Genomic DNA, 41,036 nt, shown 5'->3' with positions numbered 1-41,036 from the left:
CGGCTCTCTCATCATGTTTGAGGGTCAGGGAAAGACGAGGAAAGCCGCAGATGTCAAATCTGGGGAGATATGTACGGCTTTCCTCAAGGATCCGGCCACCAAGAGGAACAAGTGGCCGGATCTGTTCGAAGGGATCAGGCGAAGGCCTGCAGCCCGGTCTGGGCGCGGCCCAGGATCAGCGCATGCACGTCATGGGTGCCTTCATAGGTGTTCACGGTCTCAAGGTTCACCATGTGACGGATCACGTGGAAGTCCTGGCTGATGCCGTTGCCGCCATGCATGTCACGGGCCAGACGCGCAATATCCAGCGCCTTGCCGCAATTGTTGCGCTTGATCAGCGACACCATCTCGGGCGCGGCTTTCGCCTCGTCCATCAGGCGGCCAACCCGCAGCGCCGCCTGCAGGCCCAGCGAGATCTCGGTCTGCATATTGGCGAGCTTCAGCTGGAACAGTTGCATCTGCGCCAGCGGCTTGCCGAACTGCTTGCGGTCCAGCCCATATTGGCGGGCACCGTGCCAGCAGGCCTCAGCCGCCCCCATCGCGCCCCAGGCAATGCCGTAACGCGCGCGGTTCAGACAGCCAAACGGACCTTTCAGACCGGAGACATCCGGCAGCAGGGCGTCTTCGCCCACTTCCACATTCTCCATCACGATCTCGCCGGTGATCGACGCGCGCAATGACAGCTTGCCTTCGATCTTCGGAGCAGACAGCCCCTTGGTGCCTTTGTCCAGCACAAAGCCCTTGATCTTGCCATCATGGGCGTCCGATTTGGCCCAGACCACAAACACATCCGCGATCGGCGCGTTCGAGATCCACATTTTCGAGCCGTTCAGAACATAGCCGCCGTCGACCTTCTTGGCGGTGGTTTTCATCGAACCGGGATCGGACCCCGCATCCGGCTCGGTCAGGCCAAAGCAGCCGATCCATTCGCCCGACGCCAGTTTCGGCAGGTATTTCGCGCGCTGCTCTTCGGTGCCATAGGCATAGATCGGATACATCACCAGCGAGCTCTGCACCGACATCATCGAACGATAACCACTGTCAATGCGCTCCACTTCGCGCGCCACCAGACCATAGGTCACGTAACCTGCGCCAATGCCGCCGAACTTTTCCGGGATGGTGGTGCCCAGCAGGCCCATTTCACCCATCTCACGGAAGATCTCCGGATCGGTCTCTTCCTTCGCAAACGCCTCGGTCACACGCGGCATCAGCTTGTCTTCGCTGTAGGCGCGGGCCGCATCACGGACCATACGCTCATCTTCGGTCAGCTGGTCTTCCAGCAAGAAGGCATCGTCCCAGTTGAAGGACGCAAGCGCCGGCTGGGATTGGGGGGAAAGATCTTTCGCCATATCTTTGTCTCCTGTTCGCGGCTTACGCGGCGGTTTTGCTGATAGCAGCTTCAATCGAAGCCTCGATGATGTCCATCGCCTCGTCGAGCTGTTCCATCGGAATGGTCAGTGGCGGCAGAAGGCGCACAGCATTGGCGCGGGTGCCGCAGGGCAGAATGATCAGACCACGCGCCTCGGCCTCGGCCACAATGGCCTGGGTCAGCGCGGGATCCGGGGCGTTGGTGTCACGGTCGGTGACCAGTTCAAAGGCAATCATCGCGCCCAGGCCACGCACGTCGCCAATCGCTTCCATCCCCTGACGCGCCGCCAGCGCGTTCAGACGGGATTTGACCTTCTCACCAATGTCAGTGGCGCGGTCGCAAAGCTTCTCTTCCTCGATCACGTCAAAAACAGCATTGGCCGCCGCCACCGCCAGCGGGTTGCCCGCATAGGTGCCGCCGATGCCGCCCACCGGGGCAGCATCGACAACCTCGGCCCGGCCAGTCACGGCTGAGAGCGGGAAGCCGCCCGCCAGGCCCTTGGCCATGGTCACCAGATCGGCGGCCACGCCCGCATGCTCAAACGCAAAAAGTTTACCCGTCCGCGCAATCCCCGCCTGCACCTCATCCGCAATCAGGATGATGCCGTAATCGTCACAGATCTTACGCAGCGCGCGCAGGAATTCAGGCTGGGCGATGTTGAAGCCCCCTTCGCCCTGCACCGGTTCAATGATCATCGCCGCCACGCGTTCCGGGTCGATCGAGCTTTTGAACATATTGTCCAGGATCGCCAGCGACTGTTCGACACTCACACCGTGGAATTCATTCGGGAACGGCGCATGCAGCACTTCCGGCGGCATCGCCCCGAAGGCTTTCTTGTAAGGGGTCACCTTGCCGCAAAGCGCCATGCCCATCAGGGTGCGCCCATGGAAGGCGCCGGAAAAGGCAATCACACCCGAGCGGCCGGTATAAGCGCGCGCCATCTTGACCGCGTTTTCCACCGCTTCCGCGCCGGTCGTGACCATCATGGTCTTCTTCTTGAACGCCCCCGGCGTCGACGCGTTCAGACGCTCCGCCAGCGCGATATAGCTTTCATAAGGCGCCACGTGGAAACAGGTATGGGTGAACGCCTCGGACTGCGCCGCCACCGCCGCCATCAGCTTCGGATGACGATGGCCGGTATTGTTCACGGCAATGCCCGCCGCAAAGTCGATATAACGCTTGCCATCGGCATCCCACAGCTCGGCATTCTCTGCGCGCACCGCATAAATGCCACGGGTGGCCACACCATTGGCAACAGCCTCGGCGCGGCGGGATTTGAGGGTTTCAGTCTTGCTCACGTGAGGCTCCTCCACAGGTGACGGTATGTGTCTCCCCCAAAAAATCCGGGATCGATTCACATATTCATTGATTCTCGCATCCTGTATTGCTCAATTTATTGAGCATTGCTAGAGGTGAGTTTGGACAAAACTCGCTGAATCGCCCAATCTGGCAAAAAGCGATGAAAGGACCCAATCCATGGTGGACGAATTTGACGTTGGCACCCGTTTGAAGCAGCTAAGACAGCAATTCAACATGTCTCAAAGGCAGCTCGCCGAATCCGCAGGCGTGCCACACGGGCAGATCTCGATGATCGAAACCAACAGATCCAGCCCTTCCGTCGCAAGTTTGCGCAAAATTCTGGGCGGTTTCGGAATTTCCATGTCAGAGTTTTTTGAACCCGACGCAACAACAACCTCACAAAACTTCTTCACACCCGCTGAACTCAGAGACCTCACATCCCTCCTCTACCAGGGAAACGAAGCCGCCCAGAAAAAAATAACCCTCAAACAGGTCGGAGACGCAAAACTCCACGGCCTCCAGATCCTACACGAAAGATACGAACCCGGCGCCGATACAGGCGAAACCATGATCGAACATGACGCAAATGAAGGCGGTATCGTCATCGAAGGCGAACTCGAAATCACCGTCGGACCAGAAACCAGAACCCTCAAAGCCGGCGACGCATACCTCTTCAACTCAAGAGAACCACACAGATTCAAAAATAACTCAGACAGAGTATGCAAAGTCATCTCAGCTTGCACTCCACCATACCTATAAAGGATCGGAGCGGGCGGAGGGATCAGGGAACGACCCGGCAGGCGCCACGCGGGTCAGGATGCCGGCTGGGGGCGATATCCTATCTGCCAAGCCCCTCATCACATAACCGATACCAGGCAAAGGCCGCGGACAGGGCACTGCGCCGCCAACGGCCCAGTTCGAACCGGCGCAAAGGTCGTTGCATCAAACCGGGATGCGGACGGGCAGACCGCCCAAGCGCCATATCGGCGATCAACGCCCCCGCATAGGGCGCCATGGTCACGCCGCCGCCGTGAAACCCAAGCGCAGCCCAGGCCCTGTCCATCCCCGGCACCGGCCCCGCAAATGGCACGAGGTTGCGGGTCATGCAGATAAGGCCGGACCAGAAATACTCTGTCTCCACCTGCTGCCAGGCCGGGAACATCCGGTCGAAATCCGCCCGTGCTGTGGCCTCGGTGCGGGCCATCTCTGCCTCTGTCACCCGCACGGAGCCGCGCAACCCAAGCAACATGCGCCGATCCGGCAGCAGGCGGAAATAATGCAGCAATGTCCGGCTGTCGACGCACATCTGGTCCGAGGTCCAGCCCTGCGCCGCCAACTCGTCCTCGGCCATTGGGCGCGTCACAAGGATATTTGACTGCACCGGCAGATACCGCCCGGCCAAGGCGTCGGGCAGGTCCTCTGAGGAATAGCCATTGGTGCAGATCAGCAGGTGCCTGGCCCGCAGCCTGCCCTGAGGCGTCTGCAGGATATGCGGTGACCCTGGCGTGATCTCCATGACCGGCGCGTGGGAATGGATCCGCACCCCGGCGCGCTCTGCCGCCCCGGTCAGCCCCAGCACGAATTTCATCGGGTTGAGCGCAAAGCCGATCGGCAGGGTCACCGCCCCGTGAAAATCCGGGCTGGTCATGCCGCGGGCGGGCATCTCGTCTTTCGGGATGAACTGATAGGGCAACCCGTAGCGGCTGGTATATTGCTGGCCGTATTCTTTCAGCCCCTGCACCGCCTCGGGGCGATGGGCCAGATAGGTGTAACCGCTGGACTGGCGGTCCACATCCAGCGCAAACCGCTCCAGATAGGTTTCAACCAGATCCACCGCCGCCCGCTCAGCGTCAAAAAACAGCCGCGCATCCTCCGGCCCGTATCGGCGCAGGATCTGCCCATCATCGAGCTTTGCGGCCCCCAGTGAGACCAGCCCGCCATTGCGCCCCGATGCGCCCCAGCCGGGGGTCATCGCATCCAGCACCGTCACATCGGCCCCGGCTTCGGCCAGTTGGAGGGCTGCAGACAGGCCCGCATACCCGCCGCCAATCACGGCAAAATCCGTCTCTGCCTCACCATTCAGGGCTGGATATTCCGGTGCCGGGTCCGGCAGGAAGCGGCTCCAATACCGGTCGCGGATCGGGCGATCCGAATAGGCCAGATTTTCATAGATCCGCCGCATGCGCCCCCCTCAGCCGCGTCTCAGAGCCTGTCCCTGAGACTAAACCACAACATGGCCAGAACCAGAAGGGGCGAGCGCAGCGCGGGCCCGCCGGGGAAGCGTTGGGTCGGCACATTGGCCATGATGTCAAACCGTTCCGCCTGCCCCGCGATGGCTTCGGCCGCGATCTGACCCGACAGGGTGGCCAGCGCCACCCCATGGCCCGAAAAACCGGACAGCGAGAGGATATTGCCGCTGATCCGTTCCACATGTGGCATCCGGTTCATGGTGATCCCCAGCGTGCCGCCCCAGGCATAGTCGATGCCGATGCCTTTGAGCTGCGGAAAGATCTCCTCCATCGGGCGCCGCACCGCACCGGCAATATCGGACGGAAACTTGTAACGATAGCTTTCCGTGCCGCCGAAAAGCAGGCGGTGATCGTCGGAAAAGCGGAAGTAGTTGATCACGAATTTACTGTCGGCCACGGCATAGTTGTTGCGGATCAGATCTTCCTGCTGCGCCGGGGTCATGGGCGTGGTGGCGACAATGTAATTGTTGATCGGCATCACCCGCTCGGCCACATGGCGCTGCAGTTTTCCAAGATAGCCATTGCACCCCATCACCACATGGCGCGCCGACAGGGTGGCCCCGTCGGTGACCACCTTAGCCGGGTCCCCTTCGATGACCTCGCGGACCTTGCTTTCCTCAAAGATCCGCACCCCGGCCTGAACCGCCATCCGCGCCAGTCCCAAGGCAAATTCCAGCGGGTGGATATGCCCCGCCCCCAGATCCAGCGTCCCACCGTAATAGGCAGGCGAGTTCACCAGATGGCGACATTCCTCTTCATCGACAAAACGGATCTTGTCATAGCCGTATTCGTCATTGAGCTTGCGGGCATAGTCCCGGCTATGGGCAACATAGCGTCGGCGGTGATCGGTGTGCAGCACCCCATCGTGAAACTCCGCCCGCACCAGATCGGATTTCGACAGGTCCCGCACCAGATCCACCGATTGATTGGCCAGCGCCCACAATTCCTGCGCATGGGCCTTGCCAACCATATTTTCCAGATCATCCTGATCGAGGCGCTGCCCCTGCCCGACCTGCCCGCCATTGCGCCCCGAGGCCCCGAACCCCACGCGTTGCGCCTCAAGCAGCACCACATCATAGCCCTTCTGCGCCAGGTGCAGCGCGCTTGAAAGCCCCATGAACCCACCTCCCACAACACAGACGTCGCAGGTGATCTCTCCCCGGGCCTTCTCGAACCGATCCAGCGGCGTGGCGGTGGCAGCATAATAGGAGTGCGGATATTCCCCCGCACGATCATTGACGGTCAGCAGATCCATAATGTCCTCGCATTTCCCGGTTGGATATCAAGCATTCAGAAGAAGGTGACGGCGTTCCCAGGGCGAGATTTCACGCTGGTATTCCTCGTGCTCCGCCCATTTGATATCGGAATAGAGCTTGCAAAACTCCTCCCCCAGCACGGCCCGGATCTCATGCGCTTCATCAAACAGCTCCAGCGCCGCCTGCAACGAAACCGGCAGCGGCTCCTCCGCCTCCCAGACCTCCTTGGTCGCCTCCGCGCGCGGCTCGACCCTGTTCATCATGCCCAGATAGCCGCAGGCCAGCGAGGCCGCGATGGCGATATACGGGTTGCAATCCATGCCAATCACCCGGTTTTCCAGCCGCCGCGCCGCGGGGCCGGAATGGGGCACGCGCAGCCCGGTGGTGCGGTTGTCCGCCGCCCATTCCAGATTTGACGGCGCCGACTGCCCTTCAACCGTGATCCGCCGGAACGAGTTCACATAGGGCGCCAGCAGCGGCACCACATCCATCATGTATTTCTGCGATCCGCCGGTGAACCAGCGAAACAGGTCCGACGCGGCGCCATCTGCGTCCGAGAACACGTTCTGGCCGGTGCTGCTGTCCACAACCGACTGGTGCACATGCATCGCACTGCCCGGTTCATCCCGCATCGGTTTGGCCATGAAAGTGGCAAAAACACCGTTTTTCAACGCGGCCTCGCGAATGGTGCGTTTGAACAGAAAGACCTGATCGGCCAGATAGACCGGGTTGCCATGATTGAGGTTGATCTCGATCTGACCAGCCCCGCCTTCCTGGATGACCGTGTCGATTTCCAGCCCCTGCGCCTCGGCAAAGTCGAAAATCGTGTCGATCACCGGCCCGTATTCATCCACCGCCGACATCGAATATACCTGACGGCTGGCCCCTTGCCGCCCGGTGCGCCCGATCGGCGCTTCGATCGGTTCATTCGGGTCAAGATTGGGCTTGGTCAGGTAAAATTCCAGCTCTGGCGCCACCACCGGATCCCATCCCTGCGCCCGGTAAAGACCCACCACATGTTTGAGCAGGTTGCGCGGCGCAATCGGCAACGGATCCCCCTCGCGGGTGAACATGTCACAGATGATCTGCACCGTGGCATCATCAGCCCAGGGCACCGCATTGGCGGTGGACATGTCCGGGTGCAGCACCACGTCGCGCTCCAGCCACTGGTTCTCGATCTCCATGTCCACATATTCGCCGGAAATCGTCTGGTAAAAGAGGGAAATCGGCAGCGCCAGCGCCTCGTCCGGGTCAAATTTGACCGCGGGCATCGCTTTGCCGCGCGAGGTACCGGCAAGGTCGGGAATGATGCATTCCACCTCCTCCACGCGGCGCCCGCGTGCGTATTCGGTAAACTCTTCGGGCAGGGTGCTCATCCAGCCGCTGCGGCGATCCTGTGTCATCTGTCCTCCTTTGACGCCCAATTGACATGGGGCGCTCAGATCTGGATGCACTTTTGATCAAAAGTGTGCAGCGCGTCAAGATATTCCTTCACCGCGCACCCGGCCAGCGAGGGTCATGCGGTGAGGGATTTTTGCACAAACCCCATACCCTGGCGGATATCTTCGGCCATGGCAGCCCCGACGGCTGTCGGATCTTTTGCCCGCAATGCCCGGATCGCTTCCATATGCTGGTCACTCTGACCTGACGTGCCAAACCGGCCACACCCCACCCGCAAGGAGGGGCCAATCTGCAGCCAGAGCATCTCGGCATGGCGCAACAGAATATCGGCCTCAGATGGGGCATATAGCGCAAAATGGAACCGGTAATTGGTTTCCAGATAGCCCCGGATATCGCCCAGATCAATCGCCTCGCCCATGGCGTCGTCAATTTCCTCTAAGCCATCAATACCGTTTTTATCCAGACGCTTAGCGCCCATCTCTGCCAATTTTGGCTCAACTGAAAGACGCAGGATTTCGATCTGGTCAAACCGCTCCTTGGTCATGACCGGAACCGCCACACGCCGGTTTTCCAGAACTTCAAGCGCGCCTTCCGTGGTCAGTTTTCGAATGGCTTCACGCACGGGAGTCACCCCCGCCCCAATCGCCTCTGCCAAGCCGTGAATGGTCAGTGGCTGACCGGGCAGCACCTCTCCAAACAGGATCATTTCCTTGATTTTCGTGTAATAGGTTTCATGAACCGGACGGCGACCTGTCAATCTGCTCATCACATTCTCCAACTGGCGGCGAACCTTCTGTCAGGGTGTAGCAGATCGCGCCGCGCGCAGCAAACCGGTCACGCCACGAGGGGTTGCAGTTTTGATAAAAACTGTAACACGCTCCGGGAAATCACCCCCCGAACAGGTCCGGAGGGCGCGGTATTTTCAGAATCGCACCAGTTTGCGCCCTTCCAGCCGATAGCCTTCCGGCGCGATTTCAGAGCGAAATTCCGGCACATGGCTGACCAGCAGAATCGCCTGATCCAACCCTTTGAGGATTTCGATCAGGCGGGCGTAATTGTCCGGGTCAAGCGCATTGGTGGGTTCATCAAGGATCAGCACCTCGGGCTCCATCGCCAGAACCGTGGCCAGCGTGACCAGTCGCTTCTCACCACCCGAAAGCTTGTGAGTGACCCGATCACGCAGATGGATCAGCCTCAGGCGCGACAGCACCCGGTCCACAATCGCCAGCGCCTCGTGCTTGGATTTGCCCAGGTTGAGCGGCCCGAAGGCCACATCTTCGGCGACGGTCGGACAGAACAGTTGATCATCCGCATCCTGGAAAACAAGCCCGACCCGACGGCGCATTTCGTGGAAATCCGCCTCGGCGATGCAGGGTTTGCCAAAGGCTTTCACCGTGCCGCTCATGGGGGTGATCAACCCCATGATGATCTTGAGCAGGGTAGATTTGCCCGCCCCGTTTGGCCCGACCAGCGACAGGCGTTCCCCCGGTTCCAGCCGCAGCGCCGCCCCTTCCAGCACCGGGTCCAGCCCCGGATAGGCAAAGTGGATATCTTCCAGCTCAATGAGTGGCATAGAGAACCTCGGCGCCGATCAGTGTCAGCAATGCAACCGCCAGAGACAGGGCAAACAGGATGTCGGACCGGCTCAGCCGGAACTCTTCAAGCAGCAGGATACGGCCCGAGAACCCCCGGCATTTCATCGCCGCCAGAATGCGTTCGGAGCGCTCGATCGCCCGCACCAGCATCATCCCCACCAGATAGCCATAGCTGCGATAGGTGTGCCAGTTGGTGCCGGGGCGAAATCCGCGCAGTTTCATCGAGACACGCAGGCGCAGGTATTCCTCACGCAGCACTTCGATATAGCGGATCGTGAACATCATCAGATGCACCAGCCGCGCCGGGGTTTTCAGCGCAAATAGCGCATGCCCCATGGTCACCGGCTCCATCGTGCCCACCAGTGTCATCACCGCAAGGATCACCGCGTTGGCGGTCAGCGCAATTTCCACCGCGCGCCACAACCCTTCCCAGCTGGCGGCAACCCCCCAGATCGTGAAGATCGGCGTCCCCGGCATGGTAAAGGGCAGCAGCACCAGCATGAAGATGATGAAACTGTCCATCATCGCCATCCGTTTCAGGGTCTGGCGAAACGGCAGGCCGGACAGGCAGAGCAGCCAGACCGACAGGCCCATGGCGCCGGTCAGGACCCGAAGGTCACTGAGCCCAACCACGACAATCGCATAGGCCAGGGTCATCACGATCCGCATCCGCGGGTCCAGCGCAGAGACGGCGGCGCGAAAGGCGCCAAAGCCGGACAGGGGTTTTTCGACACCCGTCAGAACATAGGTCATTGTCCATCCCCCATCTTGCGCCGTGCGGCGATATAGAAGACCACGCCGAACAGGCCGAAAATATAGCCGATCCCGCCAAGGATGGACTGGAAATTCGCCTCATTCTTCAGCGCGGTGATTTCCTTGCGCAGCGGGCGCAATTCGGTGCGCAGCATGGTCGCAAGCTCGGATTGGGCCTGATCAGACAGCCCGGCATTTGACGCCATCATCTGTCCGGGCACACCTTGCAGCACCGACGCCGCGGCGGCGGGGTTGGGGGCGGTGGGGCTTTGCCCCATCAGCTCTGCCACTTCCGCACCGGGCATGATCACCTCAGCCACATGCCCCGCCCCCAGATCGCCCCGAAACACATGGGTGATCGGCTGGGCCGGTGTGAACAGAAAGAACCCGTCCGCATCGGTTTTGGTCTCTCCGATCTTGGTGCCCGCCTCATCAAACACCTCAATCAGCAGGTCAACGGCCATGTCCCCATTGGAAAACCCGACCTCGCCCTCGATATTCGATCCGGACGGGAAGACGGCAGAAATCACGTTATGGGCATAAGCCGGCAGGACCGGCAACGCCAGAAGCGCGGTCAGAAAGAAGGCCCGGATCATGTCAGCCCTCCTTTCACATCCATGAACAATTCAGGTTTGACACGGCGGGCCAGGAAAATGGCGGCGCCGGACAACAACGCCTCGATCACCATCACCGGGATATGGGCAAAAAACACCAGCTTTGCAGCGGGCAGGAACTCATCCCCGGTCAGCGCGAGGGAAATCGCCACGGCAATGGTGGTGGCCGCGATGGCCATACCCCCGCCGATGCCCCCCCAGATCGCGCCCTGACGCGGAGAGCCCCGCGCCACAAGCGGGCGAAACGCCAGCCCGACCAGCACCGCAGGCAGCGCGATATTCACCGCATTCACCCCCAAAACGGTCAGACCGCCAAACCCAAAGAACACCGCCTGCAGCAACAGCCCGACAAACAGGGCCGGAAAGGCGGCCCAGCCCAGCACAAGCCCGGCCAGCCCGTTCAGGATCAAATGGACCGAACTGGGCCCGATCGGCACGTGGATCAGCGAGGCCACAAAAAAGCTTGCCGACAGCACACCTGCCGCAGGAATGCGTTCAAGGGTGAGATCCTTCAGGCCCATGGCAAGCCCGCCAACGGCCAGAACCGCACCGCCAATCACCACCGGGTTGGACAGGGCGCCATCTACGATATGCATTCTGCCCCCTCCCCTTTTTGACTGTGGAATGCGCGCGTCATTTCAGATCCTCCGCCCGGATCCACAACACGGCATCCTGGCTCAGTTCCTTGCCCTCATGTTCCGTCTCAGGTCCGGTTCCCAGGGCCGCGAAGCCCCAATAGCCGGATTTCGGAATGCCGAAGGTAAAGACGCCATTGGCATCCGTCAGCGCAACAATGCTCCCTCCGCCCATTGGCTGAACGGTGCTGCCGGAGGTGGCAAACCGCTCCAGATCCGGTTCGGCCGCCATATATTCGATTTCGATCTCGGCGCCGGCAACGGGTTTCCCTTCGGACAGGACCTGCCCCGAGAAGGTCGAGCCGGTGATCACGTTATAAGGTTTGTTGAGCGGCAGGATTTCGGTCGGCAGACCCACCGGCTGATCCCAATCGGTGGGCAGGGTGTTGCGATTCAGAACAACCTTGGCAATCTGCTGGATATAGATGTCTTCGCTTTGCTCATAATAGGGGGCGGGCACCGTCACCACCACGTAATCGCCCGACCGTTTGACCGGCACGCTGGCCCGATAGGCGGCAGCCTCGTTCGAGGCCCCTTTGAAGGTCGCAGGCTCCAGACGATCCATCAGGTCGGTCTTTTCGCCATTATGCACCATGAAAAATTCCTGCGGCTGGCCCATGTCCATTGCGTGCCCGTTTTCCATCGGGTGCCAGAAGATCAGCCCCATCGGCACGTCCCCCGGACGCGCGATCAGCGCATCCTTGGTATAGTTCAGCTGGAAATGCGCAGAGGCCGTGACCGGCAGCAATGCGGGAAGGGAAATGGCCAGTGCTTTGGCCAGAAGGGTCGTTTTCATATCGTCCTCATTCGACAGTGCGGACACGTCTTTCGCGCGCCCTGCAAGCAGGAATGAACAACGGGGAGTTGGCACGGTGGGTCCGGTTTTCGTTCTGGGACCGCCGGGCCAGACGCTCACCCCGGCGTCCGGTTGGAAATGGGCAAGGTCTCCCTGGCCCAGTGTCCGGCAGGTCTCCTGACTCGCGGGTCAAAGCTTGGCTGGCCTTCCCGAGGCGCCTTTCGGCGGCTTCCCAGTGGCATGTTCAGCGTCGCTCACCGCTCACAGTTGCGGGGGCAGTCACGGAATTGGCGCCTGTTGGCTACACCTCACCGTATTCCCTATTGCTACCGCGGAGCCTCTGCTCGCGCGGAACCGATCACAGGGTCTGAATGTCAGATCAAGGCCCCGGATGTCAAGATGCAGCGCCCCTTTCCACAGGTCGCAATCAGGCGACAGTCGGTCGCGAGTTTGCGCAAGGCGTTGAATTCAATCACATTTGAAAAGGTAAGAAAAACGGGCCCTAAAGCCGCCACCCAAATCCGCGGCGAATCACCACCCGCAGGGACTGTCACGTTGTCAGTCGCGCAGCATCCGCAGCGCCCCGAGGGCCACCAGAACCAGATAGGCCACACTGCACAGCAGGAGCGTCAGCCAGATATAGGTCACAAAGGCCGCCCCGAACACGCCCACAGCAACCAGCACGTATTTCACATGCTCCCGATGCACCCGCGTGGTTTTGAAAGACGGGGTCGGAATGCGACTGATCAGCAGGAACGCCACCAGCATCAGGTAAAGCACCGTGATCCCGTCCGGCAGAGGGCCCGACTGCACAAACACCCGGTCCAGATAGATCGGCACCAAGGCCAAAAGCGCCCCGGCCGGCGCGGGCACCCCAACGAAATGCGCCGAGCTGCCGCCCTGTTCGGATTTGTTGCCCACATTGAACCGCGCCAGACGGATCAGGCAGCAGATCGCAAAGGTCAGCGCCGCCAGCCATCCCAGAGAGCGCAGATCCTGCAGCCCCCAGAAATAAAGAATGAATGCGGGCGCCACGCCAAAATTCAGGAAATCGGCCAGGCTGTCCAGCTCGGCCCCCATTTCGGACTGCCCATTGACCAGCCGCGCCATCCGGCCATCCAGACCATCCAGCACCGCCGCCAGCAAGATAAACCCAACCGCCCAGCTGACATGGCCCTGAATGGCAAACCGGATCGCGGTCATACCCGCACAGACCGCCGCCACGGTCATCACATTCGGCACCAGTTGGATCAGGGCAACCTTGCGGGGCGCCTTTTGGGGGTCATCAAGCATCGGCGCTGCCGTCTGCCTCGGACGCGTCGGTCAGCTCTGCAATCAGCGTCTCACCCGCGATCATGGTCTGGCCCAGACGCACCATCGGCGCGACCCCTTCCGGCAGATAAACATCCAGACGAGAGCCGAAACGGATCAGGCCGAACCGCTCCCCAAGTCCCAGACGCTGCCCTTCGCCGGTGAAACAGACAATGCGGCGCGCCACGAGACCCGCGATTTGCACCACGGCAATGTCGCGCCCGTCGGGCATTTCGATCCGCAGGCTGTTGCGCTCATTGTCCTTGCTGGCCTTGTCGAGCGAGGCGTTGAAGAACTTGCCCGGGCGATAGGCGATCTTGACGATCTTGCCGCCCACCGGCATCCGGTTCACATGGCAGTTGAAGACCGACATGAACACGCTGACGCGGGTCAGCGGCTTGTCTTCCATCCCCAGTTCCGCCGGGGGCACCGCCGGTTCGATCAGCGACACCACCCCGTCCGCCGGGCTGATGATTACATCATCGCGCACCGGCGACATGCGTTCGGGATCGCGGAAGAAATAGTAACACCAGACGGTCAGCCCGACCCCGATCCAGCCGAGCGGCTCCCACAGCAAAAACAGCACCACGGTGATCGCGGCAAAAATGGCAACAAACCGACGCCCCTCGGGATGCATCGGTTTGACGAAGGTAGACATCATATTCACGGCAGGTTTTCCGATCAAAAAAGTTCGCCCCAAAATACGCAGCGCGATTGGGAAAGCAAGCGGCATCACCCGCCCCCGCCTTTGGACCGGCGCCTGTGATCCGGCACGGCGTTGCAAACAGCCCGAGTTTGGCCTGTTCTTTTGTCGTCATCTGCGGTTTACAGTTTGACCATGACATCACCTTCCGCCCCCTCCGCCCCCTGCCAGACGCAACCGGTCATCGCCGTGGATGGCGGCGGCACCAAATGCCGGATGGTGCTGGATTGTGGCACCACCCGGCATGACGTCGAAGGCGGGTCGGTGAATGTGAACTCCGATTTCGAGGGCGCGATGGCCGAGATCAGGCGCTGTCTGGATCTGCTGTCGCACCGCTCCGGCCAGACGGCAGACCAGCTTGCCGCCCTGCCCAGCTATCTTGGACTGGCCGGGATTATCAGCCCGGCGCAGATCCCCGCGATCCGCGCGGCCCTGCCCTTTGCCCATGCAAAGATCGAAGATGACCAGCCTGCCGCGCTCAAAGGTGTGCTGGGGGAAGAGGACGGATATCTTGCCCATTGCGGCACCGGGTCTTTCGTGGCGTCCCAGATCAGCGGAAGGATGCGCTTTATTGGCGGATGGGGCGCGGTTCTGGGCGATCCGGCCTCGGCAATGTGGGTGGGACGAACGGCGCTCAACTATAGTCTGGATGTGGTGGACGGGCTGCGCGCGCCCTCGGACCTTGCCAGTCATTTCCTTGATCAGTTTGCCGACCCGCTTGGCATCCTGCGCTTTGCCGCCGGGGCCTCGCCTGCGGATTTCGGGCAACTGGCCCGGGCCGTGACCCGATTTGCCGAAACCGGTGACGCGCTGGCGCTGGCGGTGATGGAGGCCGGGGCGGACGCAATTGCCGACCGGCTGATCCGAATGGGCTGGCAGCAGGGCCAGCCGCTCTGCCTGACCGGTGGGATCGGGCCGGAATTTGCCGCCTATCTGCCCGACCAGATGCAACAGAGCCTGATCGCGCCCAAAGCCACGCCGCTTGAGGGGGCGCTGGCGCTGGCGCATCTTTTTGCCAGGGAGGGTCAGCCATGACCGCTGCCACGCTGCGCGTCTCGGGCGGGCCGATTTTCGACGGCACCCAGCTGCGGATGGGCCATGTGGCCCTGTTTGTGGACGGGGCGCTGCAGACACTCCTGCCCGAGGACGGGACCAGGCCGGATATCGACCTTGGCGGGGACATCCTGTCGCCCGGCTATGCGGATCTGCAGGTCAATGGCGGCGGCGGGGTGATGCTGGGGGACGCCCCCGGGATCGACACTTTGCGCATCATCTCCAAAGCGCACCGCGGGCTTGGCGTGGCGCAATTCCTGCCCACGCTGATCACGGATCGGCCCGAAACCACCCGCGCCACCATTGCCGCCGTGCAACAGGCCATCCATGCACAGGTGCCCGGCATTGCCGGATTGCATCTGGAAGGCCCGCACCTGTCACTGGCCCGCAAAGGGGCCCATGACGCCGGCCTGATCCGGGCCATGACCGAGGCCGATCTGGACACGCTCATGGCCGCCGCACAGGCCCTCCCCGTGCTGAAAGTCACAATCGCCCCGGAAAACGTTACCCCCGAACAGGTGCACGCATTGGCCAAGGCCGGGGTTCTGGTCTCGCTTGGTCATACGGATGCGGATTTCGACACCTGCCTGCGTTATGTCGAAGCGGGCGTGCGCTGCGTCACCCATCTGTTCAACGCGATGAGCCCGCTTGCCAGCCGCGCGCCGGGCTGCGTGGGCGCGGCCCTCGGGGAGGGGCGGCTTTGGGCCGGGGTGATCGCGGACGGGATCCATGTGCATCCGCAGACCTTGCGCACCGCATGGGCCGCCAAATCTGGCCCCGGTGAGATTTTCCTCGTCTCCGACGCAATGGCCGTGGCGGGAAGTGACCGGACGGGGTTTGATCTGAACGGGCGCCGGATCACGCGGGATCAGGGACGGCTGACGCTGGCGGATGGCACGCTCGCCGGGGCCGATCTGGACCTGACCCGCGCCATTCAGGTGATGGTTGAGGAGGTCGGCGTGCCGATGGCTGCGGCCCTGCGCGCCGCCACCTCTGCGCCTCGGGCGCTGGCAGGGCTGGCACCGCCAACAGCCGCCAAGGATTTCATCCGTCTCAGCCCGGACCTGCGCACGCTGCACTGGCTGACAGAAAAATAAACCCACCCCCGAGCCGATCCGTTCCGTTCAGACAGTCTGGTCTGAGCGGAACCGGCCGGGGGTGGATCTGTCTTGCAGGGCTTTCAGCGCGCCCGTCTGCGCTGAGGCAGAACGGGTCAGCCCAAATGCCCCCGGATCAGCCCAGACGCCCGTTATCTTCGCGTTTCACCGCGATGACAGATGAGCGCGGCAGGCCGGTTTCCGCAGGCCAGGATCCACCCGGATGCTGGATCCCGACAAAAGCGGTGCGCCGGTCCGATGACCAGCACAGCCCGGTCACCTCACTGCCTTTTGGCCCGGTCATAAAGCGCGCAATCTCTCCGGTCAGCGGATCCCCAACCAGCATCTGGTTGTTGCCCATCCCGGCATAATCGCCCTCGTTGCTGTCCTTGCCATCGGTCTGGATCCACAGAAGCCCGCTGTCATCAAACGCCATCCCGTCGGGCGAGTTGAACAGGTTGCCCTCGGTGATATTCGCGGATCCGCCATAGATATTGTCATAAAGCGTGGGATTGCCCGCCATTACATAAAGGTCCCAGTCGAACCGGTCAGAGGCATGATCTTCCTGATGCGGGCGCCAGCGCAGGATCTGGCCGTAATGGTTGGTTTCACGCGGGTTCGGCCCGTTGACCGACGTGTCATCCCCACCGGCATTGGGCTTTACCCCCCGGTTCTTGTTATTGGTCAGCGCGCAATAGACCTCGGTCGCAACCGGGTTTGCGGCCACCCATTCGGGACGGTCCATGGTGGTGGCCCCCACGGCCGAACCTGCGTCGCGCGCAAAGATCAGCACTTCGGCCAGGCTCTCCATGCCGGTGGTTTCCGGGGTCAGGGCCAGCCATTCCCCGGTGCCGTCATCGTGAAACTTCGCCACGAAAAGCGTCCCGTCATCCAGCAATCCTTCGGTGGAGCCGCCCGGCTGATACCGGCCATGGGAGACGAAACGATAGAGGAATTCGCCACGTTCATCATCCCCCATATAGACCACAACCTGCCCGGAGGGGGCCAGCACCACCTCGGCGTTTTCATGTTTGAAACGGCCAAGGCCCGTGTGTTTCACCGGCGTGCTGCTGGGGTCGGTCGGGTCAATCTCGACGATCCAGCCCGCCCGGTTGGGTTCATTCGGGGTCTTCGACGTGTCAAACCGCGCATCCCATTTGTGATAGTCATAGCCCCAGCCATCCGCGCCGATCCCGTAACGCTGAAAACCGCGCGGCAGCGGGTCGGCCTCACCAGTGGTGGACCCGAAATAGCCGTTGAAGTTCTCCTCGCAGGTCAGATAGGTCCCCCACGGGGTCTTGCCAGAGCCGCAATTGTTCAGCGTGCCCAGCGACCGGGTGCCAGTCGGGTCCGCCTCGGTTTGCAAAAGGGCGTGACCCGCGGCAGGCCCCACCAGTTTCATCGGTGAGTTATGGGTGATCCGGCGGTTGAACGGGCTGTCCACAACCACCTGCCAGCCCTCCGGCCCTTCGGCCAGTTCCATCACCGTCACGCCCTGAAGGTTCTGCAGCTTCTGCACATCCCCGGCCCCGGCCGGCACCCCGCCCTGCGCGGCCGGCAGGTTGATCTTGCGGTTGGCATATTCATGGTTGATCACAATCAGCTCGTGACCCTGATGGCTGAAACATTCCATCCCATCGGTATTTTCGCCAAAAATCCGGTCTGACTTGGCAACCGGGCCACCGTCCTGAACGTCATAGCCCGCACCGTCTGCAAACAGCGCATCCCCCCAGCTGGCCAGAACCTGACTGCGATAGCCCTCCGGCACATGCACCAGATGATCGGTGGCGATCGGAATGGGTTTGAACGGGAAACGCGCCGCGATCTGCGCCTGGGCCGAGGTGGCGTTCAGCACCCCTGCGCCCACACCTGCCCCCATGACGGCAGCCCCGGACCCGAAGGCCAGAATGCCGCCGAGAAACCCCCGGCGGCTCAGCGCACGTTCAACCACATGGTCAAACTCGTTTTCATCAGGGCGCGGGAAGTGTTTTTCATCCCAGTCATCCGCGGACAGGTCGTGCATTTGGTCCATATCTTCTCTCCAACCAGACATGTGGCCCACACCAGATCGGGCGGGCTTTTCGTTTTGGCGTAAGGAACCCCTGAAATGTAACAGTAAGACCATCGCAATATGAAGGTTTCGCAACGCTGCCGGTTTTCGCAGACAAACACGCGGATGGACCAGACGGGCAGGTGACAGAGCACCCGCCCTGCCCTATGTTGCCGGGGATTCGTTACGGCCTTCAACCGGGTCTCCATCTGGAATTTATCAGGGGGATTATGGGGGGATTACCGGGGAAAATCTTTGGGATTGCCCTTAATTTTCAGGGCAAAAGGGGTTGCATACAAATGTATGCTGAAATATATCACCCATAGCTAGCTTCCCCCGGCCCGCCAGATTCTGCTCTGCCCCGGCGTCGAAAGCTGAAACCAAACTCTAACGCGTAGGGATCGTCATGAGCTTGTATACCGACTATCTGACCGAGATCGAAACCCGTAAGGCCCAAGGCCTGAACCCCAAGCCGATTGACGGTGGTGACCTGGTTGCCGAGCTGATCGAACAGATCAAGGACACCGGCAACGAACACCGCGAAGACAGCCTCAAGTTCTTCATTTACAACACCCTGCCCGGCACCACCTCTGCCGCTGGTGTGAAAGCGGCCTTTCTGAAAGAGATCATTCTGGGCACGGCCAGCGTGGCCGAAATCACCCCGGATTTCGCCTTTGAACTGCTGTCGCACATGAAAGGCGGCCCGTCGGTCAAGGTGCTTCTGGATCTGGCTCTGGGCGATGACGCTGCCGTGGCAGCACCGGCCGCCGAAGTGCTGAAGACGCAGGTCTTCCTTTACGAAGCAGATACTGACCGTCTTGAAGACGCCTACAAGGCCGGCAATGCCGTCGCCAAAGAGCTGCTGGAAAGCTATGCCAAGGCTGAGTTCTTCACCAAGCTGCCCGAGGTGGAAGAAGAGATTAAAGTGGTCACCTATATCGCCGCCGAAGGGGATATTTCGACCGACCTGATGTCGCCGGGCGCCGAGGCGCATTCGCGCGCTGACCGCGAATTGCACGGCCAGTGTTTCATCACCCCGGAAGCGCAGGCCGAGATCCGCGCCCTGCAAAAGGCGCATCCCGATGCACGCGTGATGATGATTTCCGAAAAAGGCACCATGGGCGTGGGTTCCTCGCGTATGTCCGGGATCAACAACGTGGCGCTGTGGATGGGCAAACAGGCCAGCCCCTATGTGCCCTTCATCAACATCGCCCCGGTTGTGGCTGGCACCAACGGCATCTCGCCGATTTTCCTGACCACTGTTGGCGTGACCGGTGGCATCGGCATTGACCTGCAGAACTGGGTCAAGAAGACCGACGCTGATGGCAATGCGGTTCTGGACGAAAACGGCGACCCGGTGCTGGAACAGGCCTATTCGGTGGAAACCGGCAAGGTGCTGACCATCAACACCAAGACCAAGAAACTCTATGATGCGGATGGCAACGAGCTGGTCGATGTCTCGTCCTCCTTCACCGCGCAAAAGGTCGAATTTATGCGCGCCGGTGGCTCTTACGCCGTGGTCTTCGGCAAGAAACTGCAGACATTCGCGGCCGAAACCCTGGGGCAGGAGCTGAAATCGGCTTATGCACCCTCGCGAGAGTTTTCCGTTGAAGGTCAGGGCCTGACCGCCGTTGAGAAGATCTTCAACCGCAACGCCCGCGGCGTGGCGCCGGGCAAAGTGCTGCACGCTGGATCCGACGTGCGCGTCACGGTGAACGTGGTGGGATCGCAGGACACCACCGGCCCGATGACCGCGCAGGAACTGGAGGCGATGGCCGCCACCGTGATTTCCCCGTCGGTTGACGTAGGCTATCAATCGGGCTGTCACACCGCGTCTGTGTGGGACAAGAAGGCCCAGGCCAACATTCCGAAACTGATGCAGTTCATGAATGATTTCGGCCTGATCACTGCGCGTGATCCGAAAGGCGTCTATCATTCCATGACCGACGTGATCCACAAGGTGCTCAATGACATCACCGTGGATGACTGGGACGTGATCATCGGCGGCGACAGCCACACCCGTATGTCGAAAGGCGTGGCCTTCGGCGCAGATAGCGGCACCGTGGCGCTGGCGCTGGCAACCGGTGAAGCCGCCATGCCGATCCCGGAATCGGTTAAAGTGACCTTCAAAGGTCAGATGGCCGATCACATGGATTTCCGCGACGTGGTGCACGCCACTCAGGCGCAGATGCTGCAGCAACATGGCGACAACGTGTTCCAGGGCCGCATCATCGAGGTGCATATCGGCACATTGCTGGCTGACCAGGCCTTCACCTTCACCGACTGGACCGCCGAGATGAAGGCGAAAGCCTCGATCTGTATCTCGAATGACGAGACACTGATCGGTTCGCTGGAACTGGCCAAGTCGCGCATCCAGATCATGATCGACAAGGGCATGGACAATGCGGGCAAGACCCTGCAGGGCCTGATCGACAAAGCGGACAAGCGCATTGCCGAGATTAAGTCGGGCGAAAATCCTGCCCTGACCCCGGACGCAAACGCGAATTACTTTGCCGAAGTTGTGGTGGATCTGGACCAGATCGTTGAACCGATGATCGCCGACCCGGATGTGAACAACGACGATGTGTCCAAGCGCTACACCCACGACACGATCCGCCCGATCAGCTATTACAACGCAGAAAAGACCGTGGATCTGGGCTTTGTCGGCTCGTGCATGGTGCACAAGGGCGACATCAAGATCGTGGCACAGATGCTGAAGAACCTCGAAAAGATCCATGGCTCTGTCACCTTCAAGGCCCCGCTTGTGGTGGCGGCCCCGACCTACAACATCATTGATGAGCTGAAGGAAGAAGGCGACTGGGAGATCTTGCAGAAATATTCGGGCTTCGAGTTTGACGACCTGTTCCCGAAAACCCAGGCACGGACCGAGTATGAGAACATTCTCTATCTCGAACGTCCGGGCTGCAGCCTCTGCATGGGCAATCAGGAAAAGGCCGAAAAAGGCGATACGGTGCTGGCCACCTCAACCCGCCTGTTCCAGGGCCGCGTCGTGGCCGACCTGCCCGAGAAGAAGGGCGAAAGCCTGCTCGCCTCGACCCCGGTTGTGGTCCTGTCCGCCATTCTCGGCCGCACCCCGACCCTTGAGGAATACAAGGACGCCGTGGACGGTATCGACCTGACCAAATTCGCCCCGCCGCAAGAAGTGCCCGGCACCGCGAAATCGGTCCATTTCTAAGATCCCGCTTCTTTTCCCGACGGGACAACAGAACACGGCAGGGGGGCGCATGCGTCCCCCTGTTTCATTTCACCTGTTTCATTTCAAATACCCCATTTGGGTCAGAAGGCTTCGTCCTTGACCGACTGCATCGACACATGGGTTGAGGTGCTGGCCACAAAAGGCAGGCCGGAAATCACCTCTCCCAGAATGGTGCGATAGGATTGCATGTCGCGCGTGCGCAGCTTCAGCAGATAATCAAACGCCCCGGCAATCATGTGGCACTGTTCGATTTCAGGCGCCGCCTGCACCGCCGCATTGAACGCGCTCAGCGCCGCTTCGGTTGTATCCGTCAACTCCACTTCGACAAACACGACCTGATCCAGCCCAAGCTTCTCTGGATCCAGCATCGCCTTGAAGCCGTGGATATACCCCTCCGCCATCAGGCGCTTCATGCGCAGCTGGCACGGTGTCTTGGACAGGCCCACCCGGTTTGCAAGCTCGGTCACCGGCAGGCGCCCCTCCCCTGACAGAATCTTCAATATTTCCCGGTCATATCGGTCGAGATTCCCATTTTCAGCCATTCTTCAAATCCTTTGACCCATTCTAAACAGCAAAATAGGTCTTTACGGCCACAAACTCAATCACTTTAGGCATTCTGCCTTTCTGTTCTACGCTACACTTATCCAACCTTGAAACCCCGCCGACCTTTGACACGGCCCACTCTCACGAGGACCGCAATGACCAAGCTGACCCATATCCGCTCCACCCTGCGCGCAAATCACCTGCGCGACGAGCGTGCCGTGCTGGCCGATCTGACCGCCGCCCACCCGTTCAGCGCCGCCGAGCGCGCCATGGCCCGCAATGCCGCCACCCGGCTGGTCGAGGACATTCGCGGCCACAGCGATCCGGGGCTGATGGAAGTGTTCCTGGCCGAATATGGCCTGTCGACCAGCGAAGGCGTCGCCCTGATGTGCCTGGCCGAGGCGCTGCTGCGCGTGCCCGATGCAGACACGATCGACGCGCTGATCGAAGACAAGATCGCCCCCTCGTCCTGGGGCCAGCACCTTGGCCAATCCTCCTCCTCTCTGGTCAATGCCTCGACCTGGGCCTTGATGCTGACCGGCAAGGTTCTGAAAGAAGGCGAAGGGGTGATTGCCACGCTCAAGGGCGCCGTGAAACGTCTGGGTGAACCGGTGATCCGGGCGGCTGTTGGCCGCGCGATGAAAGAGATGGGCGCGCAGTTCGTGCTGGGGGAAACCATCAAGGAAGCCGTGAAGCGGGGCAAGAAGAAGGAAAAGGAAGGCTATACCTATTCCTATGACATGCTGGGCGAAGCAGCGCTGACCGCCGAAGACGCCAAGGACTTCCTTACCGCTTATTCCGATGCGATTGCCAATCTGGCCGCGGAATGCCGCTCAGGTGACATTCGTGAAAATCCGGGCATCTCGATCAAACTGTCCGCCCTGCACCCGCGTTACGAAGTGGGGCAGCGCGACCGGGTGATGAGCGAACTGGTGCCGGTGACACTGAAACTGGCCCAACAGGCCAAGGCCGCCGGGATGGGCTTCAATATCGACGCGGAAGAGGCCGACCGGCTGGAACTGTCGATGGATGTGATCGAAACCGTGCTGCGCGACCCGTCGCTGGCCGGTTGGGACGGGTTTGGCGTGGTGGTGCAGGCCTATGGCAAACGCGCAGCCCAGGTGATCGACTGGCTTTATACACTGGCCGAAGATCTGGATCGCAAGATCATGGTGCGCCTGGTGAAAGGGGCCTATTGGGACACCGAGGTAAAACGCGCACAGGTCGAAGGGCTGAAGGGCTTCCCGGTCTATACCCGCAAGGTTGCCACCGACATCTCTTATATCTGCAACGCGCGCAAGCTGCTGGGCATGACCAACCGGATCTACCCGCAATTTGCCACCCACAACGCCCACACCGTGGCCGCGATCCTGCAGATGGCCGGCGACAACAGGTCGTTTGAATTCCAGCGCCTGCACGGGATGGGCGAAAGCCTGCACGACATTGTGCTGAAACAAAACGGCACCCGCTGCCGCATCTATGCCCCGGTTGGCGCCCATCGCGACCTGTTGGCCTATCTGGTGCGCCGCCTGCTTGAAAACGGCGCCAACTCCTCTTTCGTGAACCAGATCGTCGACGAAGACGTGCCCGCCGAAACCGTCGCCGCCGACCCGTTTGAGGCCTATGGCGCCGGGGGGCAAAACGCCGCGGTCAAAACGCCTGCAAACCTGTTCGGTTCGGAACGGGTCAACTCGAAAGGCTGGGATCTGCATGATGAAGACGACCTGACCGATATTGTGGCCGCCCGCACCCCGTTCAAAACCAAAACCTGGGCCGTGGGCCCGCTGATCGCAGGCGATGTGGAAGGAGACAGCGCGCATAAGGTGATCAATCCCGCCAATCCTTCAGACGTGCTGGGCGAGGTCACTCAGGTCTCCGCCAAAGATGTGGAAACCGCGCTGAACGCCGCCGCCCCCTGGGATGCGGATGCCACCACCCGCGCCGAGGTGCTGAACCGCGCCGCCGACCTTTACGAAGAACATTTCGGCGAAATCTTTGCCATCCTCACCCGCGAAGCCGGGAAAACGCCGATGGATGCCATTGCCGAGCTGCGCGAGGCGGTCGATTTCCTGCGCTATTACGCAGCGCGGGGCCTGGAACAGAAACTGCCCGCCCGCGGTGTCATGGCCTGCATTTCCCCCTGGAACTTCCCGCTGGCGATCTTCTCGGGCCAGATTGCCGCAGCCCTGGCAGCAGGCAATGGCGTGCTGGCGAAACCGGCTGAACCCACCGCCATCATCGCCACCCGCGCCGTGCAACTGATGCATGAGGCCGGCGTGCCGGTCTCAGCCCTGCAACTCCTGCCCGGTCGCGGATCGGTTGTCGGCGCGCGCATCACCTCGGATCCGCGCATCAAAGGTGTCTGCTTCACCGGCTCCACCGCCACCGCCCAGACCATCAACCGCGCCATGGCCGAAGGCGTCGCCCCCGGCGCCCCGCTGATCGCCGAAACCGGCGGGCTGAACGCCATGATCGTTGACAGCACCGCCCTGCCCGAACAGGCAATCAAGGATATCGTGGCCTCAAGTTTCCAATCCGCCGGCCAGCGCTGCTCGGCCCTGCGCATGCTTTACGTGCAGGAAGATGTGGCCGCCCCGTTCCTTAAAATGCTGTATGGCGCAATGGACGAACTGGTGGTCGGCAACCCCTGGAACCTGTCCACCGATACCGGCCCGGTCATCAATGAAGGGGCCCGGCGCGAGATCCAGGACTATATCGAAGCCGCGCGACGTGACGGACGCCTGCTGAAAGAACTCGACACCCCGCAAGACGGCACCTTCATCGCCCCCACCGTTCTGTCGGTCTCCGGCATTGCCGATCTGGAAAAAGAAGTGTTCGGTCCGGTCATGCATGTGGCCACCTTCAAATCCGATGAGCTCGACGACGTGGTGGCCGCCATCAACGCCACCGGGTTCGGGCTGACCTTCGGGATGCACACCCGCATCGACGATCGGGTCGAACAGGTGACCTCGCAGCTGAATGTCGGCAATATGTATATCAACCGCAACCAGATCGGCGCCATCGTCGGATCACAACCCTTCGGGGGCGAGGGCCTTTCCGGCACCGGCCCAAAGGCGGGCGGCCCGAACTACGTGCCCCGCTTCACCCAACCCGACAGCCGCACCCTCGCCGCCGAGGCAGGATCAACCGTGGATCTGGCCCGCCTGCAGGCCGCAATTGACGCAGCCCCCCGCCCCGCCCGACGGGCCCTGACCTGCGACGCCCTGCCCGGCCCAACCGGCGAAAGCAACATGCTGTCCGTCTATGGTCGCGGGCTGTTCCTCTGCACCGGCCCCACATTGGCCGCCGCAAAAGAACAGGCCGAAATTGCCCGAGCCCATGGCTGCACCAGTGTGATCATTGCCCCCGGCGCTTCGGGTGAGCACGCAGTGGACGGAACACTGGATCCGGCCAACCTCACCGCGCTGACCGGCATCGACGGCGTGGTATCCTGGGCAGAAGACACCCCCCTGCGCGACATGCGCAAGGCGCTCGCCGCCCGCAGCGGTGCGCTGGTGGCACTGATCACGGACGAGGATTTCGGCCCGCGCTGCCTGATGGAGCGCCACATCTGTGTCGACACCACCGCAGCCGGCGGCAATGCCTCCCTGCTCGCGCAAGCGAGCTAAACCGCCCACCACATGAAAAACCGGGAGCCCGCCATATGCGGCTCCCGGCCCTCTTTTTCTTGCTGAAAATACCTCGGGGTGAGACCCGCAGGGTCGAGGGGCAGCGCCCCTCCCCTCACACCGCAATCCGGGGGCGCCCCGAAGCCTCGGCACTCACATCCGCATCCAAGAACACTTCGCGCCCATCAATTGTGGCGGTGCGGATATTGCGATCTGCCCGGGTGTGGATCCCCTCCGCCCCCGCCGCTTCCGCCTCAGCCTGCGCTTGCACCAACAACAGCTCTTCCACCCGGGCCATGGCCGCATCAGCCGAAGGGAAATCCTCGGGGCCCTGTTCCAGATGCGCCCGGAACTTGCCTTCGGAGGGGCTTGTCACACTCGCGCTATGGCGAATGGTGATCCGCCCCACCACCGCGCCAATGGCATTGGCCACATGGGCGTGGCGCGGCAGTTTCATCTCACAGCCCAGCCGCGCGCCAACGGCGGGGTAATAGGTCGGCGCCGACGCCCCCAGCCCCACCACCGGAAGGTTCAGACCGGTGTCGATGCGCACAAGCCCACGATGCGCGCCCAGCCCACGCTGAGTCAGCACATGGCGGGCCAGCTCCTCTGGCGACAGGTCAAACCCACCCTCTTCCTGCGCAAAGGCGCTTTCCAGCAGCGCGATCCCGGTCTGGTGTGTCAGCTGATCAATGATCATCCGCGCCACCTCTTCGGCGGATTGCGTCAGCACCTTACCCGCCCCGGTGCGCTGGCGGCCAAACAGCACCAGCGCCTTTTCCGCCGCCGCCCGGTCCCAGGCCGCATTCAGCCCCAGAACATGGCTCGCATCCGAAGGGGTAATGCCTGAAATCTGCACCAGCCCACGCTCGATCAGGCGGCGCAGCGCCATATATTCCAACCGGGAGGAGAGCACATCCCCCAGCGCATGAATCTCCTCCCCGATCCGGTCCAGCAGCCCTGTTTCCCGCGCGCTCAACCCGGTGCGCAGCGCCCCTTTCACAGGGCGCACGAAACGGGCAAAATGCTCCCCCAGATAGGTGCTTTTCAGCTGTGTATCCAATACCTTATGCACCAAATCAGGGGCTTCTGTGGCAATCAAGGATACCGGCAGGACACGGCGCGGGCCAAGGGTGATCTGGCCTTCAAGGCCGGTTTTCACCAGATGCGCCTCACTGTCTCCGCCGAGGCCGGTGGTGCGCATCGCAACCGCTTCGACCATGGTGCGATAGGGGCCAACGCGGGCGCCATCGGGGTCAATCGCCGGGCGCCCATCGCGCAGCAGCGCCACATCGGTGGTGGTGCCGCCAATATCGCTGACCAGCGCCTCGGCCACACCCGTCATCCAACGCGCCCCCACAATACTCGCCGCCGGACCGGAGAGGATGGTTTCAATCGGGCGCTCCAGCGCAAACTCCGCCGAAATCAGCGCGCCATCCCCGCGCACAACCATCAACGGCGCATCCACACCCAGTTCCGCCAGCCGGGCCTGCGCCCGCGTGATCAGCCGGTTGATCATGCCGATCAGCCGCGCATTCAACACGGCGGTCAGGGCGCGTTTCGGACCGCCCAGCTTGGCCGACAGGTGGTGCGAGCAGCTGACCGGTTTGCCCAGACGGTCTTGAATGATCTCCGCCACCCGCCGCTCATGCCCGGTATTGCGGGTGGCAAATTGCGCGCCGATCGCAAAGGCGGACACCTCATCACCATGCGCCTCCAGCCATTCCACCAGCGCCGCCTCATCCAACGGGGCCGCCTCATTGCCGGCATAGTCATGGCCGCCCGCGACCAGCGCAAAAGGATCGTCCCCAATCGCCTCGGAAAGCCCGTTGCGCGCCATGTCCTTTTCGTCAAAGCCGATCAGGACAAGCCCCACCCGCTCGCCCTGCCCTTCGATCAGGGCATTGGTGGCCAGCGTGGTCGAAAGCGACGCGAGTGTCACATCTTTGGGCGACACCCCCGCCTCCGCAAACACCGCCTGTGCCGCCAGACCGATTCCCTCAGCCAGATCATGGCGCGTGGTCAGGGATTTGGCGGCGGCAATCACCGTTTTTTCATCTTCGATCAGAACCGCATCCGTATAGGTGCCGCCCGTATCCACGCCCAATGCCAATGCCATGTATCTTCTCCTGTTTCGCCCTTCTCACATAGCGTCCCACCCTGCCCCCTGTCAGGCGATTTCCGACCGCAGGAGTCGTTTTTCACATGTCCCGACACAAAGCACCGCTTGCCTTTTCAAAAACTATAGATAATATCCCCGATCAAATGTCACCTAACGGGGTTTTATCTATAAAATGGAAAACGGCAAGAAAATCTGGACCCGGGAAGAGGCGCTCGCCCTGCATGACCAACCGCTGATGGACCTGCTGTTTCAGGCCCAGACCGTGCATCGGGCCAATTTCGACCCCAACAAGGTGCAGATGTCGCGCCTGCTGTCGATCAAGACCGGCGGCTGCGCCGAAGACTGCTCCTATTGCTCACAATCGGCCCGGAATGGCTCAAAACTCACCGCCTCCAAACTGATCGAGGTCGAGCGCGTCCTGTCCGAAGCCCGCAAGGCCAAAGAGGCCGGGGCCACGCGCTATTGCATGGGGGCGGCCTGGCGCGAACCCAAAGAACGCGACATGGACCAGCTCATCGCCATGGTCGAAGGCGTCAAGGCCATTGGCATGGAAAGCTGCATGACGCTGGGGATGCTCGACGATACGCAGGTCATTCGCCTGAAAAATGCAGGCCTGGATTACTACAACCACAATGTCGACACCTCGGAACGGTTTTACCCCGAGGTGATCACCACCCGCACCTATGCGGACCGGATCGACACGCTCAATCGGGTGCGCGAAGCGGGGATCAAGGTCTGCTCTGGTGGCATCCTTGGCATGGGCGAGGAAGGACAGGACCGGGTTGATATGCTGGTGACCCTGGCCAACCTCGAAGAGGCCCCCGACAGCGTGCCGATCAACATGCTGATGCCGCAGGAAAACACCCCGCTGGCAGACCTGAAACCGATTGATCCGATCGCTTTTGTCCGCGTCATCGCCACCGCCCGCATCATGATGCCGCTCTCACATGTGCGCCTGTCCGCAGGCCGCAGCGACATGACGGATGAGATGCAGGCAATGTGTTTCTTCGCCGGGGCCAACTCGATCTTCTGTGGCGACACGCTGCTGACCGCGGACAACCCCGAAGACGACAAGGACATGGCGCTGTTTGCCCGGCTCGGCCTTAAACCGATGGTCGCGGCCGACCATATGGATTGCGAAAAGAAGAAAGCCGCACAGCAGCAGCCCCCGATCCCCAACCTGCGCCCTTTTGGGGCCAGCACCGCCCCGGTTGAGGCCGCTGAATGAGCGTCACCGCCCGCCTGTCCGGCGCACTTGACGCCCTGTCCACGCGCCATCGCAGGCGGGAGCTCATCCCGCGCGCGGGGCTGGATTTTGCCTCGAATGACTATCTTGGTCTGGCCGGGTCAGAGCTTTTGCAGGCGGCGGCGCGGGACGCATTGTCGCGCAATGTGCCCCTGGGGTCGGGCGGATCCCGGCTTTTGCGGGGCAACCACGCAGAGCATCAGGCGCTTGAGGAGGAGGCCGCGCTGTTTTTCGGCGCCGAGGCCGCGCTTTTCATGGGCGGGGGGTTTCAGGCCAATCAGGCGATTTTCTCCACCCTTCCCGCGCACGGCGACCTGATCTTGCATGACGCGCTGGTCCACGCGTCGGCCCATGAAGGGATGCGGCTGGGCCGGGCGGCGGCGCGCGCATTTGCCCATAATGACCTGTCTTCAGCCCGCAGCACACTGGCCCGATGGCGCGCAGAGGGCGGGGCGAAGCGGGAGCGCGCTCAGGTCTGGATTGCGGTGGAATCGGTCTATTCGATGGAAGGCGACGTGGCCCCGCTGAAGGAGCTGGCCCGGTTCGCCGCTGAGGAAAACGCGGTTCTCGTGGTGGATGAGGCCCATGCCACCGGTGTGTTCGGGGCGCGCGGTGAAGGGCTTGCCCATGGGGCGGCGGGGCATCTTGGCGATCACCTGCTCACGCTGCATACCTGTGGCAAGGGGCTGGGGGTTTCCGGCGGGCTGATCTGTGGCGCGCGCGTCATGATCGACACGCTGGTCAACCGCGCGCGGCCCTTCATCTTTGCCACGGCCCCTTCGCCTTTTGATGCGGCCCTTGTGCGGGCGGTGCTGGCCGGACTGGCCGAACACCCCACCCGCGTATTGGCCACACAGGCCCGGATCCGCCATGCCCATGACGAAGCCGCACGAGTGCTGGCCCTGCCTGACCTCTCAAGCCAGATCATCCCGGTGGTGCTGGGGACCGATCAGGCGGCAATGCAGGCGGCGCAGGATCTGCAAAATCTGGGGTTCGACATTCGTGCCATCCGTCCGCCCACCGTTGCGCGGGGCACCGCACGGCTGCGTGTCTCAATCACCGGGAATGTGACCCGTCCGCAGATCACGCAGTTGATGGAGGCCATCGCCGCCACCTGCCCCAAGGCACATCCTCACCCCTCAATGGAGCCCCTCGCATGAAACCGCTTGTCGTGACCGGAACCGATACCGGGGTCGGGAAATCCATCGTCGCAGCCGGGCTGACCGCAGCCCTTGGCGCGGCTTATTGGAAGCCGGTGCAATCCGGGTTGGAGGACGAAACCGACAGCGCGCTGGTGGCCCGTCTGACCGGCGTCACCCCGCTGCCCGAAACCTATCGCCTGCCCCTTCCGGCCTCGCCGCACCTGTCCGCCGAAGCGGCCGGGGTCGAGATCGACCTTGCAGAGCTGGCCCTGCCCGAGATCGACGGGCCTTTGGTGGTGGAGGGCGCGGGCGGCGTGATGGTGCCGCTGACACGCCGGCATTTCTACCTCGACCTGTTTGCCCGCTGGCAGGCGCCGATTGTGCTGGTCGCACGCACCCAGCTGGGCACGATCAACCATACCACCCTGTCGCTGCGCGCCCTGCGCGGGGCGGGGTGCCACGTGGTTGGCGTGATTTTCAACGGCCCGCCAGAACCCGAGGTCGAACAGACCATTTCCGAGATGAATTCCGTCACCCATCTTGGCCGCCTCGCCCCCCTGGACGAGATCACACCCGACACATTGCACAGGGGCTTTGCCGCGATCGACATGCCCACCATCCGGAGCGCGCTATGAAAGACACACTTTCGCCCCGCGCCTTTGACGCCACCCATCTGTGGCACCCCTATACCAACGTGGCCGATCCCGGCCCGATGCATCTGATCACCGGGGCAGAAGGCATCTGGCTGACCCGGGACGATGGCGGGCAGATGATCGACGCCATGTCCTCGTGGTGGTGCACCATTCACGGCCACCGCCACAAGCAGATCACCGCGGCGATGAAAGCGCAGATCGACACGCTGCCACATGTGATGTTCGGCGGCCTCACCCATGACCCGGCGATTGAGCTGGGCCGCAAGCTGGTGGGGCTTCTCCCGGACGGGCTGGACCGGATCTTCTATTGCGACAGCGGGTCCGTGGCGGTGGAAGTGGCCATGAAAATGGCGGTGCAATACCAGATCGCCACCGGCCACAGGGACAAGGTGGAATTTGCGACCATCCGCGGCGGCTATCATGGGGATACCTGGAAGGCGATGAGCGTCTGCGATCCGGTGAACGGGATGCATGGCCTCTTTCACGGCGCGCTGCAGATCCAGCATTTCCTGCCCCGCCCCGCCGTGACCATTGATCAGGACTGGAGCGACGACCCGGTGACAAACGGCCTCGCGGCCCTGTCAAAACTGCTGATCGACAAGGGCGACCGCATCGCAGCCCTGATTGTCGAACCGGTGGTGCAGGGCGCTGGCGGAATGTATTTTTACCACCCGCACTACCTGAAAGAGGCAAAAGCCCTCTGTGCTGCCCATGACGTGCTGCTGATTTTTGATGAGATTGCCACCGGCTTTGGCCGCACCGGCGCGCTGTTTGCCGCCGAGATGGCCGACACGACGCCGGACATCCTGTGCCTCGGAAAGGCCCTGACCGGCGGGCATATCTCTTTTGCCGCCACCGTGACCACACAGGACATCGCCTATGGCATCGGCCGATCAGAGGCGGGCGTGTTCATGCATGGGCCGACCTATATGGGCAACCCCCTTGCCTGTGCGGCCGGGGTGGCTAGCCTGTCGCTGATCGAAACCGGTGCGTGGAAGGCACAAACCGCCGCAATAGAGACACAGATGAAGGCGGAACTCGCCCCTGCCCGCAGCCTGCCCGGCGTGCGGGACGTGCGGGTTCTGGGGGCAATTGGAGTGATCGAAATGCACACTCCGGTTGACCCGCGCGTGGCCCATGCGGCCGCCCCCCGCACCGGGGTCTGGCTGCGGCCCTTTGCCCATAACATCTATACCATGCCGCCCTTCATCATCCCCCCCGACGACCTGTCGCGTGTGACCGCCGCCATGGTCGAGCTTGCAAGGGGGCACGGATGAACGCCCGCTGGCTGACCCGAACCGGCGCCCCCGCGCTGATTATCCTTTTTGGGGGATGGGCGCTTGGACCCGAGCCATTTGCGCCACTCACCGGGGGGCAGGCCAGAGATCAAGCCAGAGATCAAGCCGGGGATCAAACAGGGGATCAGGATCTGCTGTTTGTCGATGATTACCGCTGTCTTGACCTGCCCCCGCCCGACCGCACGGCCTATGAAACCGTCACTGTTCTGGCCTATTCCTTCGGGGTCGCTTCGGCATTGCACTGGCTTGATCAGACCGGCTTTTCCCCGGATCACCTTGTTGCCGTGAACGGCACCCCCTGCCCCGCCGATCCGCAAAAGGGCATCCGGCCAGAGGTGGTCCGCGCCACTGCCGACGGGTTGACCGAGGCAAGCTTTGCCCGGTTTTGCCGCCGCGCCGGGATGACCGCCCCGCCACAAATCGACATCGCCCCCCGGCGGGACGAGCTGCGCGCAATCCTTGCACGGGGCAATGCCAGACCACGGCATTTCGACAGGATCTGGATCTCGGCCCAGGACCGGATCATCCCCAGCGCCGCCCAACGCCAGGCCTGGGCTGCGCAGACAGATCAGATCCGAGAGATCAACGCCCCACATATGCCGTTTGCCCCCGGCCAAACCTGGCAGGGCTGGCTGTCATGAATGCGCTCCCCTCCCCTTCGGTGCCCCCCTCCGCCCGCGTCGGGCGCAGCTTTGCCCGCAATTTCCAGACCTATCACGCCAATGCCCGCCTGCAGGCCGCCATTGCAAAGCTTCTGGCCCGCCGGTTGCAGCACCATGGCGCACCGTCCCATTTTGCCAGCGGGTTCGAGTTTGGCTGCGGCACCGGGCATTTGACCGGGGCGCTCCGCGCGCGGTTCACCTTTGGAGAGCTGACCCTGAACGATCTGGTGCCTGAGGCGGCCAAGGTGGCGCGCGCCCATGGGGCCGCGTTCCACCCCGGAGACATCCGTCGCACCCCCTGGCCGGACAGGCCCACCCTGATCGCCTCGGCCTCGACCCTGCAATGGATGCGGGATCCGGCGGCACTGGTGGCGCGGGCGGCGGACCAGCTTGCCCCCGGTGGCTGGCTGGCGCTGTCCGGGTTCGGACCACAGCAATATCGCGAACTGTCCGCATTGGGGTCGGCGGCGGGCGCACCGGGCCTGTGCCACCCCGAAACACTTGCCAGCCCCCTAGAAGGGTTCAGGATCCATGAAGCACGCGGGCGCTGTCACAGGCTTTGGTTCACCTCTGCGCAGGAGGTGTTGCGTCATTTGCGGGCAACCGGTGTGAACGGGGCGGCCCGCGCGGTCTGGACCCGGGCGCGTCTGCGCGACTTCTGTGACGGGTATCGGGCCCGGTTCGAGCAGGATGGGCAGGTCTCGCTGACCTATCACCCGGTCTGGCTGATTGCGCAGAAACCGGCGGTGTGAAGAGGGGCGCGCAGGGGCGGAGCCTGCAAGCAAAAACTTTAAACTTCGCCTCTGCGGCGGTCAGAAACTTTAAACTTTGGCATTTTGACCCGTGTGAAACTTTAAAGTTTCACACCGGCCGGATATTCAGCCCCGCGCCGGCCCACGCCCCTCACAGCACATCAAGAGAGGTCTTGACCCGATCCATCACCACCGCCGTTTTGAACCGGTTGATATTGCTCTCCTCAAAGAAATAATCCTGGGTGAAGGCCTCGTATTCCTTGATATCCTTCACCGTGAGGATCAGCACGAAATCCCCCTCGCCGGTGGTATAATAACATTGCTGCACAGCGGGGGCATGGCGCATCTTGCGTTTGAACGCATCCAGCGAGGCGCGGTTCTCACGCTCCATCATCACCTCAACGATAATGGTCATTTCACGACCAAGTTTTGCGGGCGACAGCACGGCGATCTCCTTTTCGATCACACCGCTGGCGCGCAGTTTCTGGAGCCGCTTCTGCACCGCGGGTGGTGACAGACCGACATCCTGTCCAATCGCCTCTGCGGTCATGCGCGCATTTCCCTGCACAAGGCGCAGGATCGCCAGGTCCTTCTCATCCATTCTGATTTCCATCACAGTTTTGCCAATTTGGTCTGAATTTTATCGCATATTGCCGAAATTGATACGCCATACCTCGTCTATTTTGCGGAATTCTAAACCTACCACAGCACGAGGACCCCCACGAGGACCCCATGGACGACTTCCATCGCCGCCTGACCGCTTTGCGACACGACCTTCACCGGCACCCCGAACTGGGTTTTGAGGAAACCCGGACCAGGCAGGTGATTGCCGACCACCTTCGCGCCTTGGGGATCGAGGTGGAGGAAGGTGTTGGGGTCGTTGGTATTTTGCGCGCGGGGCGGGGCAACCGGGCGATTGGTCTGCGCGCTGATATGGACGCGTTGCCAATCCACGAAACCACGCAACATGACCATGTTTCGACCACACCGGGGAAAATGCATGCCTGCGGCCATGACGGCCATGTCACCATGCTGCTGGGGGCCGCCGAGCGACTGGCCCGGACCCCGGATTTCGACGGCACGGTGGTGTTCCTCTTCCAACCGAACGAGGAGCACGGGCTGGGCGCCAAAGCGATGATCGACGACGGCCTGCTGACCCGTCACCCGATTGACGAGGTCTATGCCATCCACAATCTTCCCGGCGCGCCACTGGGTCAGATCTCATCCCGGACCGGTCAGATCTGCGCCAGCGAAAGCCTGTTTGAAATCACCCTCCAGGGTCAGGGCGGTCATGCCTCGATGCCCCATACCGGCGTGGACGCAATCACGGTCGGGGCGGAACTGGTGCTTGCCTTGCAGACCATCGTGTCGCGCAAACTGGCACCCGGCGCCGGTGCCGTGGTCTCGGTGACCGAGTTTCTGACCGACGGGCAGCGCAACGTCTTGCCCGGACGGGCCGTTTTGAAAGGCGATGTGCGCGCCCGCCTCCCCGAAGACCGCGAGGCGGTGGCGGGGTTTATGCATCAGATTGCACAGGGCGTTGCCGCCACACATGGCGTCACGGTGAACGTGCAGTTCAACACCGAATTCATTGAAACCCTTAATGCCGAAGCCCCGACACAGGCGGTCTACCGCGCGGGCGAGGCCGCGGGCTGTGATGTGGTTCGCAACCGCCCCCCAATGAGCTTTTCCGAGGATTTTGCCCATTTCTCCGCCGCCGTTCCGGGATGTTTCCTGCTCCTGGGCAATGGCGAAGAGGGGCCGCATGGCCAGCCGCTGCACGCCAGCGATTACGACTTCAACGACGCTCTGCTGCCCATTGGGTCAGAGTTCTGGGTGCAGCTGGTCCGCGACCGTCTGCCCCCCCGCACAGACTGAAAGGACACCTGATGCACAGCGCCTTCTCGACGGCATCCCTCCTCCACACCAAGGGCAATCCGCAGCCCGCCAAGGCGGCTTTTTCCGTTCTGTCAGAACAGGATTTCGCCGCAAGCTGGGCCGAGATCACCGCCTGGCCGGGCTATGCTCCGACCCCGCTGATCTCACTTGCCGGGCTTGCGCGCGAAATCAATGTGGGTGCAATCCACTATAAACACGAAGGGCCGCGGTTCGGGTTGGGCAGTTTCAAGGCGCTTGGCGGGTCTTACGCCGCCTTGCGGGTGCTGGCACGTGAACTGTCCGCCCGGCTGGGACAGGAAATCACCCCCGCTGATATCCGCACGGGCCGTTATGCCGACGAGGTGAAAGACATCACTCTGGTTTCTGCCACTGATGGCAATCACGGCCGGTCGCTGGCCTGGGGGTGTCAGACCGTGGGCGCCCCCTGTCGCATCTATATCCATGCCGAGGTCAGCGAAGGGCGCGCCGAAGCCATGCGCGCGCTGGGGGCGGACGTGGTCCGCATCACGGGCGATTACGACGAAAGCGTCCTGCTGGCCAAATCCGAAGCCGACGAAAACGGCTGGTTCGTGGTCTCGGACACTTCGTGGGAAGGGTATACCGAACCGCCCCGCGATGTGATGGCAGGGTATGGCGTGATGACGCGCGAGCTCTGCGAGGCCCTCGATCAGGCCCCGACCCATGTGTTTTTACAAGGGGGGGTGGGCGGGCTGGCCGCCTCGGTCGCAGCCGGATTGCGGCAGTATTGGGGGCAGGACGCGCCACGCGTGGTGATCGTCGAACCCGAACTGGCGGCCTGCCTGTTTGACAGCGCCAGGGCGGGCAAGGCCACCAATTTTGCCATTCAGCACGAAACCATCATGGCCGGACTGTCCTGTGGGGAACCTTCGGAAATGGCATGGGACATCCTTACGGAGGAGGCCAGTGACTTCCTGACCATTCCCGACAGCATTGTCGCACCAACCGTGCGTCTTCTGGCGCGGCCCGAATTTGGGGATGAGGCGATCGAGGCCGGGGAAAGCGCCGTGGCGGGGCTTGCCGCCCTGATTGCAGCCCGACAGGATCCATCCCTGTCCGACACACTTGGGCTGGACGCCCATTCGCGGGTGTTGTTTATCGGCTCAGAAGGGGTGACCGACCCGGATATTTTTGCAGCCATCATGGACGGGCAGGACAATGTCTGATGAATTGACCCGCGGCTTTCCTGAACAGGAGTTTGCCACCCGCACCGCAGCAGCGCAGGCGCGCATGGCGGAAACCGGACTGGCGGGGATGTTGCTGCTAAGCGAAGCAGAGCTGCGTTATTTCAGCGGGTTTCACACGCTATTTTGGCAAAGCCCGACCCGCCCGTGGTTCCTGTTTGTGCCCCTTGAGGGCAAACCGATTGCAATCATCCCCGAAATCGGGGCCGCCCTGATGCGCCAGACCTGGGTTGAGGACATTCGCACATGGGCCGCCCCTGCCCCGGACGATGATGGGATCAGCCTGCTGACCGACCTTCTGTCGCCCCTTGCCGCACGGGGCGCAACCATTGGTGTGATGAAGGGCCACGAAACCGCCCTGCGCATGCCGCTTGGCGATTACGAGCGGCTGATGGCGCAGCTCCCCGGTCTGCATATCGCCGATTGCACGGCGGTTGTGCGCGGGCTTCGCATGGTCAAATCCGAACGCGAGATTGAAAAGCTCACCCGGATCTGTGCCATCGGTTCACACACATTCGCTGAGGTGCCCATACTGGCCCATGAGGGGCAGGCCTTTGAGGACACGTTCCGCACCTTTCGCCGCGAAGCCCTTTTGCAGGGCGCGGATGATGTGCCCTATCTGGTCGGTGGGGCCGATCAGGGGGGCTATCATGACGTGATTTCCCCCCCGTCCCGTCGCCCGCTGCAAAAAGGGGACATCATGATGCTGGATACCGGAATGACCTGGGACGGGTATTTCTGCGATTTTGACCGCAACTGGGCAATTGGTCAGGCGGATGATGCGTCACGCCGCGCCTATGATGTTTTGTGGCGGGCCACCGAAGCCGGGATGGAGGCGGCCCGGCCCGGAGCCACCTGCGCAGAGCTGTTCCACGCGATGCAGCGGGTCATTTCCGAACTGGATCAGGGCGGTGCCTCGGATGGCGATGTCGGTCGGTTGGGTCATGGGCTGGGAATGCAGCTGACCGAATGGCCCTCTCACGTGGCCTGGGACCAGACGGTGATCAAAGAAAACATGGTGCTGACGCTGGAACCCTCGCTGAGCTATGGCGATGGCCGTATCATGGTGCATGAAGAAAACATCGTGGTGCGGGCGGAGGGGGCCGAGCTGATCTCTCACCGCGCGGCCCCGGAATTGCCGGTGATCTCATGAAACTTCCCTTTGAAACCGACATGGGCATTGGCACCCAAGCCACCCTTGGCACCGTGGTCTTGGAAACGGATGAGACGCTGGAGCCGGAATTTGCCCGGATGGTGCCCCGCCCCGGTGTGGCGCTTTACCATACCCGCATTCCGATGGTGGCAGAGATCGCCCCGGACACATTGGCGAAAATGGAGGCAGACCTGCCCGCTGTGGTCCGGCTTCTGCCCCCGTCCCTGACATTTGATGTGATCGGCTATGGCTGCACCTCTGCCGCCACCGTGATCGGATCAGAACAGGTGGCAAAAGCCATCCAAACCGTGTTTCCCGGTGTTTTGGTCACGGACCCCCTTGCCGCCCTGATCGCCGCCGGGCGGAAAATCGGGGCAAGACGGCTTGGGTTTCTGACACCCTATGTGGCCAATGTCTCCACCCGGATGCGCGACAGATTGCAGGATGCCGGGTTTGAAATCGCGGGGTTCGGCTCTTTCGAAGAAGGGCGCGACCCGGTGGTGGCCCGGATCAGCGAGGCCTCCATCCTGAACGCGGCGGTCACGGTTGCCAGAGCGCAGCCCTGTGACGCGATCGTCATCTCCTGCACCAACCTGCGCTGCCTCGATATTCTGGACGAGATCGAGGCCCGCACCGGGGTGACGGCGCTTTCCAGCAATCAGGCCCTGGCCTGGCACATGCTGCGACTGGCCGGCGTGCAGGACCCCCAGATCGGGGCGGGCCGACTGTTTCGAGAGTTCTGAGCGGGGTCACATCTCGGCCTGTTTCATCCGCGCAATCAGGTTGGTTTTCAGCACAAACTGGTGAAACAGCGCCGCCGCCACATGAAGGACCGACAGGATCAGAAGCGGCGCTTTCAGCACGTCATGGGCAAAAGCCGCCTGTTCAACACTGCCGAACCAGGCCAGCGCACCGGTGACCGGCATCAGGATCATCAACACATAAAGCGTCCAATGGGTCAGATGGGCGGCGGCTTGCAGAAGGGCATGTTCCTGTTCAGGCGGCTTCGGCGCCCCTCGCGTCAGGCGCAGCGACAGACGCCAGATCACAAGCAGCAGCACCAACCCGCCACCGGCAACATGTGCCAGGATAAGCGGATTGAACACCACTTCGCCCCCCTTGAGATAGGTATCCCAAGCCTGTTCGATCGGTTCCTTCAGTAGATACTGCGCCGCAATCAGGGCTGCCACAATCCAATGCAGCCGGATCTGGGCGAGCGAATAACCTTTCGGCTGTGCCATGATGTCCTCGTGTCATTATCAGGCCCCGGGGCTCCGGGCCTTTCTGAGTGTGAAACGGGCAGCAGCGCATTTTCCGTCGCAGCCTGCCCGACAAATTTCCAGCGCCTCAGCCCAGATCCCGACATTCCCCCAGTCCAATGCGTCAAAGGCACGTTTTGCCCTTGCCCTGCCGCGCACAGTAGCGTTCTCTTTCCCGGTTACCTCTGCTGCGGAGTCCCCATGTCACCGACACGTAAAATCAGAATTGGCCTGAATGGGTTTGGCCGGATCGGCCGCTCGATCCTGCGCATCCTGCTGGCAGGCCAGAACGAGTTTGAGGTCGTTTTCATCAACGATATCGAGCCGTTGGATACCTGTGCCTATCTGTTCAAATATGACAGCGTGTTCGGGCCCTGGACCGGCTCGGTCGAAACCGGGCCGGAAGCGCTGATTGTCAACGGCCAGAGGATCCCCTTTCATGCCCATCCCGACATCAGCGTGATGGGCCTGTCGGATGTGGATATCGTGTTCGAATGCACCGGCATGGCGGGCAAACGCGCCATGGCCGAGCGGGGTCTGGCAGCGGGGGCCTCTCGGGTGCTGATTTCCGGCCCCTCGGACGAGGCGGACGTGACCGTGGTTCTGGGTGCAAATGATGCGGATATTGCTGACCACAAGATCATCTCAAATGCCTCCTGCACCACCAATGCGCTGGCTCCGCTGCTGGCGGTGATCGACCGGGAGTGGGGGTTGATCGGTGGTCACATGACCACGGTGCATTGTTATACCGGAAGCCAGCCAACCGTGGACAAACCCCGCGCCAACCCGGCGCGTTCACGGGCCGCCGCCCTGTCAATGGTGCCCACCACCACCTCTGCACATCAGCTGGTGGGGAAAGTTCTGCCTGCGCTTGCCGGGAAAATTGAAGCCCGCGCCATCCGCGTGCCCACCGCCTCGGTCTCCTGCATTGACCTTGTGGTCGAAGTGGAACACGACATTCCCGAGGATCTGGCCCGCGCCCGGCTGAAGGAGATTGCCCAGTCCAGCGCGGTGCTGGGATGGACCGAAGAGCCGCTGGTTTCGTCAGATCTGCGGATGCGTCCGGAAAGCCTGGTGATTTCGGGACCTGAACTGTCGATCAGCCCTGGGGGGCTGCTGCGCGTCTTTGGCTGGTATGACAATGAATGGGGCTTTTCCAACCGAATGCTCGACATGGCGCGGCGGATGCGGCAGGGTATGGATTGTTGACAATCTATCAAACCATCGGGCGAGGATCCCATGACCGGCTATCTCACCACCCATGTTCTTGACACCGCGCGCGGCTGCCCCGCCGAGGGCATTTCCATCACCCTGTTTCGCCTTATCGGGGATGCGCGGGAAGACATTGCTCAGGCCGTAACCAATTCAGATGGGCGGACCGACACGCCGATCCTGCCGCCTGACAGGTTTCAAACGGGTCAATACGAGCTGGTTTTCTCTTGCGGGGCCTATCTGCGCAAATCCGGTCAGGTCGGCGACTGGACCGGCGATGATCTGTTGTTTCTTGATCAGGTGCCGATCCGTTTCGCCATGTCGCAAGAGGCACATTACCACGTGCCCCTACTGCTCTCCCCATACGGCTATTCCACCTATCGGGGCAGCTAAGCGTTTCCGGGCAGATCTGGAACACAGCTGCAACCGGAAACGCCTCATGTTCAGCTGCGCGACAACACGCTGGCGGGACGCGCCCGGAACAGGGCCTGTGTCAGCAAGCCCGCGATCACCGCTTTCACAATATCCCCCGGCACGAAGGGCGCCATGATCGTCGCGGACGCAACCAATCCTTTGCCCGTCACAAAGGCAAATCCAGCAATGCCAAACGCATAGACCACCACGATGCCGCCGATCATCGCCGCCAGCCCCGCGACCACAGCCAGATTGCCTGCGCGCATCTTTTCAACAATCAGACCGATGATAAATGCGCCGATCGGGAAGCCTACAAGAAACCCAGCGGTCGGTCCGGCGAACACTCCAAACCCGCCACGGCCACCGGCCAGAAGCGGCAAACCGATTGCCACAAGCAGCAAAAACAGCAGCACCGCCAGCGCACCGCGACGGGCGCCCAGCACCGTACCGCA

General features: G+C 62.0%; 36 protein-coding genes and 1 riboswitch (1 of these 37 cut by a window edge). Of the genes, 17 read left to right on the top strand and 19 right to left on the bottom strand.

Translation table 11 applies throughout. The features are described from left to right. Window positions 1–134 precede the first annotated feature (134 nt). Together K3J57_RS16025 and gabT are read right to left on the bottom strand one after the other, a co-directional pair. The gene (locus tag K3J57_RS16025) at window positions 135–1,349 is read right to left on the bottom strand and encodes an acyl-CoA dehydrogenase (protein ID WP_259791632.1); all 1,215 of its coding nucleotides are present in this window, start codon (window positions 1,347–1,349) and stop codon (window positions 135–137) included. A 22-nt stretch (window positions 1,350–1,371) separates the two neighbouring features. Then, complete coding sequence (gene gabT / locus K3J57_RS16020) at window positions 1,372–2,667, bottom strand: 4-aminobutyrate--2-oxoglutarate transaminase (RefSeq protein ID WP_259775723.1); 1,296 nt, start codon at window positions 2,665–2,667, stop codon at window positions 1,372–1,374. A 178-nt stretch (window positions 2,668–2,845) separates the two neighbouring features. Here gabT and K3J57_RS16015 point away from each other — a divergent pair, with 178 nt between their 5' ends. After that, on the top strand, window positions 2,846–3,427 hold the full coding sequence (locus K3J57_RS16015) for a cupin domain-containing protein (protein WP_259775724.1): 582 nt from the start codon (window positions 2,846–2,848) through the stop codon (window positions 3,425–3,427). Window positions 3,428–3,506: 79 nt separating this feature from the next. Here K3J57_RS16015 and K3J57_RS16010 read toward each other — a convergent pair whose 3' ends face one another. The 11 genes from K3J57_RS16010 to K3J57_RS15960 all read right to left on the bottom strand — a co-directional run bounded on the left by K3J57_RS16010 (window position 3,507) and on the right by K3J57_RS15960 (window position 13,945). Further along, window positions 3,507–4,850, bottom strand: a complete 1,344-nt coding sequence (locus tag K3J57_RS16010; protein WP_259797908.1) for an NAD(P)/FAD-dependent oxidoreductase — start codon at window positions 4,848–4,850, stop codon at window positions 3,507–3,509. 20 nt (window positions 4,851–4,870) lie between these two features. After that, window positions 4,871–6,172 carry an NAD(P)/FAD-dependent oxidoreductase gene (locus K3J57_RS16005; RefSeq protein WP_259787226.1) on the bottom strand — a complete coding sequence of 434 codons (1,302 nt, stop codon included), beginning with the start codon at window positions 6,170–6,172 and terminating at the stop codon, window positions 4,871–4,873. A gap of 27 nt (window positions 6,173–6,199) precedes the next feature. Continuing rightward, window positions 6,200–7,576: a glutamine synthetase family protein gene (locus tag K3J57_RS16000; protein ID WP_375542848.1), complete on the bottom strand. Its 1,377-nt coding sequence runs from the start codon at window positions 7,574–7,576 to the stop codon at window positions 6,200–6,202. Between the two features lie 113 nt (window positions 7,577–7,689). Further along, window positions 7,690–8,340 carry a GntR family transcriptional regulator gene (locus K3J57_RS15995; RefSeq protein WP_259797906.1) on the bottom strand — a complete coding sequence of 217 codons (651 nt, stop codon included), beginning with the start codon at window positions 8,338–8,340 and terminating at the stop codon, window positions 7,690–7,692. 156 nt (window positions 8,341–8,496) lie between these two features. Then, window positions 8,497–9,147 (bottom strand): energy-coupling factor ABC transporter ATP-binding protein, encoded by a 651-nt coding sequence (locus tag K3J57_RS15990; protein WP_055191351.1) that lies wholly within the window; start codon window positions 9,145–9,147, stop codon window positions 8,497–8,499. After that, window positions 9,134–9,922, bottom strand: a complete 789-nt coding sequence (cbiQ, locus tag K3J57_RS15985) for a cobalt ECF transporter T component CbiQ (RefSeq protein WP_259797902.1) — start codon at window positions 9,920–9,922, stop codon at window positions 9,134–9,136. The genes K3J57_RS15990 and cbiQ overlap by 14 nt, the downstream gene beginning before the upstream one ends. Beyond that, entirely contained in the window at window positions 9,919–10,518 is a 600-nt protein-coding gene (locus tag K3J57_RS15980; protein WP_259797900.1) for a NikL family nickel/cobalt ECF transporter subunit, read from the bottom strand. The genes cbiQ and K3J57_RS15980 overlap by 4 nt, the downstream gene beginning before the upstream one ends. Continuing rightward, entirely contained in the window at window positions 10,515–11,132 is a 618-nt protein-coding gene (cbiM, locus tag K3J57_RS15975) for a cobalt transporter CbiM (protein WP_055191346.1), read from the bottom strand. The genes K3J57_RS15980 and cbiM overlap by 4 nt, the downstream gene beginning before the upstream one ends. Before the next feature lie 37 nt (window positions 11,133–11,169). Then, the gene (locus K3J57_RS15970) at window positions 11,170–11,967 is read right to left on the bottom strand and encodes a DUF4198 domain-containing protein (RefSeq protein WP_259795117.1); all 798 of its coding nucleotides are present in this window, start codon (window positions 11,965–11,967) and stop codon (window positions 11,170–11,172) included. Between the two features lie 150 nt (window positions 11,968–12,117). Beyond that, window positions 12,118–12,341: riboswitch (cobalamin riboswitch) on the bottom strand. Window positions 12,342–12,525: 184 nt separating this feature from the next. After that, window positions 12,526–13,260, bottom strand: a complete 735-nt coding sequence (gene pssA / locus K3J57_RS15965) for a CDP-diacylglycerol--serine O-phosphatidyltransferase (RefSeq protein ID WP_259787219.1) — start codon at window positions 13,258–13,260, stop codon at window positions 12,526–12,528. Beyond that, window positions 13,253–13,945, bottom strand: coding sequence for a phosphatidylserine decarboxylase (locus tag K3J57_RS15960; RefSeq protein ID WP_259797899.1), 693 nt, complete (start codon window positions 13,943–13,945; stop codon window positions 13,253–13,255). The genes pssA and K3J57_RS15960 overlap by 8 nt, the downstream gene beginning before the upstream one ends. A gap of 171 nt (window positions 13,946–14,116) precedes the next feature. Here K3J57_RS15960 and K3J57_RS15955 point away from each other — a divergent pair, with 171 nt between their 5' ends. Next, the gene (locus tag K3J57_RS15955) at window positions 14,117–15,016 is read left to right on the top strand and encodes a glucosamine kinase nucleotide-binding domain-containing protein (protein WP_259795113.1); all 900 of its coding nucleotides are present in this window, start codon (window positions 14,117–14,119) and stop codon (window positions 15,014–15,016) included. Beyond that, window positions 15,013–16,131 (top strand): N-acetylglucosamine-6-phosphate deacetylase, encoded by a 1,119-nt coding sequence (gene nagA, locus K3J57_RS15950; protein ID WP_259797898.1) that lies wholly within the window; start codon window positions 15,013–15,015, stop codon window positions 16,129–16,131. The genes K3J57_RS15955 and nagA overlap by 4 nt, the downstream gene beginning before the upstream one ends. A gap of 136 nt (window positions 16,132–16,267) precedes the next feature. Here the strand turns inward: nagA and K3J57_RS15945 are convergent, their stop codons facing one another. Beyond that, complete coding sequence (locus tag K3J57_RS15945; protein WP_259797897.1) at window positions 16,268–18,163, bottom strand: PhoX family protein; 1,896 nt, start codon at window positions 18,161–18,163, stop codon at window positions 16,268–16,270. A 424-nt stretch (window positions 18,164–18,587) separates the two neighbouring features. Here K3J57_RS15945 and K3J57_RS15940 point away from each other — a divergent pair, with 424 nt between their 5' ends. After that, window positions 18,588–21,377, top strand: a complete 2,790-nt coding sequence (locus K3J57_RS15940) for a bifunctional aconitate hydratase 2/2-methylisocitrate dehydratase (RefSeq protein WP_259797896.1) — start codon at window positions 18,588–18,590, stop codon at window positions 21,375–21,377. Window positions 21,378–21,478: 101 nt separating this feature from the next. On the opposite strand, the gene K3J57_RS15935 is transcribed toward K3J57_RS15940, so the two are convergent. After that, window positions 21,479–21,940, bottom strand: a complete 462-nt coding sequence (locus K3J57_RS15935) for an Lrp/AsnC family transcriptional regulator (RefSeq protein ID WP_055191012.1) — start codon at window positions 21,938–21,940, stop codon at window positions 21,479–21,481. Between the two features lie 156 nt (window positions 21,941–22,096). Between K3J57_RS15935 and putA the strand changes: the two genes are divergently transcribed. Then, complete coding sequence (gene putA / locus K3J57_RS15930) at window positions 22,097–25,570, top strand: bifunctional proline dehydrogenase/L-glutamate gamma-semialdehyde dehydrogenase PutA (RefSeq protein ID WP_259797895.1); 3,474 nt, start codon at window positions 22,097–22,099, stop codon at window positions 25,568–25,570. Window positions 25,571–25,685: 115 nt separating this feature from the next. On the opposite strand, the gene K3J57_RS15925 is transcribed toward putA, so the two are convergent. Further along, on the bottom strand, window positions 25,686–27,689 hold the full coding sequence (locus K3J57_RS15925; protein WP_259797894.1) for a hydantoinase/oxoprolinase N-terminal domain-containing protein: 2,004 nt from the start codon (window positions 27,687–27,689) through the stop codon (window positions 25,686–25,688). Window positions 27,690–27,864: 175 nt separating this feature from the next. Here K3J57_RS15925 and bioB point away from each other — a divergent pair, with 175 nt between their 5' ends. The 6 genes from bioB to K3J57_RS15895 are packed head-to-tail and all read left to right on the top strand — an operon-like array spanning window position 27,865 to window position 33,445. Further along, the gene (gene bioB / locus K3J57_RS15920; protein ID WP_259797893.1) at window positions 27,865–28,920 is read left to right on the top strand and encodes a biotin synthase BioB; all 1,056 of its coding nucleotides are present in this window, start codon (window positions 27,865–27,867) and stop codon (window positions 28,918–28,920) included. After that, on the top strand, window positions 28,917–30,098 hold the full coding sequence (locus K3J57_RS15915) for an 8-amino-7-oxononanoate synthase (protein WP_259797891.1): 1,182 nt from the start codon (window positions 28,917–28,919) through the stop codon (window positions 30,096–30,098). The genes bioB and K3J57_RS15915 overlap by 4 nt, the downstream gene beginning before the upstream one ends. Continuing rightward, window positions 30,095–30,715, top strand: coding sequence for a dethiobiotin synthase (gene bioD / locus K3J57_RS15910; RefSeq protein ID WP_259787204.1), 621 nt, complete (start codon window positions 30,095–30,097; stop codon window positions 30,713–30,715). Before K3J57_RS15915 ends, bioD begins: the two co-directional genes overlap by 4 nt. Further along, window positions 30,712–32,010 (top strand): adenosylmethionine--8-amino-7-oxononanoate transaminase, encoded by a 1,299-nt coding sequence (bioA, locus tag K3J57_RS15905; protein WP_259797889.1) that lies wholly within the window; start codon window positions 30,712–30,714, stop codon window positions 32,008–32,010. Before bioD ends, bioA begins: the two co-directional genes overlap by 4 nt. Further along, entirely contained in the window at window positions 32,007–32,672 is a 666-nt protein-coding gene (locus tag K3J57_RS15900; protein WP_259795096.1) for a pimeloyl-ACP methyl esterase BioG family protein, read from the top strand. Before bioA ends, K3J57_RS15900 begins: the two co-directional genes overlap by 4 nt. Beyond that, window positions 32,669–33,445 carry a methyltransferase domain-containing protein gene (locus K3J57_RS15895; protein WP_259795094.1) on the top strand — a complete coding sequence of 259 codons (777 nt, stop codon included), beginning with the start codon at window positions 32,669–32,671 and terminating at the stop codon, window positions 33,443–33,445. Before K3J57_RS15900 ends, K3J57_RS15895 begins: the two co-directional genes overlap by 4 nt. A gap of 151 nt (window positions 33,446–33,596) precedes the next feature. On the opposite strand, the gene K3J57_RS15890 is transcribed toward K3J57_RS15895, so the two are convergent. Further along, window positions 33,597–34,046: an Lrp/AsnC family transcriptional regulator gene (locus K3J57_RS15890; protein WP_055191104.1), complete on the bottom strand. Its 450-nt coding sequence runs from the start codon at window positions 34,044–34,046 to the stop codon at window positions 33,597–33,599. Between the two features lie 131 nt (window positions 34,047–34,177). Here K3J57_RS15890 and K3J57_RS15885 point away from each other — a divergent pair, with 131 nt between their 5' ends. Genes K3J57_RS15885 through K3J57_RS15870 form a run of 4 tightly spaced genes read left to right on the top strand, consistent with a single transcriptional unit; the run spans window position 34,178 to window position 38,442 of the window. Then, entirely contained in the window at window positions 34,178–35,323 is a 1,146-nt protein-coding gene (locus tag K3J57_RS15885) for an amidohydrolase (protein ID WP_259797887.1), read from the top strand. An 11-nt stretch (window positions 35,324–35,334) separates the two neighbouring features. Continuing rightward, on the top strand, window positions 35,335–36,528 hold the full coding sequence (locus tag K3J57_RS15880; RefSeq protein WP_259797886.1) for a diaminopropionate ammonia-lyase: 1,194 nt from the start codon (window positions 35,335–35,337) through the stop codon (window positions 36,526–36,528). Then, the gene (locus tag K3J57_RS15875) at window positions 36,521–37,699 is read left to right on the top strand and encodes a M24 family metallopeptidase (RefSeq protein ID WP_259795088.1); all 1,179 of its coding nucleotides are present in this window, start codon (window positions 36,521–36,523) and stop codon (window positions 37,697–37,699) included. Before K3J57_RS15880 ends, K3J57_RS15875 begins: the two co-directional genes overlap by 8 nt. Next, complete coding sequence (locus tag K3J57_RS15870) at window positions 37,696–38,442, top strand: maleate cis-trans isomerase family protein (RefSeq protein ID WP_259797885.1); 747 nt, start codon at window positions 37,696–37,698, stop codon at window positions 38,440–38,442. Before K3J57_RS15875 ends, K3J57_RS15870 begins: the two co-directional genes overlap by 4 nt. A gap of 6 nt (window positions 38,443–38,448) precedes the next feature. Here K3J57_RS15870 and K3J57_RS15865 read toward each other — a convergent pair whose 3' ends face one another. Further along, window positions 38,449–38,940, bottom strand: coding sequence for a cytochrome b (locus K3J57_RS15865; RefSeq protein WP_259795083.1), 492 nt, complete (start codon window positions 38,938–38,940; stop codon window positions 38,449–38,451). A 219-nt stretch (window positions 38,941–39,159) separates the two neighbouring features. Between K3J57_RS15865 and K3J57_RS15860 the strand changes: the two genes are divergently transcribed. Continuing rightward, window positions 39,160–40,167: a type I glyceraldehyde-3-phosphate dehydrogenase gene (locus K3J57_RS15860; protein ID WP_259797882.1), complete on the top strand. Its 1,008-nt coding sequence runs from the start codon at window positions 39,160–39,162 to the stop codon at window positions 40,165–40,167. 30 nt (window positions 40,168–40,197) lie between these two features. After that, a complete protein-coding gene (uraH, locus tag K3J57_RS15855; RefSeq protein ID WP_259795081.1) occupies window positions 40,198–40,563 on the top strand; it encodes a hydroxyisourate hydrolase in 366 nt (121 codons plus the stop codon). Between the two features lie 50 nt (window positions 40,564–40,613). On the opposite strand, the gene K3J57_RS15850 is transcribed toward uraH, so the two are convergent. Next, window positions 40,614–41,036: the 3' portion of a biotin transporter BioY gene (locus K3J57_RS15850; protein ID WP_259797880.1), read on the bottom strand. It continues 123 nt past the right edge of the window; the window shows 423 of its 546 coding nt (coding positions 124–546); its start codon lies off the right edge, out of view; its stop codon occupies window positions 40,614–40,616.

This window comes from Aliiroseovarius crassostreae, assembly GCF_025137635.1.
Taxonomy (GTDB): Bacteria; Pseudomonadota; Alphaproteobacteria; order Rhodobacterales; family Rhodobacteraceae; genus Aliiroseovarius; species Aliiroseovarius crassostreae.
The sequence above is the reverse complement of the archived record's forward strand: the minus strand, read 5'-3'. Positions and strand labels throughout refer to the sequence as shown.

Excerpts from the sequence above, each read along its gene's own strand:
- K3J57_RS16025 (WP_259791632.1), bottom strand. The coding sequence starts at position 1,349 with ATGGCGAAAGATCTTTCCCCCCAATCCCAGCCGGCGCTTGCGTCCTTC.
- K3J57_RS16015 (WP_259775724.1), top strand. The coding sequence starts at position 2,846 with ATGGTGGACGAATTTGACGTTGGCACCCGTTTGAAGCAGCTAAGACAG.
- K3J57_RS16010 (WP_259797908.1), bottom strand. The coding sequence starts at position 4,850 with ATGCGGCGGATCTATGAAAATCTGGCCTATTCGGATCGCCCGATCCGC.
- K3J57_RS16005 (WP_259787226.1), bottom strand. The coding sequence starts at position 6,172 with ATGGATCTGCTGACCGTCAATGATCGTGCGGGGGAATATCCGCACTCC.
- K3J57_RS16000 (WP_375542848.1), bottom strand. The coding sequence starts at position 7,576 with ATGACACAGGATCGCCGCAGCGGCTGGATGAGCACCCTGCCCGAAGAG.
- K3J57_RS15995 (WP_259797906.1), bottom strand. The coding sequence starts at position 8,340 with ATGAGCAGATTGACAGGTCGCCGTCCGGTTCATGAAACCTATTACACG.
- K3J57_RS15990 (WP_055191351.1), bottom strand. The coding sequence starts at position 9,147 with ATGCCACTCATTGAGCTGGAAGATATCCACTTTGCCTATCCGGGGCTG.
- cbiQ (WP_259797902.1), bottom strand. The coding sequence starts at position 9,922 with ATGACCTATGTTCTGACGGGTGTCGAAAAACCCCTGTCCGGCTTTGGC.
- K3J57_RS15980 (WP_259797900.1), bottom strand. The coding sequence starts at position 10,518 with ATGATCCGGGCCTTCTTTCTGACCGCGCTTCTGGCGTTGCCGGTCCTG.
- cbiM (WP_055191346.1), bottom strand. The coding sequence starts at position 11,132 with ATGCATATCGTAGATGGCGCCCTGTCCAACCCGGTGGTGATTGGCGGT.
- K3J57_RS15970 (WP_259795117.1), bottom strand. The coding sequence starts at position 11,967 with ATGAAAACGACCCTTCTGGCCAAAGCACTGGCCATTTCCCTTCCCGCA.
- pssA (WP_259787219.1), bottom strand. The coding sequence starts at position 13,260 with ATGCTTGATGACCCCCAAAAGGCGCCCCGCAAGGTTGCCCTGATCCAA.
- K3J57_RS15955 (WP_259795113.1), top strand. The coding sequence starts at position 14,117 with ATGACATCACCTTCCGCCCCCTCCGCCCCCTGCCAGACGCAACCGGTC.
- nagA (WP_259797898.1), top strand. The coding sequence starts at position 15,013 with ATGACCGCTGCCACGCTGCGCGTCTCGGGCGGGCCGATTTTCGACGGC.
- K3J57_RS15945 (WP_259797897.1), bottom strand. The coding sequence starts at position 18,163 with ATGGACCAAATGCACGACCTGTCCGCGGATGACTGGGATGAAAAACAC.
- K3J57_RS15940 (WP_259797896.1), top strand. The coding sequence starts at position 18,588 with ATGAGCTTGTATACCGACTATCTGACCGAGATCGAAACCCGTAAGGCC.
- K3J57_RS15935 (WP_055191012.1), bottom strand. The coding sequence starts at position 21,940 with ATGGCTGAAAATGGGAATCTCGACCGATATGACCGGGAAATATTGAAG.
- putA (WP_259797895.1), top strand. The coding sequence starts at position 22,097 with ATGACCAAGCTGACCCATATCCGCTCCACCCTGCGCGCAAATCACCTG.
- K3J57_RS15925 (WP_259797894.1), bottom strand. The coding sequence starts at position 27,689 with ATGGCATTGGCATTGGGCGTGGATACGGGCGGCACCTATACGGATGCG.
- bioB (WP_259797893.1), top strand. The coding sequence starts at position 27,865 with ATGGAAAACGGCAAGAAAATCTGGACCCGGGAAGAGGCGCTCGCCCTG.
- K3J57_RS15915 (WP_259797891.1), top strand. The coding sequence starts at position 28,917 with ATGAGCGTCACCGCCCGCCTGTCCGGCGCACTTGACGCCCTGTCCACG.
- bioD (WP_259787204.1), top strand. The coding sequence starts at position 30,095 with ATGAAACCGCTTGTCGTGACCGGAACCGATACCGGGGTCGGGAAATCC.
- bioA (WP_259797889.1), top strand. The coding sequence starts at position 30,712 with ATGAAAGACACACTTTCGCCCCGCGCCTTTGACGCCACCCATCTGTGG.
- K3J57_RS15900 (WP_259795096.1), top strand. The coding sequence starts at position 32,007 with ATGAACGCCCGCTGGCTGACCCGAACCGGCGCCCCCGCGCTGATTATC.
- K3J57_RS15895 (WP_259795094.1), top strand. The coding sequence starts at position 32,669 with ATGAATGCGCTCCCCTCCCCTTCGGTGCCCCCCTCCGCCCGCGTCGGG.
- K3J57_RS15890 (WP_055191104.1), bottom strand. The coding sequence starts at position 34,046 with ATGGATGAGAAGGACCTGGCGATCCTGCGCCTTGTGCAGGGAAATGCG.
- K3J57_RS15885 (WP_259797887.1), top strand. The coding sequence starts at position 34,178 with ATGGACGACTTCCATCGCCGCCTGACCGCTTTGCGACACGACCTTCAC.
- K3J57_RS15880 (WP_259797886.1), top strand. The coding sequence starts at position 35,335 with ATGCACAGCGCCTTCTCGACGGCATCCCTCCTCCACACCAAGGGCAAT.
- K3J57_RS15875 (WP_259795088.1), top strand. The coding sequence starts at position 36,521 with ATGTCTGATGAATTGACCCGCGGCTTTCCTGAACAGGAGTTTGCCACC.
- K3J57_RS15870 (WP_259797885.1), top strand. The coding sequence starts at position 37,696 with ATGAAACTTCCCTTTGAAACCGACATGGGCATTGGCACCCAAGCCACC.
- K3J57_RS15865 (WP_259795083.1), bottom strand. The coding sequence starts at position 38,940 with ATGGCACAGCCGAAAGGTTATTCGCTCGCCCAGATCCGGCTGCATTGG.
- K3J57_RS15860 (WP_259797882.1), top strand. The coding sequence starts at position 39,160 with ATGTCACCGACACGTAAAATCAGAATTGGCCTGAATGGGTTTGGCCGG.
- uraH (WP_259795081.1), top strand. The coding sequence starts at position 40,198 with ATGACCGGCTATCTCACCACCCATGTTCTTGACACCGCGCGCGGCTGC.